The sequence below is a fragment of the Curtobacterium sp. VKM Ac-2884 genome (assembly GCF_015350945.1).
In the GTDB taxonomy this organism is placed as follows: Bacteria; Actinomycetota; Actinomycetes; order Actinomycetales; family Microbacteriaceae; genus Curtobacterium.
Map to the genome: position 1 here is coordinate 310,951 of NZ_JADKSA010000005.1, position 55,619 is coordinate 366,569.

General features: G+C 72.0%; 56 protein-coding genes, 1 tRNA gene and 1 pseudogene (1 of these 58 running past the window's edge). 31 read left to right on the forward strand and 27 right to left on the reverse strand.

The genetic code is table 11. The features are described 5' to 3' along the window. The coding region (locus ITJ60_RS15295; RefSeq protein ID WP_194648544.1) for a DEAD/DEAH box helicase at window positions 1–1,713 on the forward strand (1,713 nt) is incomplete at its 5' end. A gap of 158 nt (window positions 1,714–1,871) precedes the next feature. Here ITJ60_RS15295 and ITJ60_RS15300 read toward each other — a convergent pair. Both ITJ60_RS15300 and ITJ60_RS15305 read right to left on the reverse strand, forming a co-directional pair. Beyond that, on the reverse strand, window positions 1,872–2,381 hold the full coding sequence (locus ITJ60_RS15300; RefSeq protein ID WP_123293670.1) for a mycothiol transferase: 510 nt from the start codon (window positions 2,379–2,381) through the stop codon (window positions 1,872–1,874). 60 nt (window positions 2,382–2,441) lie between these two features. Beyond that, the gene (locus tag ITJ60_RS15305) at window positions 2,442–2,984 is read right to left on the reverse strand and encodes a MarR family winged helix-turn-helix transcriptional regulator (RefSeq protein ID WP_194648545.1); all 543 of its coding nucleotides are present in this window, start codon (window positions 2,982–2,984) and stop codon (window positions 2,442–2,444) included. A gap of 204 nt (window positions 2,985–3,188) precedes the next feature. Here ITJ60_RS15305 and ITJ60_RS15310 point away from each other — a divergent pair, with 204 nt between their 5' ends. From ITJ60_RS15310 to ITJ60_RS15325, 4 genes are all read left to right on the forward strand, one after another. Next, window positions 3,189–3,788 (forward strand): hypothetical protein, encoded by a 600-nt coding sequence (locus tag ITJ60_RS15310; protein WP_111085548.1) that lies wholly within the window; start codon window positions 3,189–3,191, stop codon window positions 3,786–3,788. A gap of 91 nt (window positions 3,789–3,879) precedes the next feature. Continuing rightward, window positions 3,880–5,064, forward strand: coding sequence for a S24/S26 family peptidase (locus ITJ60_RS15315; protein WP_194648546.1), 1,185 nt, complete (start codon window positions 3,880–3,882; stop codon window positions 5,062–5,064). Between the two features lie 61 nt (window positions 5,065–5,125). Beyond that, complete coding sequence (locus tag ITJ60_RS15320; protein ID WP_194648547.1) at window positions 5,126–6,289, forward strand: exonuclease SbcCD subunit D; 1,164 nt, start codon at window positions 5,126–5,128, stop codon at window positions 6,287–6,289. Beyond that, window positions 6,289–9,264 carry an AAA family ATPase gene (locus ITJ60_RS15325; RefSeq protein ID WP_194648548.1) on the forward strand — a complete coding sequence of 992 codons (2,976 nt, stop codon included), beginning with the start codon at window positions 6,289–6,291 and terminating at the stop codon, window positions 9,262–9,264. The genes ITJ60_RS15320 and ITJ60_RS15325 overlap by 1 nt, the downstream gene beginning before the upstream one ends. Window positions 9,265–9,305: 41 nt before the next feature. Here ITJ60_RS15325 and ITJ60_RS15330 read toward each other — a convergent pair whose 3' ends face one another. Further along, on the reverse strand, window positions 9,306–9,482 hold the full coding sequence (locus ITJ60_RS15330; RefSeq protein WP_159573240.1) for a hypothetical protein: 177 nt from the start codon (window positions 9,480–9,482) through the stop codon (window positions 9,306–9,308). Beyond that, complete coding sequence (locus ITJ60_RS15335; protein ID WP_323749191.1) at window positions 9,479–10,291, reverse strand: class E sortase; 813 nt, start codon at window positions 10,289–10,291, stop codon at window positions 9,479–9,481. Before ITJ60_RS15335 ends, ITJ60_RS15330 begins: the two co-directional genes overlap by 4 nt. A gap of 92 nt (window positions 10,292–10,383) precedes the next feature. Here ITJ60_RS15335 and ITJ60_RS15340 point away from each other — a divergent pair, with 92 nt between their 5' ends. Continuing rightward, window positions 10,384–10,812 carry a GNAT family acetyltransferase gene (locus ITJ60_RS15340; protein WP_131921244.1) on the forward strand — a complete coding sequence of 143 codons (429 nt, stop codon included), beginning with the start codon at window positions 10,384–10,386 and terminating at the stop codon, window positions 10,810–10,812. Window positions 10,813–10,821: 9 nt separating this feature from the next. Here the strand turns inward: ITJ60_RS15340 and ITJ60_RS15345 are convergent, their stop codons facing one another. Continuing rightward, complete coding sequence (locus ITJ60_RS15345; protein WP_194648549.1) at window positions 10,822–11,751, reverse strand: EamA family transporter; 930 nt, start codon at window positions 11,749–11,751, stop codon at window positions 10,822–10,824. 36 nt (window positions 11,752–11,787) lie between these two features. On the opposite strand from ITJ60_RS15345, the gene ITJ60_RS19385 reads away from it, so the two are divergent. The 6 genes from ITJ60_RS19385 to ITJ60_RS15375 all read left to right on the forward strand — a co-directional run bounded on the left by ITJ60_RS19385 (window position 11,788) and on the right by ITJ60_RS15375 (window position 17,884). Further along, on the forward strand, window positions 11,788–12,921 hold the full coding sequence (locus ITJ60_RS19385) for a CPBP family intramembrane glutamic endopeptidase (RefSeq protein ID WP_194648550.1): 1,134 nt from the start codon (window positions 11,788–11,790) through the stop codon (window positions 12,919–12,921). Window positions 12,922–12,930: 9 nt separating this feature from the next. Further along, window positions 12,931–14,784 carry a DNA helicase RecQ gene (gene recQ / locus ITJ60_RS15355; protein WP_194648551.1) on the forward strand — a complete coding sequence of 618 codons (1,854 nt, stop codon included), beginning with the start codon at window positions 12,931–12,933 and terminating at the stop codon, window positions 14,782–14,784. Between the two features lie 91 nt (window positions 14,785–14,875). Further along, the gene (locus ITJ60_RS15360; RefSeq protein WP_123340164.1) at window positions 14,876–15,622 is read left to right on the forward strand and encodes a lysophospholipid acyltransferase family protein; all 747 of its coding nucleotides are present in this window, start codon (window positions 14,876–14,878) and stop codon (window positions 15,620–15,622) included. 133 nt (window positions 15,623–15,755) lie between these two features. Continuing rightward, entirely contained in the window at window positions 15,756–16,109 is a 354-nt protein-coding gene (locus ITJ60_RS15365) for a hypothetical protein (RefSeq protein ID WP_194648552.1), read from the forward strand. A gap of 19 nt (window positions 16,110–16,128) precedes the next feature. After that, a complete protein-coding gene (locus tag ITJ60_RS15370; protein ID WP_194648553.1) occupies window positions 16,129–16,965 on the forward strand; it encodes a M23 family metallopeptidase in 837 nt (278 codons plus the stop codon). Between the two features lie 82 nt (window positions 16,966–17,047). Then, window positions 17,048–17,884: an NAD(P)-dependent oxidoreductase gene (locus ITJ60_RS15375; protein WP_323749199.1), complete on the forward strand. Its 837-nt coding sequence runs from the start codon at window positions 17,048–17,050 to the stop codon at window positions 17,882–17,884. 33 nt (window positions 17,885–17,917) lie between these two features. Here the strand turns inward: ITJ60_RS15375 and ITJ60_RS15380 are convergent, their stop codons facing one another. Next, a complete protein-coding gene (locus ITJ60_RS15380) occupies window positions 17,918–18,121 on the reverse strand; it encodes a hypothetical protein (RefSeq protein ID WP_111085536.1) in 204 nt (67 codons plus the stop codon). A 10-nt stretch (window positions 18,122–18,131) separates the two neighbouring features. After that, on the reverse strand, window positions 18,132–18,650 hold the full coding sequence (locus tag ITJ60_RS15385) for a MarR family winged helix-turn-helix transcriptional regulator (protein ID WP_194648554.1): 519 nt from the start codon (window positions 18,648–18,650) through the stop codon (window positions 18,132–18,134). Window positions 18,651–18,813: 163 nt separating this feature from the next. Between ITJ60_RS15385 and ITJ60_RS15390 the strand changes: the two genes are divergently transcribed. Next, window positions 18,814–19,707 (forward strand): alpha-E domain-containing protein, encoded by an 894-nt coding sequence (locus ITJ60_RS15390; RefSeq protein WP_194648555.1) that lies wholly within the window; start codon window positions 18,814–18,816, stop codon window positions 19,705–19,707. A gap of 177 nt (window positions 19,708–19,884) precedes the next feature. Here ITJ60_RS15390 and ITJ60_RS15395 read toward each other — a convergent pair whose 3' ends face one another. Together ITJ60_RS15395 and ITJ60_RS15400 are read right to left on the reverse strand one after the other, a co-directional pair. Further along, window positions 19,885–21,231 carry an MFS transporter gene (locus ITJ60_RS15395; protein ID WP_323749192.1) on the reverse strand — a complete coding sequence of 449 codons (1,347 nt, stop codon included), beginning with the start codon at window positions 21,229–21,231 and terminating at the stop codon, window positions 19,885–19,887. Further along, entirely contained in the window at window positions 21,228–21,638 is a 411-nt protein-coding gene (locus ITJ60_RS15400) for a MarR family winged helix-turn-helix transcriptional regulator (protein ID WP_111085532.1), read from the reverse strand. Before ITJ60_RS15400 ends, ITJ60_RS15395 begins: the two co-directional genes overlap by 4 nt. 94 nt (window positions 21,639–21,732) lie before the next feature. On the opposite strand from ITJ60_RS15400, the gene ITJ60_RS15405 reads away from it, so the two are divergent. Next, complete coding sequence (locus ITJ60_RS15405; RefSeq protein WP_194648556.1) at window positions 21,733–22,485, forward strand: SDR family NAD(P)-dependent oxidoreductase; 753 nt, start codon at window positions 21,733–21,735, stop codon at window positions 22,483–22,485. Between the two features lie 102 nt (window positions 22,486–22,587). Here ITJ60_RS15405 and ITJ60_RS15410 read toward each other — a convergent pair whose 3' ends face one another. Continuing rightward, window positions 22,588–22,857 (reverse strand): hypothetical protein, encoded by a 270-nt coding sequence (locus ITJ60_RS15410; protein WP_123293687.1) that lies wholly within the window; start codon window positions 22,855–22,857, stop codon window positions 22,588–22,590. An 11-nt stretch (window positions 22,858–22,868) separates the two neighbouring features. Beyond that, window positions 22,869–24,029 carry an inorganic phosphate transporter gene (locus ITJ60_RS15415; protein ID WP_123937556.1) on the reverse strand — a complete coding sequence of 387 codons (1,161 nt, stop codon included), beginning with the start codon at window positions 24,027–24,029 and terminating at the stop codon, window positions 22,869–22,871. A gap of 87 nt (window positions 24,030–24,116) precedes the next feature. Here ITJ60_RS15415 and ITJ60_RS15420 point away from each other — a divergent pair, with 87 nt between their 5' ends. The 3 genes from ITJ60_RS15420 to ITJ60_RS15430 all read left to right on the forward strand — a co-directional run bounded on the left by ITJ60_RS15420 (window position 24,117) and on the right by ITJ60_RS15430 (window position 26,613). Then, complete coding sequence (locus ITJ60_RS15420; RefSeq protein WP_131846961.1) at window positions 24,117–24,995, forward strand: alpha/beta hydrolase; 879 nt, start codon at window positions 24,117–24,119, stop codon at window positions 24,993–24,995. 85 nt (window positions 24,996–25,080) lie between these two features. Then, a complete protein-coding gene (locus ITJ60_RS15425) occupies window positions 25,081–26,130 on the forward strand; it encodes a lipoate--protein ligase family protein (RefSeq protein WP_194648557.1) in 1,050 nt (349 codons plus the stop codon). Window positions 26,131–26,283: 153 nt separating this feature from the next. Further along, window positions 26,284–26,613, forward strand: coding sequence for a hypothetical protein (locus ITJ60_RS15430; RefSeq protein WP_194648558.1), 330 nt, complete (start codon window positions 26,284–26,286; stop codon window positions 26,611–26,613). 65 nt (window positions 26,614–26,678) lie between these two features. Here the strand turns inward: ITJ60_RS15430 and ITJ60_RS15435 are convergent, their stop codons facing one another. Beyond that, a complete protein-coding gene (locus ITJ60_RS15435) occupies window positions 26,679–26,963 on the reverse strand; it encodes a GNAT family N-acetyltransferase (RefSeq protein WP_123293692.1) in 285 nt (94 codons plus the stop codon). Between the two features lie 120 nt (window positions 26,964–27,083). On the opposite strand from ITJ60_RS15435, the gene ITJ60_RS15440 reads away from it, so the two are divergent. Continuing rightward, window positions 27,084–27,986: a DNA-methyltransferase gene (locus tag ITJ60_RS15440; protein WP_323749193.1), complete on the forward strand. Its 903-nt coding sequence runs from the start codon at window positions 27,084–27,086 to the stop codon at window positions 27,984–27,986. Window positions 27,987–28,348: 362 nt separating this feature from the next. Here ITJ60_RS15440 and ITJ60_RS15445 read toward each other — a convergent pair whose 3' ends face one another. The 3 genes from ITJ60_RS15445 to ITJ60_RS15455 form a co-directional block, all read right to left on the reverse strand. After that, entirely contained in the window at window positions 28,349–30,811 is a 2,463-nt protein-coding gene (locus ITJ60_RS15445) for a DHA2 family efflux MFS transporter permease subunit (RefSeq protein WP_194648559.1), read from the reverse strand. Window positions 30,812–30,996: 185 nt separating this feature from the next. Then, a complete protein-coding gene (locus ITJ60_RS15450) occupies window positions 30,997–32,241 on the reverse strand; it encodes a glycoside hydrolase 5 family protein (protein WP_194648560.1) in 1,245 nt (414 codons plus the stop codon). Between the two features lie 13 nt (window positions 32,242–32,254). Next, complete coding sequence (locus ITJ60_RS15455) at window positions 32,255–33,301, reverse strand: LacI family DNA-binding transcriptional regulator (RefSeq protein WP_194648561.1); 1,047 nt, start codon at window positions 33,299–33,301, stop codon at window positions 32,255–32,257. A 121-nt stretch (window positions 33,302–33,422) separates the two neighbouring features. Here ITJ60_RS15455 and ITJ60_RS15460 point away from each other — a divergent pair, with 121 nt between their 5' ends. The 5 genes from ITJ60_RS15460 (at window position 33,423) to ITJ60_RS15480 (ending at window position 40,228) form a co-directional block, all read left to right on the forward strand. Continuing rightward, on the forward strand, window positions 33,423–34,712 hold the full coding sequence (locus ITJ60_RS15460) for an ABC transporter substrate-binding protein (RefSeq protein WP_194648562.1): 1,290 nt from the start codon (window positions 33,423–33,425) through the stop codon (window positions 34,710–34,712). A gap of 30 nt (window positions 34,713–34,742) precedes the next feature. Further along, window positions 34,743–35,681 carry a carbohydrate ABC transporter permease gene (locus ITJ60_RS15465; protein ID WP_194648563.1) on the forward strand — a complete coding sequence of 313 codons (939 nt, stop codon included), beginning with the start codon at window positions 34,743–34,745 and terminating at the stop codon, window positions 35,679–35,681. A 67-nt stretch (window positions 35,682–35,748) separates the two neighbouring features. Further along, on the forward strand, window positions 35,749–36,603 hold the full coding sequence (locus ITJ60_RS15470) for a carbohydrate ABC transporter permease (RefSeq protein ID WP_123293697.1): 855 nt from the start codon (window positions 35,749–35,751) through the stop codon (window positions 36,601–36,603). Next, window positions 36,600–38,957 carry a beta-glucosidase gene (locus ITJ60_RS15475; protein WP_194648564.1) on the forward strand — a complete coding sequence of 786 codons (2,358 nt, stop codon included), beginning with the start codon at window positions 36,600–36,602 and terminating at the stop codon, window positions 38,955–38,957. Before ITJ60_RS15470 ends, ITJ60_RS15475 begins: the two co-directional genes overlap by 4 nt. Beyond that, window positions 38,954–40,228: a glycoside hydrolase family 125 protein gene (locus tag ITJ60_RS15480; protein ID WP_323749194.1), complete on the forward strand. Its 1,275-nt coding sequence runs from the start codon at window positions 38,954–38,956 to the stop codon at window positions 40,226–40,228. The genes ITJ60_RS15475 and ITJ60_RS15480 overlap by 4 nt, the downstream gene beginning before the upstream one ends. A gap of 39 nt (window positions 40,229–40,267) precedes the next feature. Here ITJ60_RS15480 and pgm read toward each other — a convergent pair whose 3' ends face one another. From pgm to ITJ60_RS15515, 7 genes are all read right to left on the reverse strand, one after another. Continuing rightward, the gene (gene pgm, locus ITJ60_RS15485; protein ID WP_194648566.1) at window positions 40,268–41,887 is read right to left on the reverse strand and encodes a phosphoglucomutase (alpha-D-glucose-1,6-bisphosphate-dependent); all 1,620 of its coding nucleotides are present in this window, start codon (window positions 41,885–41,887) and stop codon (window positions 40,268–40,270) included. Between the two features lie 104 nt (window positions 41,888–41,991). Continuing rightward, window positions 41,992–42,237, reverse strand: a complete 246-nt coding sequence (locus ITJ60_RS15490; RefSeq protein WP_194648567.1) for a hypothetical protein — start codon at window positions 42,235–42,237, stop codon at window positions 41,992–41,994. A 59-nt stretch (window positions 42,238–42,296) separates the two neighbouring features. Beyond that, a complete protein-coding gene (locus ITJ60_RS15495; protein ID WP_123293702.1) occupies window positions 42,297–42,959 on the reverse strand; it encodes a class I SAM-dependent DNA methyltransferase in 663 nt (220 codons plus the stop codon). Then, window positions 42,956–43,588, reverse strand: coding sequence for a TIGR04282 family arsenosugar biosynthesis glycosyltransferase (locus ITJ60_RS15500; protein ID WP_194648568.1), 633 nt, complete (start codon window positions 43,586–43,588; stop codon window positions 42,956–42,958). The genes ITJ60_RS15495 and ITJ60_RS15500 overlap by 4 nt, the downstream gene beginning before the upstream one ends. After that, window positions 43,585–44,370 (reverse strand): glycosyltransferase family 2 protein, encoded by a 786-nt coding sequence (locus ITJ60_RS15505; RefSeq protein WP_323749195.1) that lies wholly within the window; start codon window positions 44,368–44,370, stop codon window positions 43,585–43,587. The genes ITJ60_RS15500 and ITJ60_RS15505 overlap by 4 nt, the downstream gene beginning before the upstream one ends. 391 nt (window positions 44,371–44,761) lie before the next feature. Next, complete coding sequence (locus tag ITJ60_RS15510; protein ID WP_194648569.1) at window positions 44,762–45,832, reverse strand: NAD-dependent epimerase/dehydratase family protein; 1,071 nt, start codon at window positions 45,830–45,832, stop codon at window positions 44,762–44,764. After that, on the reverse strand, window positions 45,829–46,764 hold the full coding sequence (locus ITJ60_RS15515; RefSeq protein WP_194648570.1) for an MTAP family purine nucleoside phosphorylase: 936 nt from the start codon (window positions 46,762–46,764) through the stop codon (window positions 45,829–45,831). The genes ITJ60_RS15510 and ITJ60_RS15515 overlap by 4 nt, the downstream gene beginning before the upstream one ends. A gap of 105 nt (window positions 46,765–46,869) precedes the next feature. Between ITJ60_RS15515 and glp the strand changes: the two genes are divergently transcribed. From glp to ITJ60_RS15540, 7 genes and pseudogenes are all read left to right on the forward strand, one after another. After that, a complete protein-coding gene (glp, locus tag ITJ60_RS15520) occupies window positions 46,870–48,096 on the forward strand; it encodes a gephyrin-like molybdotransferase Glp (protein ID WP_194648571.1) in 1,227 nt (408 codons plus the stop codon). 119 nt (window positions 48,097–48,215) lie between these two features. Next, window positions 48,216–48,644, forward strand: coding sequence for a cyclic pyranopterin monophosphate synthase MoaC (moaC, locus tag ITJ60_RS15525; protein ID WP_267238221.1), 429 nt, complete (start codon window positions 48,216–48,218; stop codon window positions 48,642–48,644). Continuing rightward, window positions 48,641–49,153, forward strand: coding sequence for a molybdopterin-binding protein (locus ITJ60_RS18990; RefSeq protein WP_228510429.1), 513 nt, complete (start codon window positions 48,641–48,643; stop codon window positions 49,151–49,153). The genes moaC and ITJ60_RS18990 overlap by 4 nt, the downstream gene beginning before the upstream one ends. Beyond that, on the forward strand, window positions 49,150–49,599 hold the full coding sequence (locus ITJ60_RS18995) for a molybdenum cofactor biosynthesis protein MoaE (RefSeq protein ID WP_228510432.1): 450 nt from the start codon (window positions 49,150–49,152) through the stop codon (window positions 49,597–49,599). The genes ITJ60_RS18990 and ITJ60_RS18995 overlap by 4 nt, the downstream gene beginning before the upstream one ends. Before the next feature lie 83 nt (window positions 49,600–49,682). Further along, window positions 49,683–50,081, forward strand: coding sequence for a PLDc N-terminal domain-containing protein (locus tag ITJ60_RS15535; protein ID WP_131846979.1), 399 nt, complete (start codon window positions 49,683–49,685; stop codon window positions 50,079–50,081). A gap of 539 nt (window positions 50,082–50,620) precedes the next feature. After that, a pseudogene (locus tag ITJ60_RS19450) lies at window positions 50,621–50,987 on the forward strand (ATP-binding cassette domain-containing protein); the annotation flags it as partial. A 56-nt stretch (window positions 50,988–51,043) separates the two neighbouring features. Further along, a complete protein-coding gene (locus tag ITJ60_RS15540; protein ID WP_416371916.1) occupies window positions 51,044–52,390 on the forward strand; it encodes an ABC-F family ATP-binding cassette domain-containing protein in 1,347 nt (448 codons plus the stop codon). A gap of 6 nt (window positions 52,391–52,396) precedes the next feature. On the opposite strand, the gene ITJ60_RS15545 is transcribed toward ITJ60_RS15540, so the two are convergent. Then, the gene (locus ITJ60_RS15545; protein WP_123293714.1) at window positions 52,397–52,837 is read right to left on the reverse strand and encodes a VOC family protein; all 441 of its coding nucleotides are present in this window, start codon (window positions 52,835–52,837) and stop codon (window positions 52,397–52,399) included. A gap of 10 nt (window positions 52,838–52,847) precedes the next feature. Next, window positions 52,848–53,342, reverse strand: a complete 495-nt coding sequence (locus tag ITJ60_RS15550) for a MarR family winged helix-turn-helix transcriptional regulator (protein ID WP_194648573.1) — start codon at window positions 53,340–53,342, stop codon at window positions 52,848–52,850. 79 nt (window positions 53,343–53,421) lie between these two features. On the opposite strand from ITJ60_RS15550, the gene ITJ60_RS15555 reads away from it, so the two are divergent. Next, window positions 53,422–53,493, forward strand: a tRNA-Gln gene (locus ITJ60_RS15555). Window positions 53,494–53,563: 70 nt separating this feature from the next. Here ITJ60_RS15555 and ITJ60_RS15560 read toward each other — a convergent pair. The 3 genes in view from ITJ60_RS15560 to ITJ60_RS15570 are tightly spaced (at most 2 nt apart) and all read right to left on the reverse strand, a layout consistent with a single transcriptional unit that may run on beyond the window. Then, the gene (locus ITJ60_RS15560) at window positions 53,564–54,502 is read right to left on the reverse strand and encodes an ABC transporter substrate-binding protein (RefSeq protein WP_194648574.1); all 939 of its coding nucleotides are present in this window, start codon (window positions 54,500–54,502) and stop codon (window positions 53,564–53,566) included. After that, entirely contained in the window at window positions 54,502–55,281 is a 780-nt protein-coding gene (locus tag ITJ60_RS15565) for an ABC transporter permease (protein WP_123310133.1), read from the reverse strand. Before ITJ60_RS15565 ends, ITJ60_RS15560 begins: the two co-directional genes overlap by 1 nt. A 2-nt stretch (window positions 55,282–55,283) precedes the next feature. Then, window positions 55,284–55,619 carry the 3' portion of an ABC transporter permease gene (locus ITJ60_RS15570; protein WP_307860918.1) on the reverse strand. The gene runs 291 nt beyond the window's last position, so only the last 336 of its 627 coding nucleotides appear in the window; its start codon lies off the right edge, out of view — the gene reads right to left on this strand; its stop codon occupies window positions 55,284–55,286.

Here is a 55,619-nt window from a genome sequence, read left to right on the forward strand (position 1 = left end):
GACAACGACGACCGCCCGCGTCGCAGCTTCGACCGCGATGACCGCGCCCCGCGCAGCTTCAACCGCGACGACCGTGCGCCCCGTCGTGACAACGACGACCGCCCGCGTCGCAGCTTCGACCGCGATGACCGCGCCCCGCGCAGCTTCAACCGCGACGACCGTGCTCCGCGTCGAGACAACGACGACCGCCCGCGTCGTAGCTTCGACCGCGATGACCGTGCGCCCCGTCGTGACAACGACGACCGCCCGCGTCGTTCGTTCGACCGCGATGACCGCGCTCCGCGCAGCTTCAACCGCGACGACCGTGCTCCGCGTCGTGACAACGACGACCGCCCGCGTCGCAGCTTCGACCGCGATGACCGTGCCCCCCGTCGTGACAATGACGACCGTCCCCGTCGCAGCTTCGACCGCGACGACCGCAGCGCTCCCCGCCGCTCCTTCGACGAGCCCGAGCGCGGCAAGTTCGTCCCCGCCGACGACGTCAAGCTCGCGAAGCTCCAGGCCGAGTCCACCGTGGCGTCCGACGTCGAGGGCGTGACCTTCGGCGACCTCGGCATCGGCGGCAACATCTCCCGCGCCCTGCAGGAGCTCGGCGCGAGCAGCCCGTTCCCGATCCAGGCCGCGACGATCCCCGACGTGATCGCCGGCAAGGACGTCCTCGGCCGTGGCCGCACGGGCTCCGGCAAGACCATCGCGTTCGGCGCCCCGCTCGTCGAGAAGCTGATGGAGCACGGCGGCGGCACGAAGCGCAAGATGGGCCGCGCCCCGCGTGCACTCATCCTCGCGCCGACCCGCGAGCTGGCCCTGCAGATCGACCGCACGGTGCAGCCGATCGCCCGCTCGGTGGGCCTCTTCACGACGCAGATCTACGGCGGCGTGCCGTACGGCCGTCAGGAGGGCGCGCTCGAGCGCGGCGTCGACATCATCGTCGGCACCCCCGGTCGTGTGCAGGACCTCATGAACAAGGGGAAGCTCGACCTCAGCGAGGTCGTCATCTCCGTGCTCGACGAGGCCGACCACATGTGCGACCTCGGGTTCCTCGAGCCGGTGCAGGAGATCCTCTCCGCCACCGCCGAGGTCACCCCGCAGGGCAACCGTGCACAGAAGCTGCTGTTCAGCGCGACGCTCGACACCCAGGTCGCGGCGCTCGTCGAGCAGTTCCTGCACGAGCCGAGCGTGCACGAGGTCGCGGGTGAGGACCAGGCGTCCTCGACCATCGACCACCGTGTCCTCGTGGTCGAGCAGCGCGAGAAGGACCGTGTCCTCGAGGAGCTCGTCGCCGGCGACGGCAAGACGATCGTCTTCGCCCGGACCCGTGCCTACGCCGAGCGCCTCGCCGACCAGTTCGAGGACGCCGGCATCCGTGCCACGTCGCTCCACGGCGACCTGAACCAGTCGCGCCGGACCCGGAACCTGCAGCTCCTGACGAGCGGCCGGGTGAACGTGCTCGTCGCCACCGACGTCGCCGCCCGCGGCATCCACGTCGACGACGTGTCGCTCGTCGTGCAGGCGGATGCCCCGGACGACTACAAGGCGTACATGCACCGCTCGGGCCGCACGGGCCGTGCCGGCAAGGAGGGCACCGTCGTGACCCTCGTCCCGCGTGGTCGCATCCGCAAGATCGAGGGCATTCTCGAGCGCGCCGAGATCGCGGCGGACCTCGTGCAGGCCGCCCCCGGTGACGGCATCGTGTCGGAGCTCGCCGCGCGGTAGTCGCGACCCCGTGACGGACGGGAGGCCCGTGGCGAGCTCGCCACGGGCCTCCCGTCCGTCACATGGTGAGCAGCAATGGTCGGGTCCCGAAGTCGGACCCGACCATTTCTGCTCACGAAGCGCCCGCGACCGCGCCCCCGCGCGCTCGCGCGCCCGCGTCAGCGGTTGAAGAACAGCAGCCCGCGCACGAAGCCGGCCTGGCCGGCGTGCTGCGTGCAGTCGTCGAGGATGCTCACGAGCCGGGCGCCGGCGGTGACGGGCGGGTCCCACGCGTCGTCGACCACGGGGTCGAGGTCGTCCGGGCCGAGCGTGCCGAGGTACGCGACGGTGCGGTCGTGGACGGCACGCAGGTACCCGGTGAGCAACTCGGCCGACGCCCGCACCCGACCGACGTCGTCGCGGGACATGCCGTAGCCGAGGGCCTCGGCCGGGAACGGCAGGCCGAACCGCTCGTACCAGCCGTCGGCGGTCCACACCTGCGCGGTGCCGGCGAGGTCGGCGATCTGGACGTCCTGCCCACGGGCGGTGTGCCACGCGAGCCACGCCAGGGTGTTCGCACCGGCGGCCGGACGCGCTGCGAGTTGGTCCTCGGACAGGCCGTCGACGGCACGTTCGACGGTCTCGGGGACGCGGGAGAACGCTTCGATCAGGACTTCGGACGGTGTCATGCGCACCACGCTACGCGCGCGCCCCGACACGCGAGGTCACGCAGATCGTCGCGCCGACCGTCACGCTGTGCGGGCTGCGGTCTCCGCGCGCGAGTGGCGGTCGAGGGCGTCGCCGAGCCCGGCGAACGCGGCCGCGAGCCGGACCCGGTCGGTGGGGGCGACGACCTCGCGGAAGGCATCCGAGTAGACGGCGCCGATCTGCCGAGCCACCTCGGCCCCCGAGGCGGTGAGGTGCAGCAGGACACTGCGACGGTCCTGCGGGTTCGGGCGGCGCTCGAGGTGTCCGCGCTGCTCGAGCCGGTCGACGAGCGAGGTCATGGCGCCGGTGGTGAGCTCGAGGTACTCGCCGGCCTGCTTCGGCGTGATCCCTTCGCCGTCGGCCGCGGCCAGGAAGAACACGAAGCGGGTGTCGGTGGCGTTCAGTCCACGCACGACGCTCTCGTGGTGCAGGACGCGGGCGTGCTGCGTCTGGAGCAGGCGGAAGGCGGTGAGGAGCTTCGCGAGGTCGGTGTCCGAGTCCACGTGCTCCGGTACGGAGACGGTCGGCGACACGGGCGCGGGCGGCAGGGTGTCGGGCAGGACGGGCTGGGTGGTGTCCGTCATCGGCAGCTCTTCTCGGCAGGGGGTGGGAAGACTCAGTCAACAAGTATCTCACTCGTCAAGACACCCCCAGCACGGGGGTGGTTCCTTCTCTTGTGAGTTGCTCGGCGGAAAAGTAACTTGATCGTCGTAGCAAACACCACCGGCACCGACGCGACCAACCACCGCGACCACGGCGCCACCGTTTCCGGATCAGGAGCTCTCGCAATGTCTCGTGTCACCCCTCGCGCCGCCCGTCTCGCGGCCTGGATCGCCATCCCCGCCGCCCTCGTCGCCTCGGGTGTCGTCGTCTCGACCGCGTCCTACTCGGCGTTCTCGGCCACGACCGTCAACCCGACCAGCAACTGGACCGCCGGCAGCGTCGCCCTCACCGACGACGACAACAACACCGCGCTCTTCACCGCGACGGGCCTCAAGCCCGGCTCGACCGGCGCCAACTGCATCACGGTCACGTCGACCGGCTCGCTGGCCTCGACCGTGAAGCTGTACGGCACGAACCCGGCCACCACGAACAACCTGTCGGGCAACATCAACCTGCAGGTCGAGCAGGGCACCGGCGGTGGCTTCGGCTCCTGCACCGGCTTCACCCCGGCCGCGACCAGCGGAACGCTCTACAACGGCACCCTCGCCGCCTTCGGCACCGGCTCGACGAACTTCGCCACCGGACTCGGCACCTGGGCCCCGACCGGCTCTGCGTCCGAGTCGCGCGTCTACCGCTTCACCTACACGGTCTCGAGCACCGCGCCGAACACGGTGCAGGGCGGCACCGCGTCCCTCGGCCTCACCTGGGAGGCCCAGAACAGCTGAGCCGGGAGCCCTCCCCACCCGGTGACCGGGGCTGAGCCCGAGCCCGCCCCGGTCACCACCCCCGAGAACGCGCCCCCGGTCGAAGGCAGTCATGAGCAGCATCGCAGTGCACGGTGGTCCCACACCGCACGCCGTGCTCCGTGACGTCGTCGACTGGGGGCGCGTCGTCGTCGGCACCGTCGCACGCGGTGTGGTCGCGACCCTCCTCGGCCTCGCGCTGTGGGCGGCCGCCCCTGCGCTGATCGGCTGGCAACCCACCACGGTGATGACCGGGTCGATGGAGCCGCGGCTCACGCCGGGCGACGTCGTCGTCTCGCGCCCGGTCGCGTCCGGCGAGGTCCGGACGGGCAAGATCCTGCTCGCCGACGACCCGGACCAGCCCGGTCACCTCCGCATGCACCGGTACGTCGAGGACGGCCCCGGCGGCACCCTGGTCACCAAGGGCGACGCGAACCCGCAGCAGGACTCCACGCCGCTCGAACGCTCGGCGGTGCACGGGGTCGCCTTCCTGCGCATCCCGTTCGTCGGGGCGCCGGTCCTGTGGCTCCGGCAGGGGGAGTGGGTCAAGGTCGTCGTGCTCGCACTCGGCCTGACGGCGCTGCTCGCGCTCTGCACGGTCGACGGGTCGCTCCGCCGCCTCACGGCGCTCGACGACGACGCCGACGGCTCGGACGGGGGCGACACCGCCCACGGGTCGGGTGGCGGGCCGTCGGACGGTGCCGACACCGGCCGGGAGGCGCGGGACGACGCCGCCACGCGCCTCCCGTCCGCCACGTCGACCGTCGTCACCCGTCGCTCGCTCCGGGTGCACGAGCGTCGCGTGCAGCGGCTGCGCCGCTTCGGCGGCGCGGCGGCGGTCCTCGTCATCGCGGGGAGCGTCGGGGTGTTCGTGCCGGCGCAGGCGGTGGCCGTGCCGTGGTCGCGGACGACCGTGAACCCGGTGTCGAACTTCACGGCGGGCACGGCCACCGGTGTCCCCACGCTGACCTGCACGGCCGCGTCGTCGAGCACCGTGACGATCGCCTGGACCTACACGGACCCGACCGTGCCGAGCTCGTTCGACCTGATGAACGGGACGACCCAGCTCGCGACCGCCACGACGGCCGGACAGCGTTCGCTCGTCTACGGCGGGGCGGGCCTCCTCGACCTCGGGACGACCTACACGCTGAACCTCCGCACGAACCTCGGCAACAACTGGACCGCGACGAGCACGCCGACCGTGAAGGTGCGGGTCGTCTCGGTCCTCGGCCTGGCGTCGGCGAGCTGCGTGCCCTGAGTTCTCCACAGGCGGCGCGCGGCCGTCCGGCGATGTCCCCGGCCGGCGTTACCGTGTCCGCATGCGCATCCTGCACACCGGCGACTGGCACCTCGGCCGCACGCTGCTCGGTGCCGACCTCCTCGAGCACCAGGCGGCGTTCACCGACTGGCTCGTCGACCTCGTGCGGGACCGCTCCGTCGACCTCGTCGTGATCGCCGGTGACGTGTACGACCGGGCGATCCCGCCGATCGACGCGGTCCGCATGCTGTCCCGGGTGCTCGAACGCCTGGCCGACACGGCGACCGTGGTGCTCACGCCCGGCAACCACGACTCCGCCGCACGCCTGGGCTTCGGTGCCGGCGTGATGGACCACCGCGTGCGCATCCTCGCCGAACCCGCGCGGATCGCCGACCCGGTGCTCGTCGACGACGCCGACGGGCCGGTGGCGGTGTACGGCATCCCGTACCTGCACCCCGACCTCACCCGCTACGCACTGGCCGACGTGCCGGACGAGCCCCTCGCACGGTCGCACCACGCCGTCGTGCACGCCGCCACCGAGCGGATCCGGGCCGACCTCGCGCTGCGCGGCGGTACCCGCAGCGTCGTCGTCGCGCACGCCTTCGTCGGCGGCGCGGACCCGAGCGACAGCGAGCAGGACATCCGTGTCGGCGGTGTCGACCGGGTGGCCGAATCGGTCTTCGACGGCTTCGACTACGTCGCCCTCGGGCACCTGCACGGCCCGCAGCGGGTCGGTGACGGCGGACGGATCCGGTACGCCGGCTCACCGCTGGCGTTCTCGTTCGGCGAGCGGCACCAGCAGAAGTCGGTGACCCTGGTCGAACTCGACGCGGCCGGTGCCGTCACGGTCGAACTCGTGCCCGCTCCCGTACCGCGCCGCCTGGTCGACGTCCGCGGGAGCATCGACGACATCGAGTCCGGTGCCTTCCGGGCCGACGCCGACGCGTGGGTGCGGGTGGCCGTGACCGACACGGTGCACCCCGAGCGCATGTACGCCCGGGTGAAGGACCACTTCCCGCACGCCCTGGCGATCACACACGAACCCGCCCACCGCGGCTCGGCCTCGGTGGCCCGTGCGGTCACGGCGACGTCCGACCCGGTCGAGGTCGCCGCCGACTTCGTGGCCTTCGCCACCGGTGCCGCCCCCGACGACGACGAACACGCCGTCCTGACCGAGGCGTACGAGGCCGCGGTGCTGGCGCTGCAGCGCGAGGGGGACCGCTGATGTACCTGCACCGACTCGAGCTGCGCGCCATCGGGCCCTACCCCGACCTGGTGTCCATCGACTTCGCAGCGCTCGCGGCCTCCGGGGTGTTCCTGCTCGAGGGGCCGACGGGCTCCGGCAAGTCGACCATCATCGACGCCGTCGTGTTCGCCCTGTACGGCGGGCTCGCGGGGTCCGAGGCCAGCTCCGACCGCCTGCACAGCCAGCACGCCGACCCCGCGGTGGAGCCGTTCGTCGAACTCGTCTTCGAGACCGGCGCAGGGACCTACCGGGTCCGCCGCACCCCGCAGTACGACCGCCCCAAGCAGCGGGGGACCGGCACCGTCCGGCAGCAGGCGTCCGTGCAGCTGTTCCGTCTGGCGAACCCGTCCGACGTCGCCGGTGAACCGATGTCGTCGCGCATCCCCGAGGTCGGCGTCGAGATCGGCCGCATCGTCGGGCTCGACCGCGCGCAGTTCCTGCAGACCGTCGTGCTGCCGCAGGGCGAGTTCGCACGGTTCCTGCGGTCCCCGGGCGAAGAGCGCCGCAAGCTCCTGCAGTCCCTGTTCGGCACGCAGGTCTACGACCGCACGGCCGACGAACTCGCCGCGCGGCGCCGTGCCGTGCAGGCCGAGGTCGACGGCGCCGACGACCGCGTGCGCGACGCCCTGAACCGCTTCGCCCAGGCCGCCGGTCTCGACGACGCCGACGAGACCGCCGTGCCGTCGACGGTGGCGTCGGTCCGTGCTGCCGCCGATGCCGCTGCCGCCGTCCGTGCTGCGGCAGCCGCGGCGGCGACGACCGCTGCCGAGCACGAGCAGGCGGTCACGGCGCGTGCGACCGCCCTCGATCGACGCGCGGGGCTGCTCGTGCGACGGGCCACGCTCGACGACGACGCCCCCGCCGTCAACGCCGCCCGGTCGGCCCTCGCCCTCGGCGAACGCGCTGCCCGGGTCGCTGCCGTGGCCGACGGACTCGACGCCGCGGTCCTGCGCGCCGACGAGTGCACCGCGGCCGCCCGGTCGCTGCGTGACCGCCACGGGGTCACCGCCGACGCCGACGCCGTCGTGCTGCGACGCGACGCCCTGGCCGACGACCTGTCGGCCGTCCGGCACCTCGTCGCGGTCGAGGACGGCGCCGCTGCCCGTCGGTCCGCCATCGCCGGGGCCACCGCCGACGCCGAGCAGATCGCCGAGCAGCTGCTCGAACGCGACGCCGCACTCGACGCCCGTCCCACCGAACGGGCCCGCATCGTCGAGGCCGCACGCACCGCGGCCCGCACGGCAGCCGACTCGGACGCCGCCGCGCACGAGGTCACCCGGATCCGGTCCCTCCGAGCCGACCTCGTGGCGCGCGACCACGCGGCGCAGCGGGTCGCCACGGCCGAGCAGTCCGTCGCTGCCGCGCGCCGGTCGGCGACCGACGCCCTCACGGCCGAGCGGGCACTCCGTGAACGCCGGATCGCCGGTCTCGCCGGAGAACTCGGGGCGGCGCTCACGGCCGGCGACCCGTGCCCGGTCTGCGGGTCGACGGCGCACCCGTCGGTGGCGACGCCGCAGGACGACCACCCCACGACCGCGGCTGTCGACGCCGCCAGCGACGCCACCCGTCGCGCGGACCAGCACCTCGCCGACGCCGCGTCGGACCTGGCGGTCGAACGTGCCGAACACCAGCGGCTCGTCGACGTCGTCGGCACGGTCGACGCGCCCACGCTCGACGCCCTGACCGCGGCCGCCGACGAACGGGTCCGGGCTGCGCACGACGCTGCCGCGCTCGTCCTGCAGCACGAGCGGCAGCGGGCGGAGCACGACACGACGACCGGTCGGCTCCAGCGCGAGCGGAACGACCTCGACGCACGGCGGACCGTCCTGACCTCGACCGCGCTGGCCGACGCCGAGCGGCTCGACACCGACCTCGGCACCGTGGCCGCGGCGCTCGAGCGGCTCGGAGCGCTCCTCGACGAGCGTCCCGCGACGCTCCGGACGGCCGTCGAGCTCCTCGACGAGCGACTCGAGGCGTACCGCGCGGTCGTGCAGGCCGACGAACGGGTGGCCGCCGCGACCCGTGCCCGCGACGACCGCCGTGCCGAGGTCGACCGGGTCCTCGACGACCAGGACTTCGCCGACGTCGCCGCAGCGCGGGCCGGACGGCTCGACCCCGACAGCACCGACCGGCTGCGGGTGCTGATCAGCGCGGCCGAGGCCGAGCGGGCCGTCGTCACGGCCGGCCTGGCCGAGCCCGCCGTGGTCGCCGCGGCGGACGACTCCGCGGAACGCCTCGACCTCGACGGTGCCCGTGCCGGACGCCAGCGCGCTGCCGCCGCACTCGACGAGGCCGTCGCGGTCGCCGTCTCCGCGGCCGACCGTGCCGACGCGGTCGACCGGTGCGCGACCGAGGTCACCCGGGCGACCCGAGCCCGTGACGAGACGTCGGCACGCAGCCGCGCCGTGGTCCGGCTCGCCGACATCGCGAACGGGGTCACCGCGGCCAACCCGACCGGGATCACCCTGGGCACCTACGTGCTCATGCGCCGGTTCGAGGACGTCGTCGCCGCGGCCAACGACCGACTCCGGGGGATGCTCGCGGGGCGGTTCACGCTCGAGACCTCGGACGAGCGCGAGTCGGGGTCACGGGCACGCCGGACCGGCCTGGCACTCGCCGTGCACGACCACACCACCGACACCGTGCGGGATCCCCGCAGCCTGTCCGGCGGCGAGACGTTCACGGTGTCGCTGTGCCTGGCGCTCGGGCTGGCCGACGTCGTGCAGGCCGAGGCCGGTGGCGTCTCGCTCGGCACGCTCTTCGTCGACGAGGGGTTCGGCACGCTCGACCCGGAGACCCTCGACGACGTCATCGGGCAGCTGTCGCGACTGACCGCCGGTGGGCGGCAGGTCGGCATCGTCAGCCACGTCGAGGAACTCAAGCAGCGGATCCCGGAGCGGATCGCCGTGCGCCGGACGGCGGCCGGCGGCTCGCACGTCACGACGACCGTCTGACGCCGTCGGTCGCCGTCGGCCGTCACCGCCGTGGCCGACCGCTACGGGGTCGGCGTGGACTCCACGGTGCCGTCCGGCGGCGGCAGGATGTCCGCCGCGATCCACGGGAACACCCACTGGAACAGCACGAACACGATCGCGGCGAGCAGCACGAGCAGCTCGAGCACCTTCAGGAACGTGGGGCCGGGCAGCAGCCGCCAGACCAGGGGGAAGATCACTTGGCCGTCTCCGAGAGTTCCTTCGGGGTGCCCTCGGACGCGGGCATCCAGTAGTCGAGCTTCGCGTGCGAGACGAACCGTTCCGCCGCCGACCACATCGGATGGCACGCGGTCAGGGTCAGCCACCGGTCCGACGCCGAGGGGTCGACACCCGGCTTGTTCGGCACCGGCGCGATCGTCTCGATGTGGTCCGGCGTCACGATCTGGCTGTCGGTGACCTTGTAGACGTACCAGACGTCGAACTTCGTCTTCGCGTCGGTGACCCGCACGACGACCGAGTCGCCCGTCTTGAGCTCCGCGATCTGGTTGAGCGGCTTGCCGTAGGTCACGCGGTGTCCGGCGACGGCGAAGTTGCCGGGAGCCCCGGGCATCGCGGTGTCCTGGTAGTGCCCGAGCCCGATGGTGTTGAGCACCTTCTCACGGTCCGTGCCCTCGCCGATCGGCCGGTTGTAGTCCTTGCCGAAGCGCGGGATCTGCATCGTGCCGAACACGTCGGTGACGTCCGGCGGCTCGGCGAGCACGGGTGCGGTGCCGCGGTGCTCGGTGCCGGCCCCGTCCGGGGTCTTCAACTGGTCGAGCCCCTCGACGAGCTTCGACTGCTCGTTGACCGCCACGACGTCCGTCCACCACGCGGTCCACACCACGTACAGCCCGGTGCCGGCACCCGCGATGATGAGCAGTTCGGCGATGAGCGAGACGATCGCGCCACCGACCGTCTGCCGTCGCCGGGGGGAGCGGCGCCCGGACCGTCTGCCGCCGTCGTCGTCCCGCGCGCTGCGGCGCGACGGGATGGTGTCGTGTGCGGTCACGGGGCTCCTGATCGAGTGGTCGGTCGGACAGGTCTATCAGATCACGACGACGGCCCGGTGACGACGTTCTCCACACCCCGTAACGTGGGGGGATGGAGTACCGGATCCGCCCGTTCCGCGCCGACGACACCGACGCGGTCGTCGCCCTCTGGGAATCGTGCGGTCTCGTCCGCCCGTGGAACGACCCCCGCCGCGACATCGCGCGCAAGGCCACGGTCCAGCCCGAGCTCTTCCTGGTGGCGGAGTCGGAGGCCGGCGGGGTCGTCGCCGCGGGGATGGCCGGTTTCGACGGGCACCGCGGCTGGGTGAACTACCTCGCCGTGCAGCCGGACCTGCAGGGCTCCGGTCTCGGCCGGACGCTGATGGCCGAGTTCGAGCGGCTGCTCACCGACCTCGGCTGCCCGAAGGTGAACCTGCAGATCCGTGCCGGCAACGAGCGGGTGCTCGGCTTCTACGAGTCCCTCGGGTACTCCGACGACCGCACCGTGTCACTCGGCAAGCGACTCATCCCCGACGTCTGAGTCGTCCGGTCACGCCAGGGCCAGGCCCACCGACGCGACGACCGCCAGCCCGATGCCGACCCACTGCGGCGCGGTCAACCGCTCCCGCAGCACCACCCCGGCCAGCACGACCGTGCCGATGGGGTAGAGCGCGTTGAGCACGCTCACGACGGGCAGGGTGCCCGGGTCGTCGCTCGCGTGCAGCGCGGCCTGGATGCACACGTTCGCCAGGGCGTCGAGGACACCGCACGCCGCGACCGTCAGCAGCAGACGCGGCGGCCACCAGCGCCCTGGAGGCACGGCAGACCCCGCGACGCCGACCGACGCTGCGGGGTCTGCCGCGCCTCCAGACCGCGCCCCGCGCCCGGCACGCACCGTCACCACGAGCGCCGCCGCACCCAGCAGTACCGTCTGCAGCACCCGCGCGACCACGAGCGGGTGGACGCCGGCGCCGGGCGGTGTCATGTCGTAGGCGAGCACGATCCCGCCGAACCCGCACCCGGCGACCGCGGCCGCGACGACCCCACGCACGGTGAGGCGTGCACCCGAGGTGTCCCGCACCGCCGCCACCAGCACCACCGCGACGACGGCCACGACCAGCGCGGCGACGGCCAGCGGTGACAGGACGGTCCCGCGGGCCACGGCCACCAGGACCGGGACGACGGCGGCGAACACGGCGGTGAGGGGTGACAGGACGCTCATCGGGCCGATCGCCAACGCGGCGTAGAGCAGCAGGACCCCGACCGCGCCGGACAGTCCGGCGACGGCGCCCCAGAGGGTGCCCGTCCACGAGGCGGAGCCGCCGAGCACGGCCAGGCCGAGCAGGAGCGGTGCGATCCCGATCGCCGCGGCGACGGCGGTGACCGTCACCGGGCGGACGCGCCGCGACGCCAGGCCGCCGAGGAAGTCGGCGAAGCCGTAGACGACGGCTCCGGACAGGCCGAACAGTACGGTGAGCACGGGTCCCATCCTGCCCGGCCCGGTAGCCTGCGTGGCGTGAGCGTTCCCTACCACCGCCTGCCCCGTGTCGACGCACGATGGAGGTGGTGGCGCCCGCTGGTCGCCCTCGCGTTCCTGGCTGGCTGGTACCTCGCCTCGCAGGTGCTCATCACCGTCGCGTACTTCGTCCCGGTCGCGGCGGTCGGGGGCGAGTCCGGCCTGTACGACCTGCTCGACGACCTGCAGCGCGGAGCCCTGGACCCGACCGATCCGCTGATCCTGTCGCTGACCCTGGTGTCGCTCGTCATCCTGCTGCCCGGCATCCTGCTGGCGGTCAAGGTCGCACGCCTCGGCCCGGGCGCGATCCTGACGTCGACGCGCTTCCGGGTGCGGTGGGCGTGGACGGCGTGGTGCGTGCTGCCGACGCTGGTCATCGCGGCGATCATGTTCGTGGTGCAGACCGGTCTCTTCTGGGACGGCGGCATGATCACGACCGACGGCGGCTTCGCGTGGAACCACGCCGCGATCGGCCAGTCCACGGTGTCGCTCGGCACCCTCACGCTGACGATCGTCCTCGTCGTCCTGCTCGTGCCGTTCCAGGGCGCAGCCGAGGAGTTCATCTTCCGTGGCTTCCTCATGCAGACGATCGCCTCGTGGATCCCGCGACGCACCGGCACGATCATCGCCGTGGCGGTGTCGACCGTCGTCTTCGCGGTGCTGCACATCCCGAACGGTTACAACGTCTGGGGCATCCTCGACGTCGGTTCGTTCGGGCTGATCGCGGCGATCATCGTGCTCCGCACCGGTGGTCTCGAGGCCACCGTGCTGCAGCACGCCTTCAACAACATCATGATCTTCGTGCTGCAGGCGCCGGGCTGGTCGGGGATCGACCTGGCCTCCTCGGACGCCAACGGCACGCTCGGCGGCTGGCTCGTCACCCTCGGCACGTCGCTGCTGTTCTGGGGCATGGTCGAGCTCCTGGCATGGTGGCGGAAGCTCGACCGGACGTTCGCCGGACACCAGGCGCCGCGGTTCCGCGGGACGCCGCCGGTCTGGGCGGGGGGCAAGCGCTGGCTCGGCCCGGCGGGCACGGGCTGGGCCGCCGCGCCGGCTCGTGCCGACGATGTCGACGCAGCCGCTGTGGACCGTGCCGATGTGGACAGTGCCGTGGGTGTCGCCGGTCGCCCGTAGGCTCGTGGCATGAGCACCACGCCCGCGCCCGCCGCCGTGTCTGCTTCGCGAGCCGCAGCGCTCGACGTCCTGCACCGCGTGTGGGGCTACGACGACTTCCGTGGCGAGCAGGCGGCCATCATCGACCAGGTGGTCGCCGGCGGTGACGCCCTGGTGCTCATGCCCACCGGCGGTGGCAAGTCCCTCTGCTACCAGGTGCCCGCGCTCGTGCGCGACGGCGTCGGGGTCGTGGTGTCGCCGCTCATCGCGCTGATGCAGGACCAGGTCGACGCCCTCGCAGCGAACGGGGTCCGTGCCGCCTTCCTCAACTCGACGCAGGGGCCCGACGAGCGTGCCCGGGTCGAGCGCGCGGTCGTCCAGGGCGAGGTCGACATGCTCTACCTCGCGCCCGAGCGGCTCCGGCTCGAGTCCACGCGCGCGCTCCTCGACCGGGCGCGCGTGTCGCTGTTCGCCATCGACGAAGCGCACTGCGTCGCCCAGTGGGGCCACGACTTCCGGCCGGACTACCTCGAGCTGAGCATCCTGCACGAGCGCTGGCCGACCGTGCCCCGGATCGCCCTCACCGCCACGGCGACCCCGCAGACCCACAAGGAGATCTCGGCGCGGCTCGGGCTCGACGACGCCGCACACTTCGTCGCCGACTTCGACCGCCCGAACATCCAGTACCGCATCGAACCGAAGACCGGCGCGCTGCAGCAGCTCCTCACCTTCATCCGCACCGAGCACAGCGGCGACTCGGGCATCGTCTACTGCCTGTCGCGCAAGTCGGTCGAGCGGACCGCGACGGCACTGGCCGAACAGGGCATCCAGGCGCTGCCGTACCACGCAGGGCTCGACGCCCGGGTGCGTGCGCGCAACCAGTCGACCTTCCTGCGCGAGGACGGAATCGTCATGGTCGCGACGATCGCCTTCGGCATGGGCATCGACAAGCCCGACGTCCGGTTCGTGGCACACCTCGACCTGCCGAAGTCGGTCGAGGGGTACTACCAGGAGACCGGTCGTGCCGGGCGCGACGGACTGCCCTCGACCGCGTGGCTGGCGTACGGCCTGAACGACGTCGTGCAGCAGCGACGGATGATCGACCAGTCCGAGGGCGACGCCGCACACCGTCGGCAGCTCAGCGCCCACCTCGACGCCATGCTGAGCCTGTGCGAGACGATCGAGTGCCGGCGGGTGCGGCTCCTGGCGTACTTCGGGCAGCCGTCCACGGCCTGCGGCAACTGCGACACGTGCATCGCCCCGCCCGAGTCGTGGGACGGCACCGTGCCCGCGCAGAAGCTGCTGTCCACGGTCGTCCGGCTCGAGCGTGAGCGCGGCCAGCGGTACGGCGTCGCCCACCTCGTCGACATCCTGGTCGGCAAGCAGTCCCCGCGGGTGCAGGAGCTGCAGCACGAGTCCCTGGCGACCTTCGGCATCGGCTCCGACCTGTCCGACGGGGAGTGGCGCGCGGTGGCCAGGCAGTTGCTCGCGCAGGGCTACGCCGCGGTCTCGGGCGACGGGTTCGGCACGGTCGTCCTCAGTCCGACGAGCGCCGAGGTCCTGACCGGCAAGGTCCAGGTGCGGATGCGTCGCGACCCGGTGAAGGCGCCGCGGGCGAGCCGGTCGTCCCGCCGGACCGTGGTCACCGACATGCCCCAGCAGGCGGTCGGCCTGTTCGAAGCGCTCCGGGTCTGGCGTGCTGCGCAGGCGCGCGAGCAGGGTGTGCCGGCGTACGTGGTGTTCAACGACGCGACGCTCCGCGGTATCGCAGCGGTGCGTCCGGCCGACGTCGACCAGCTCGCCGAGATCTCCGGGGTCGGTGCCGCGAAGCTCGAACGGTACGGCCGCGCGGTGCTCGACGTCGTCGCGTCCGAGGCCGACTGACTCCAGCTCCGGACGTGCATGCCGCCGTGGGCATGTACTGCTCGCAGGCGTGATTACACTCGGGAGTTCGCCGTCACGACGAGGAGGCCCGGTGTCCGGTTCGACCAAGTTCGCCACCGTGCTGAGCCGCGCCGTGGTGACACCGCTCGCGCGGATGCTCTGGCGACCGAAGATCATCGGACGCCGCAACGTGCCCAAGCGCGGACCGGTGATCCTCGCGAGCAACCACCGCTCCTTCATCGACTCCCCGGCGATCACGTTGATGGCACCGCGGAAGGTCGCCTTCCTGGCGAAGCAGGAGTACTTCACCGGCACCGGGTTCCGCGGCGCGGTGTCGCGGGCGTTCTTCGGCGGCATCGGCGCGATCGGCGTCGAGCGTGGTGCGGGGGCCGCGGCACAGCAGGCGCTCGACCTGGGGCTCGCGCGGCTGAACGAGGGCGAGGCCTTCGCGATCTACCCGGAGGGCACCCGCTCCCTGGACGGCCGGATCTACAAGGGCCGCACGGGTGTGGCCTGGCTGGCCCTGACGAGCGGAGCGCCCGTGGTGCCCGTGGCGCTGACGGGCACGCAGGACGTGCAGCCCGTCGGCTCGAAGCTGCCGAAGCTCGCGAAGGTGACGATCGAGTTCGGGAAGCCGATCGACCTGTCCGCGTTCGGCGAGGCCTCGTCCGGACGTGCACGCCGGCACGCGACCGATGCGGTGATGGCGGCGATCCAGGAGCTCAGCGGGCAGGAGCCGGCGAACACCTACAACAACCCGCCGGCGACGATCGTCGAACGGGTCAAGCGGGCGCTGCAGCCCGATGACCCGACCGCGGCTGCCGTCGATCCCGACTGAGCAGGATCCGTCGGGCACTATTGCACATCTGAAATATCGATGGTTGAATGAGGGACGTGCCGCACGGCACGCATCCCCGACGGGTCGCCCGACAACGGCCCGCAACCACGACTCAGATCGGACGGTCAGCAGCATGTCCTCCACCCCGCTCTTCGACTCCATCGCCCAGCGACGTGACCAGCCCGAGGCCCACGTCGCCCCGGCACCGGTTCCGACCCCGGCTCGCGCGGCTGCAGCGCCCGCACCGACCTCGCCGATGACCGCCCCTGTCCGCGCTGGCGACTCGACCCTCGTGCCAGCGGCCCTCGTCGCCGCGATCGACGACATCACGGTCCGCGTCACCCCGTCGATGGTCACCGAGCTCCGTGTGCAGCCCGAGCAGCTCGTCCTGGTCGAGACGGTCGCCGACGCCATCACCCGTGCAGTCGTCGACGCCGTCGCGACCGAACTCGACCGGATCGCCCGCGACGGCGTCGTCCGCGTCTGAGTCCGGCGGTCCCCGAGCGATGACGACGCCCACCGACGGCCTCCCGCTGCGCCCGCGCGGTGCCGAACGGCGGGCCGCGAACCGCTCCACGACCCGCCGGCCCGAAGCGTCCGTGCGGCGCCGTGCCGGGCACGGCATGCGCCCGGACGGCCCCAGAGCCGCCGGGGTGACGGTGTCCCCTCCCGTCACCCCGGCTTCCACTTCCTTCTTCCGCAGTTCCGTCCGGCGTGCCCTGCCCGCGACGGCGACCGCCGCGGTGACCTGTCTCTTCGTCGCCGTCGGCTCTCCGCAGACCGCGATGGCATCGACCCCGTCGCCGAGCGGTCCCGTGCTCGGCGTGCAGCAGTTCGTCGCCGACGGTTCCGCCCGGCTCTCCGTCGACCGTGACGGCTTCTCGATCGGCCGGGCCGCCGCCGCCCAGGCCCGTGCGACGGTCGTGGGCTCGTCGGGTGCCTCGGCTCGCCCCACCGAGGGGAGTACGCCGGCCGCCGGCGGGTTCGGCTCGCGCTGGGTGACCGGGTGCTCCGCCTGCTCGACGAACCACCAGGGCATCGACTTCGCGGCTCCGATCGGCACCGCCGTCGTGGCCGCGATGCCCGGCAGTGTCGTCTCCGCCGGGGCTCTGGGCGGGTACGGCAACCAGGTCCTGCTCCAGCACGCCGACGGCACCCAGACCCGGTACGGCCACCTGTCGGCGATCGGGGTCCGACCGGGTCAGGTCCTGTCGGCCGGCCAACGCCTCGGCGCCGTCGGCAACACCGGCGTCTCCACCGGGGCACACCTGCACTTCGAGGTCATCGTCGACGGCGTCCCGGTCGACCCGGCCACCTGGCTGCAGGCCCGCGGACTCCTCTGACAGCGACGACGGACGAGCGCGTACCGTCGGGAACGCCGGGGCACCGCGCCGCGGCAGGACGGAGACGCACGTGCGAGTGACGGTGTTGGGGACCGGGGCGATGGGTGCCGGCGTGGCGGGATCACTGCTGCGCGAGGGGCACCAGGTCACGGTCTGGAACCGGAGCGCCGACAAGGCCGCACCGCTCGGTGAGCACGGTGCGACGGTCGCCGCGGACCCGGGTGCCGCCGTCGAGCACGCCGAGGTCGTCCTCCTGACCCTCTTCGACACCGACGCCGTGATCGACGTGCTCGAACAGGCCGCCGGGGACGCGCCGACCGACGCCGTGTGGGTGCAGGCGTCCACGATCGGCGTCGACGGCACCGAGACCGTCGTGCAGCTCGCCGCGAAGTACGGCATCACCCTGGTCGAGGCGATGATGCTCGGCACGAAGGCCCCGGCGGAGCAGGGGAAGCTCACCATGCTCGCGGCCGGCCCCGCCGACCAGGTCGACCGCGTCGTCCCGGTGCTCGACGCGATCGGCGCGAAGACCGTCCGCGCCGGCGAGCGGGTCGGCGACGGGACCGCGCTCAAGCTCGCGGCCAACGCCTGGATCGCCTCGATCACCGCGGCCACGGGGCAGTCGCTCGCCCTCGCCGCGGCGCTCGGGCTCGACCCGCAGTTGTTCCTCGACGCGATCGACGGCAGCGCGAGCGACTCGGCCTACGCGCACACCAAGGGCGCGGCGATCATCGCGGGCGAGTTCCCGGCGCAGTTCGCGCTCGACGGGCTGCGGAAGGACATCGGCCTGATCGCCGAGGCCGCGCGGGCGAACGACGTGTCCACCACGCTCCTCGATGCCCTGGGTCGCGTCTACGCCGACGCGAGTGCGGCCGGGCACGGCGGCGACGACATCGCGGCGGTGGGCACCGCCTTCTGAGTCGACGCGCGAGTCGACGCGCGAATCGACGCGTCAGTCGCGGCGGAGGAACCGTCGCAGCCGTGCCGTGAGCCGCCCCACGGCCTCGTCGTTCATGGTGTTCGCCAGGTCGAAGGCCTCGCGCGTCGGATCGGCCCCGCCCTGGATCCGACGGAGTGCGGCGTCGGCTCGGGCCCGGGAGTCGAGTTCGGCGAACGGCATGTCGTCCTCGGGGTCGTGCGTGCCGCGAGGGTCCATGGAGAGCAGGTTACGCGCGGCGGACGGCGCGGGCGCCGGCGTCGACGTCGTCGACCACGCGGACCATCTCGTCGAGGAAGTCCACGACGACGGCCATCTCGTCGGTCGGCAGGTGCTCGGTGACCTCGAGGGCGCGAGCGTCGAGTTCCTCGATCACGTGCAGGGCGTGGCGCATGGACGTCCCCGTCGCGGTGAGGACCACGCCGCGTCGGTCGATCGGGTCCTGGTGCCGCTCGACGTGGCCGCTGCGGACGAGTCGGTCCACGAGCGCCGAGGTCGACGCCGCCGTGATCTCGAGGCGTTCGGCCAGGTCCTTGGCGTTGACGGTCCGGCCGTCCTGCTCGGCGTCGATGAGGACCCGCAGCGCGAGCAGTGCGTTCTCGCCGATGCCCAGGGCTTCACGGGCCCGACGCTGCGCGGCGCTCTCGGCGGTGCGGTACCGGCGCAGGGCGTTCAGGACGTCGACGGCGGTGACCGGGGAGTCCTCGTACCAGAACCCCGCGGTGCTGGTCAGGACCTCGGACGTCATCCTGCAATGCTAGACGCTCTAGTTAGATTGTCTAGCGAGGGGTCGCGATCGCGGCGCAGACCCAGGTGTGTGCGCGGACATCGGACACTGCAACACCCGTGACGCGGCTCCGAAACACTCCCGCAACGCCCACTGGTTAGGTTCTGGGGATGCAGGAGCAGCCGTGCTGAGCCGACTCGCGGGGAACGTCTTCCACGTGGGGAGCGCGGTCGAGCGCACCGACGTGGTCGCACGCCTGCTCGACGTCTACGTCGCCCGGCGCGAAACCGGCACGGTCGAGGACGACCGGGCGGTGGCAGCCGAGCTCCGTTCGGTGGTGGGGACCGCAGGACCGGCGAACGACGCCGACCGGTCCGCGACGATCGACGCTCTGGCACTGGACCGGCACGAGCCGGCGTCCATCGCCGCGGCGGTCGCCGTCGCGCGGGACCACGCCCGTCGAGCCCGCGAGGTCGTCTCGAGCGAACTCTGGGACTGCCTCGACGTCACCCGTTCACGCATGCCGCGCAAGATAGCTCCGGGCCGCGCACACGAGTTCCTCGGCTGGGCGCGGGAGCGCAGCGCCCTCGCGATCGGCGTGGTCGAAGGAGACGCCAGTCGCGACGAGGTCTGGGAGTTCTTCACCCTCGGCCGCTCCCTGACCCGGGTCGCCTCGACCGCCCGGTTGCTGGCCTCGGGCTTGCTCGAACCGGACTCGGTCACCTCGTGGACGGCGGCGCTCCGGGCCTGCGGCGCGGGCGAGGCGTTCCTGCGAGGCCGGGACCACCATCCGGTGCCGGACGACGCCGCGGCGTTCCTGCTCCTGGACGAGCACAGTCCGCGGTCGCTGCGCTTCACCGTCCGACGGGCCGCCGAGTGCCTGGCCGACGTGGCGCCGTCCTGCGTCGCAGAGGAGGTCGCCGCGTTCTCCGCCGCCCGCGACCGGCTCGAGGCCGTCCCGGCGGACGCGGCCCTCGGCGTCGTCGGCGACGCCGGCGATCGGCTCGCGGCCGCTGCGGACCGCGTCGCGGCGGCGCTCGACGAGCGCGTCTTCGCGGTGACCGAACCCGCGCACTGATCGCGGCCCTGGACCGGACCGGCGACGGCCGGGAGGCCCGTGGCGGGCGCGACCCGTGCCTCCCGTCCGCCACGCGAAAGCGTCAGAGACCCGCCAACGGTTCGCGGAGATCTGTCGATTTCGTGAGACGGACGCTGCCGCGTCGCGGAGATCTGTCGCGTTCGCGGAGTGGACGCGTCAGACGGCGCTGGAGCGGTCGGCGACGGCCTCTTCGCGCTCGAGCTCCTGGCGGAGCGCCGCACGCGAGGCGCGAGTGCCGACCACCGGCATCGCGTGCGTGACCGCGAGGTGCAGGCGGGTGTCCGCGTCGTACCGGAGCCGGAGGCGCTGGAAGCGGACGAGCCAGACGATGGCGATGGCGAGCGCGACGAAGCCCGACGCTGCTCCGACCGCGATGGCCCAGCGGGGACCCCACGCGTCTGCGATGGCACCGACGATCGGGGCGCCGATGGGGGTGCCGCCGGCGAAGATCGCCATGTAGAGCGCCATCACGCGGCCGCGCATTGCGGGCTTCGTCGTGGTCTGGACCAGGGCGTTCGCGGTGGTCATGAAGGTCAGCGCCGCGAGTCCGACGAACACCAGGACGAACGCGAACGTCCAGTACGTGGGTGCGAGGGCGGCAGCCGTGCACGCCAGGCCGAAGCCTCCGGCCGCGAGCACCAGCGTGCGCATCCGCGGCTTGTCCCGGCGGGCGGACATCAGCGCGCCGAACACCGATCCGATCGCCATCACCGAGTTGAGCAGGCCGAACTCGCCGGCGCCCTGGTGGAACTCGACGCGCGCCATCGTCGAGGTGAAGATCGGGAAGTTCACGCCGAACGTGCCGACGACGAAGATCATGCAGAGCACGACGATGATGTCCGGCCGGGTCCGCACGTACCGGAAGCCGGCGACGATCTGCCCCTTGCCGCGGCCGGCGTGCACCCGCTCGGCGAGCTGTGCGGGGTCGACGAAGCGCAGCGCGATGAGGACCGCCAGGAACGAGCCGGCGTTGATGACGAACACCCAGCCGGAGCCGATCGCAGCGATGAGCACGCCGGCGACCGCGGGACCGATCAGGCGGGCGGCGTTGAACGAGGCGGAGTTCAGCGCGACGGCGTTCGCGACGTTCTCGCCCTGCACGACGTCGGAGACGAACGCCTGGCGGATCGGGGTGTCGAACGCGGCGACGATGCCGAGCGCGAGGGCGAAGCCGTACAGCGCGAGCAGCGTCGCGGTGTGCGTGAGGACCATGACACCGAGGCCCAGCCCGAGCAGGCCCATCAGCGCCTGGGTGAGCATGAGCATCTTGCGACGGTCGAAGCGGTCGGCGGCGAGCCCGGTCAGGGGGAGGAGCAGCAGCTGCGGGCCGAACTGCAGCGCCATCGTGATCCCCACCGCGACGGCGTCGTTGTCGGAGAGCTGGGTCAGGACGATCCAGTCCTGGGCGGTGCGCTGCATCCAGGTACCGACGTTCGACACCAGGGCACCGGCGAACCAGATGCGGTAGTTGCGTCCGGCGAGGGAGCGGAACATGGCGGTCACTGCTGGGCCAGCCTCCTCATGATCTCGGTGGCGTCGGCGAGGGTGGCGCGCTCGACGGGGGTGAGTGCGGCGAGCCGCGGGGTGAGCCAGCCGTCACGGCGGCGCCGGGTCTCCTCGACGAACGCGGCTCCGGCGGGGGTGGCGCAGAGGACGACCTTGCGGCGGTCGTCGTCGTGGCCGCCCTTCGACACCAGGCCACGCTCGACCAGCACCGCGATGGTCTTCGTCATCGAGGGCGGGGTGACGCCGTCCTGGCGGCTCAGGTCGGCGAGGGTCATCGCGCCGTCGCGGTGGAGCCGGGCGAGCGCCGCGAACTGGGCGTCGGTGACGGTCGTGTCGGCCTTCTGCGCGCGGAGCGTCCGGGACAGCCGGTTCACGGCGATGCGGAGGTCGGTGGCGTCGGTCACAGGTCGTTAGCCTAGCTCATTAGTTCAGTGAACGAACTGGTTTTCGGGTGTACCGTGCTTGTGGACAACAGGTGTTGTTCAGAGAGAAGGAATCATGTCCGAGTTCGAGGGCAAGGTCGCCATCGTCACCGGTGGTGGCAGCGGCATCGGCGAGTCCGTCGCGAAGGAGCTCGCGGCAGCGGGTGCCACGGTCGTCGTCACCGACATCAACCTCGACGCTGCCCAGCGGGTCGCGTCCGAGATCACGGCGGCCGGCGGCACCGCCAGCGCGTTCGAGGCCAACTCCGCCGACGCCGCCGACAACGAGCGCATGGTCCAGTACGCCGTCGACACCCACGGCGCGCTGCACCTCGCCGTGAACAACGCCGGCATCGGCGCCGCCCCGCAGAAGATCGGCGAGTACGACATCGCCGCCTGGGACCGCGTCCGTGCGGTCGACCTCGACGGCGTCTTCTACGGGCTCCGCTACGAGCTGCCCGCGATGGTCGCCGCCGGTGGTGGCTCGATCGTGAACATGGCGTCGGTGCTCGGCACGGTCGGCATCGCGCAGAACGCCGCGTACGTCGCGTCGAAGCACGCCCTGGCCGGCCTGACCAAGGTCGCCGCGCTCGAGTACTCGGCGCAGGGTGTCCGCACCAACGCCGTGGGCCCGGGCTTCATCGACACCCCGCTGCTCCGCAACGCCATGACGCCCGAGGCCATCTCGGCGCTGGAAGAGGAGCACGCCACGAAGCGTCTCGGCACCGACAAGGAGGTCGCCGCGCTCGTGCTGTTCCTGCTGAGCGACAAGGCCTCGTTCATCACGGGCAGCTACCACCTGGTCGACGGCGGCTACAGCGCCCACTGAGGTCGGTCGCGTACCTGGTCGAAACGGGCGTATCTGGTCGGAAGTTTCGACCAGGTACGCCCGTTTCCGCTTCCCAGCGCGGGGGCGATGGGAAGGAACGTCCTAGTGGAACTGGGGGATCGTGAGCCAGATGCCCGCGAGCACGGCCGCCGCACAGACCGCGAAGCACAGGACAGCACCCGCCAGTGCTGCCGGCGGCGTGTGCCCGGACCGCGGAGTCTCCTCGGAGTACTGGGTACGCTCGCCGCCGGTGTCGAGCGGCTGCCCGGTGCCGAGCAGCCGCAGGCCGAGCGTGTAGACGAGCACGATGCCCACCGCGGCCACGAAGCCGACGCCCGCGACCAGGCCGATGCTCGTGAAGTCGATCTCCATCGTCGTTCCCCTCAGTTCTGCGCGCCGGCCGGTTGCGGCTCGGCCTGGTCGGTGGGTTCGGTCGATCCGGCGGCGACGTCGTCGTGCGAGATCGGCTTGCGCTTGGCGAGGACGTAGAACGTGAGCCCGCCGGCCAGGGCGAGCACCGCCACCAGCACGAGGCCGACCGCCGAGGTCGAGGCGAGCCAGGTCGCCAACCCGCCGACCACCGCGGCCGCCGGCAACGTGATCACCCACGCGACGACGATGCGGCCGACGACCGACCAGTGCACGTCGGCGAGCTTCTTGCCGAGCCCGGACCCGATCACCGAACCGCTGGTGACGTGCGTCGTCGACAGGGCGAAGCCGAGGTGCGACGAGATGAGGATCGTCGCTGCGGAACTCGTCTCGGCCGCGAAGCCCTGCGGCGACTGCACGTCGGAGATCTTCTTGCCGACCGTCTGCATGATCCGCCAGCCACCGGTGTAGGTACCGAGGCCGATCGCGAGTCCGCAGGCCAGGATCACCCAGAGTGCCGGGCCGGTCCCGCTGTCCTGGTAGTTCGCGGCGATGAGCGTCAGGGTGATGACACCCATCGTCTTCTGCGCGTCGTTCGTGCCGTGCGCGAGCGACACCAGCGACGCCGAGACGGTCTGACCGTGCCGGAAGCCCGTCGCCGCACCGTGCGTCGTGGCGTTCTTCGTGAGCACGTACGCCAGGTAGGTCGCCACCAGGGCGATGACCCCGGCGATGACCGGGGAGAGCAGCGCCGGCAGCACGACCTTCGACACCACCGTCGCCCAGTCGACCGAGTTCAGCCCGGCGCCGATGATCGAGGCGCCGATCAGCCCACCGAACAGCGCGTGCGTCGACGACGAGGGCAGCCCGAGGTACCACGTGGCGAGGTTCCAGAGGACGGCGCCCACCAGCCCGGCGAAGATCATCGTGGGGGAGATGTGGACGCCGTCCTGGCCCTCGCGGATGATGCCCTGCGAGACGGTCTTGGCGACCTCGGTGGAGAGGAACGCGCCGACCACGTTGAGGACGGCGGAGATGAGCACGGCGGTCCGGGGCTTGAGCGCCCCGGTGGCGACCGACGTGGCCATGGCGTTGGCGGTGTCGTGGAACCCGTTCGTGAAGTCGAACACGAGGGCCACCACGATCACGAGCACGACGATGACGAGGACGTCCATGCCGGGGACGGTAGGCCCGCCCCGAAGCCCCTGCGTGAACGCCGGATGAACAGGTCCGTGGGGGTGCCTGTCTGCGAGGATGCTCACGTGCCCACCTTCTCCGCAGCGCGAGGCGACGCCTCGTTCACCGACGCCCACGGCGTCGAGATCGTCTACTCGACCTGGCGAGCGGCGCGCCCCAAGGGCATCGTGCAGATCGCGCACGGCGTCGGCGAGCACGGGCTGCGGTACGAGCCCCTGGCGCAGGACCTCGTCCGCGCCGGGTACACCGTGCACGCGAACGACCACCGCGGGCACGGGCGCACCGGCCTCGGCCAGTGGGACGGCGACCACGCCAAGCTCGGACGGCTCGGCCCCGGCGGACTGCGCGCCGCGATCGCCGCAGTCGAGCAGATGGGGGAGGTCGCCCGCGCGGACACCCCCGGCGTGCCCCTGGTCCTGCTCGGGCACTCGTGGGGCTCGCTCATGGCGCAGCGGATCGTGAACAGCTCCTCGGAGTCGTGGGACGGGGTCGTGCTCTCCGCCACCGCCTACCGGCTGCCCGGCTGGATGAACAGCGGCGACCTCAACGCGCGGCACGCGGGCTCCGGTCCGACCAAGTTCGAATGGCTCACCCGCGACCGGAAGATCATCGACGCGATGTCCGTCGACCCGCTCGCCGTCGAGGCCGACGTCATCGGCCTGTTCGGCCTGCCCGACACGCTCCGGCTGCTCGGGGTCCCGCGGCGAGGGATCCCGCACGACCTGCCCATGCTGCTGCAGGTCGGGTCCGACGACGCCCTCGGTGGGCCGCGGTCGGTCGAGCGGCTGGCACAGGCCTACCGGCGGCGCGGACGACTGTCCGACGTCACGGTGCAGGTCTACGAGGGGGCGCGGCACGAGGTCTACAACGAGACGAACCGCGACGAGGTCGTGGCCGACCTGGTCGCGTGGCTGGACCGGGTGACGGCGCGCGCCGCGTCCTGAGACGGTACCGGCTGGCGGACGGGAGGCCCGTGGCGGCGCCGACCCGCGCCTCCAGTCCGACAGGTGGCGGGCGTAGGCTCGACGCGTGCACGGTGAGTACAAGGTCCCAGGTGGAAAACTGGTCGTCGTCGACCTCGACGTGGTGGACGGGGACATCGAGGAGTTCCGGCTCGCCGGCGACTTCTTCCTCGAACCCGACGACGCGCTGCCGCTCATCGACGCGGCCGTCAACGGATTGCCGTCGACGACCGACGCCGCCGGCATCGCCGCGGCCGTCCGTGCGGCGCTCCCGGCCGACGCCGTGCTGCTCGGCTTCACACCAGAGTCCGTCGGGGTCGCCGTCCGCCGCGCGTTGTCCCGTGCGTCGTCGTGGCGGGACTACGACTGGCAGATCATCCACGAGGGTCCGATCAGCCCGAACGAGCACCTCGCGCTCGACCAGGTGCTGACCGAGGAAGTCGGCGCCGGTCGCCGCGGTCCGACCCTGCGCATCTGGGAGTGGGACCAGCCCGCCGTCGTCATCGGGTCGTTCCAATCGCTGAAGAACGAGGTCGACCCGGCCGGCGCCGAGAAGTTCGGTGTGCAGGTGGTGCGGCGGATCTCCGGCGGCGGCGCGATGTTCATGGACGCCGGCGCGATCATCTCGTACTCGCTCTACGTCCCCGCGGACCTGGTGCAGGGAATGACGTTCGCCGACTCCTACGCCTACCTGGACGAGTGGGTGATCGAGGCGCTGAAGTCCCTCGGCATCGACGCGTACTACCAGCCGCTCAACGACATCACCTCGGCCAAGGGCAAGATCGGCGGCGCTGCGCAGAAGCGCCTCGGCACCGGATCACTGCTCCACCACGCCACCATGAGCTACGACATGGACGGCGAGAAGATGGTCCAGGTGCTGCGGATCGGGCGCGAGAAGATGAGCGACAAGGGGACGACGTCGGCCGCGAAGCGCGTGGACCCGCTGCGCTCGCAGACCGGGCTGTCCCGCGCCGAGATCATCGACCGGCTGATCGGCACGTTCACGAAGCTGTACGGGGCGACTCCCGGCGCGGTGACCGATGCCGAGCGCGAGAAGGCGCAGGAGCTCGTGCGCACGAAGTTCGCGACGAAGGAGTGGCTCGAGCGGGTGCCCTGAGCGAGCTCGTGGTGGGCGGCCGGAGCAGAGGGGGGACGCTCCGGCCGCCGCTCGACCAGTGTGACGACCGAGTCCATGAACCACACGTGCGGATCATGAGAATCCCCCGCGCGGCTGATGTCGTGGCCGGATCGTCCACGTAGCGTCGCTCGCGTGAGCTGGTTGATCTTCCTGGGGGCGGTGGCCGCCGTGGCCGTCGTGGTGTGGATCGCCGATCGCGTGGGGTGGATCGACCTGTCGAACAAGTCCACGCGCAGCGGCGGATCCGGAGGCATCGGCGGGATGCTGGACGAGGTGTTCGCGCCGACCCGCCACGAGACGGGGGCCGAGTACGAACGGCAGTCGCGCCTCCCGAAGGAGGCACCGTCACCGGCGGACGACGACCACGACCTGCTCAGCGGCAGCGTGCTCATCAAGGTGCCGGCGGTGCGGAGCGCCGGTCGGCACGAAGCGCGCGTCGAGACGCACGACCGGTCCTACTGACCGGACGGCAGTTCAACGGCGCGCGGGGCGCGGCGCGCAGTGCGCAGTGCGCGATGTGCCGCGCGTCAGCGCGTCGTGAGTTCCTGGTAGTCCGGGTGCCGTTCGATCCACGCGCGGACGTAGCTGCACTGCGGCACGACCCGGAGGCTGCCGTCGCGCACGTCGTCGAGCGCGTGCTGCACGAGGATCGACGCGTGCCCGCCACCGCGGTGCGACGGGTCGACCTCGGTGTGGACGAAGCGGATCTCGTCGCCGTCGACCTCGTACGCCGCGAAGCCGATGACCTCGCCGTCCTCGACCAGGGAGTACTGCTGCTTGTCGGTGTCGTTGCGGACCTCGGGTGCTGCCATGCGCCGAGGCTACGCCGCGAGGCCGAGTCGCCGCTGGCTGCGCTGGCTGCGCTGGCTGCGCTGGCTGCGCTTTCTGCGCGGGGACCGGTGCGTCGCCGCTGGCTGCGCCACAATGGTCCCGTGCACACGGGAGACGACCGAGGCCCGGACCGAGTCGTCCTCGGCGACGCCCTCGACGTGACCCCGGCGCTCGCCGACGAGACGTTCACCATCGTGTACCTCGACCCGCCGTTCAACACGGGGCGGTACCAGCGGCGGCATGCTTCGTCCGCAGTACCGAGCGCCGACGGGCCGGTGATGGGGTTCCACGGACGGACCTACGAGCGGGTCCGCGGTGACCTGATGCGGTTCGACGACCGGTTCGAGGACTACTGGACGTTCCTCGAGCCCCGGCTGATCGAGGCCTGGCGACTCCTCACCACCGACGGCACCCTGTACCTGCACCTCGACTACCGCGAGTCGCACTACGCGAAGGTCCTGCTCGACGCGCTGTTCGGCCGCGAGTCGTTCCTGAACGAGATCGTCTGGGCCTACGACTACGGCGCCAAGTCCAAGTCGCGGTGGCCGACCAAGCACGACACGATCCTGGTCTACGTGAAGGACCCGTCGCAGTACTGGTTCGACTCGTCGGCGGTCGACCGCGAGCCGTACATGGCGCCGGGGCTCGTCACTGCGGAGAAGCGCGAGCGCGGCAAGCTCCCCACCGACGTCTGGTGGCACACGATCGTGTCGCCGACCGGCAAGGAGAAGACCGGCTACCCGACGCAGAAGCCCGAGGGGGTGTTGCGGCGCATCGTGCAGGCGTCCTCACGCGAGGGGGACTGGGTGCTCGACTTCTTCGCCGGCAGCGGGACGACCGGCGCGGTGGCGTCGGCGCTCGGACGGCGGTACGTGCTCGTCGACGACAACCCGGCCGCGGTCGAGGTCATGCGGAAGCGGTTGCCGGCGGCCTCGTTCGAGGTGGCGGGTGCGGGTGCGGGTGCGGGGCAGGGTGGTCGCGCGGGCGAGGTGCCGGCGGGCTGACGGGCGCTGCGGGCTGACGGGCGCGGCGGCGGCCGCGCGTGGGTGGTGGCGGCCGCGTCGGCGCATGCGGGTGCATCGTGCGACGTTCCACGAGGTGATCGACGCGTGTCCTGTCGGAACATGCACGCGCACACGATACGGGTGCATGCTGCGACGTTCCACGAGGTGATCGACGCGTGTCCTGTCGGAACATGCACACGCACTGAGGGCGCGCGCAGTGCGACATCCTCGACGTCGTACGACATCGAGGACGACGCAACCGCGCGCCCGCAACGGTTGCACGCGCGCAGAGACGACAAGGTCGACGTCGTGCGACGTCGACCTTGTCGTTCCGAGTCGGCAGGGCAGGCCTGCGCCCGCGCCTACTCGGCCGAGTGCCGCCCGTGCGGGTGCGCCTCGTCCGCGTCGTCCAGCCGGGAGGCCCGGCTCGCCTCCGCAGCGTCGGCCCCGGTCGCAGGGGCGCCGGCGTCCACCACCGGGGCAGCGTGGGCAGCCCGGGTCCGGATCGCACCGGTCGTCGTCGGGGGTTCGTCCACGGGCGCAGCCGCCGAGTGGGCGCCGTGCGTCGTGGCGTCGGGCAGCGGCGCGCGAGTGCCGTCCGTGGCGACGTCGTTCGGCGGCACGTCGTTCGGCAGCACCGACACGTCTGACGATCCGGCCGCGCGTGCTGACCGGGGCTGGGCGGGCACGTCGGGCGAGGTCGGCACCGAGTCCGACGACGCGATCGCAGCCGAACCCGATCCGGCGCCGGCAGCACCCGCGCCCGCACCGGCAGCCGCAGCGTCGGCGTCAGCGGTCCGTGCGGCGTCCGCCTGCTCCTGCAGCGCCGAGGTCTTGCGCAGCGGCGGCACCCGGAAGAACCAGGTCAGCACGAACGCGAGCAGGATCACCGCGAGGCCGACGTAGTACACGCGCACGGCCGAGTCGCTGAAACCGACCAGGAACGGACGGGTGAGTCGCTTGTCCGCGCCGTTCAGGAACGAGGTGTCGCTCGTCGCCGCGGAACCGGACGAGCTCGCACTCGAGTCGCCGCTCTTCAGCTGCTTGATGAGCGTCGGGGCGACCTCGTCGACGACGTTCTCGCGTTGTGCCTTGTCCGAGTAGTCGACCTGCAGCGTGCCGTCGACGACGGTCGCGTTCGCCTTGGCCGCAGCTGTCTCGAGGGCCTGCTGTTCCGCGGCCGGCTTGGCGTCGTCGACCTGCTGGGCGATGACGGTGTCGGCTGCGGCGGCGGGGAGCTTGCCGGCCGCGACCTGCTGCTGCACGGCGGCCGTGACCTGCTTCGTGACGGCAGCGTCGGCGGCTTCCTTCGCCTGCACGGCGCCGTCGTTCAGGCCGTCCTGCACGTTCTTCTGCACGGGATCGACGATCTTCGTCCAGATCTGGTCCATCACGCCCTTGTTCTCGGACGCGTTCGCGACCGAGGGGGTGAGCGCGGCGTTGAGGGCGCTCTTCAGGTCGGTCTCGTTCTGCATCGCCGCGGTGATGTTCGTCGGCATCAGGGTGAACAGGACGGACAGCAGCACGGCGGTGCCCATGGTGCCGCCGATCTGCCGGAAGAACGTCGCGGCGCTGGTGGCGACACCGATGTCCCGCGGGGACACCGAGTTCTGCGCCGCGAGGGTCAGCGTCTGCATGAGCTGCCCGAGCCCGAGGCCGATGCCGAACATGCCGAGCATCAGGAACCAGAGGGGGCGGTCGGCCGTCAGGAAGGTCAGGACCGTGAAGCCGATGGCCGTGAACGCCGTGCCCGTGATCGGGAAGACCTGGTAGTTGCCGGTCCGCGAGATGATCTGGCCCGAGGCGATCGACGAGATCATCAGACCGAGCACCATCGGGAGCATCGCGAACCCGGACTCGGTCGGGGTGACGCCCTTCACGATCTGCAGGTACAGCGGGATGGTCAGCATCGCGCCGAACATGCCGAAGCCGACGAGCACCGACAAGATCGCGGACATCGAGAACACCCGCGAGCCGAACAGCTTCATCGGCAGGATCGCGTCGCTGCCCATCGCCCGTTCGACGATGATGAACGCGATCAGACCGGCCGCACCGATGCCGTAGCAAGCGAAGGCGCCGGGGGAGCTCCAGCCCCACTCGCGGCCCTGCTCGGCGATGAGCAGCAACGGCACGAGCGTGACGATGACGAGCGTCGCACCCCACCAGTCGATCCGGGGCTTGCCGCGGTCGCCGAACTTCGGCAGGTGCAGGAACGTCAGCACCATGAACAGCGCGATGACGCCGATCGGCACGTTGATCAGGAACACCCAGCGCCAGCCGGAGATGAACAGCAGCTCGCTCGCGCCGGCGAAGACGCCACCGACGAGCGGTCCGATCACGGACGAGATGCCGAAGACGGCCAGGAAGTAGCCCTGGTACTTCGCCCGCTCGCGGGGGGCGAGCATGTCGCCCATGATCGCCAGCGGCAGGGACATCAGGCCACCGGCACCGAGACCCTGCAGCGCACGGAACCCGGCGAGCATGAGCATCGAGGTCGAGAACGACGCCGCGAACGAGCCGACGATGAAGATGCCGATCGCCGTGATGAACAGCGGCCGCCGACCGAAGATGTCGGAGAGCTTGCCGTAGATCGGCGTCGTCACGGTCGAGGCGATCAGGTACCCGGTGGTGACCCAGGCCTGCTGGTCGAGGCCGTGCAGGTCGTCACCGATGGTGCGGATCGCGGTGCCGACGATCGTCTGGTCGAGGGCTCCGAGGAACATCCCGGCCATCAGGCCGTAGATCACCAACAGGATCTGTCGGTGGTTCATCACGACGTTGGACGCCGTGGTGGGGGCCGCGGGTGCGGTCGCCGTCTGGGTCATGAGCAGGGTCTCCCGGTACCGATGCGCTGGCGAAACGATTTTTGCGCTGCCTGCAAAGTTACATCTGCCGCAAGTGCTCGGTTGCTCAGGAGCGGCTTCCTGTGTGGATCGGCAGTCACGGTACGCCCGGATCGCGGGCTCGGTGACGATCCCGGTCCACGGCCAGGAGGCCCGGCTCGGCCCCGTCAGACCGCCGCGGTCTCCACGACCCGGGCCACACCCCGTGCCGCCAGCGCCGCGGGGTCGGCTGCGGTCCGGCTCGTCACGACGGTCACGGCCTCGCCGGCGGCGCGCAGGCGGTGCCAGCGCTCGAAGACGGGGCCGCCCGGTGCCAGGTCCGCCCGACGGATCGGCAGGTCGGCGTCGTCGACGTCGACCACCACGGCACTCGTCCGCGGGGTCGGGATCGGGGACGAGCGACGTGCGTCGGCGACGACCTCGGCGTAGCGCCGGCCGAGCGGCTTCACGCGGTTGTCGACGTCGAGCAGACCGAGCGAGTACTCCAGGTCCTTGAAGTCGCCCAGGTCGCGGGAGACGTCGTGGGAGCACCACCACGTGACCGCGTGCAGGCGTTCGGTCGTGAGGGCCGCGGCGACCGTGCGCTCGAGGAACTCGGGCATCTCGGACTCGGCGAGGTGCCGGTCGGGCGCTCCGACCTCCTGCAGCCAGACGGGTCGCTCGAGGTCGGTGGCGAAGGCGCGGGCGAGCTCGATCATCCACTCGGCGTGCCGGACGGACTCGTCGGAGAGTGCGCCGTACCGACCGGCCACCCCGTTGAAGATCCAGGAGTGCACGGTCGTGACGTCTCCGAGCCGGCTGGCGTGCGCCGGCACGAACGGGTGGCCGTCGCGGTACCAGAGGTGGTCGTTCTCGGAGTGCGTGACGACGTGCCGCGGGTCCTTGTCGTGTGGTGCGCCGAGCAGGGACTCGAGCCAGTGCGTCACCTGCGCGGTGTCGGCGGGCATCGCGGCGGGGTTCGGCGGCTGGAACTGGTTGAGCTCGTTGCCCAGGGTCAGCCCGGTGAAGTTCGGGCGGTCGCGCACCGCGTCGTACACGGCGGCGACCAGGGCGGCCTGCGCGTCGATCGCCGGCTGGTCGGTGAACATGTTGCCGTCGTGCCAGTTCACGAGCCACGCGGGGACGAAGTCGAAGCCGGACATGTGCCCCTGGACGACGTCGACGCTGGCGTCCAGCCCGAACTCGGCGGCGATGTCGACCACCAGGGCCACGTCGTCGAGGGCCCGTCGGCGGATGAGCGTGCGGTTCGGCTGCAGGGTCGGCCACAGCGGGAACAGCCGGACGTGGTCGAGGCCGAGGGCGGCGATCGCCTCGAGGTCGCGGCGGATCGCTGATGCCTCCACCGACTGCCACTGGAACATCCAGTCGGTCGAGGGCACGTAGTTCACGCCGAAGCGCGTGGCGGTGGTCATCGGTCTCCTTCGATCAGGGAACGGTGGCGGCGGCTGGGGCGGGGCCGGTCGAGCCGCGGACGTGCAGGGCGCGCCCGCCGACCTCGGCATCGGTGACCTCGTCGCCGCGGACGAGTCGTTCGACCAGGGCGACAGCGGTGCGGGCGGACTCCTCGACGGGGGCGTCCAGGGCGGTCAGGGACGGACGCACGATCGACGAGACCCACGAGTCCTCCCACGCGACGACGGACAGGTCCTCGGGCACGCGGACACCGAGCTCGGGGGCGTGCGCGATCACCTCGGCCGCGATCGCCTCGCCGTCCAGGACGATCGCCGTGGCGCGGTCCAGTCGGGCGAGCAGGTCGGCCACCGGGTCCTCGGCGTCGGCTCGCCACCCGAGCACGAGCGCGTCCACGCCCCGGCGCGCGGCTGCGGCGGTGAAGCGGGCGTCGCGGGCGCCGGTGTGCGCGAGCGCCGGGCCGTCCCCGACGCGGGCGATCCGGCGGTGCCCGAGCGAACCGAGGTGGTCGAGCAGGGACTCGGTCGCATCGGCGTCACCCACCGTGACCGCCGGGACGGTGCTGCCGGGGATCGGTGCGCCGAGCATGACAGCCGGGGCCGCCAGGTGCTGGAGCAACGGGATGCGGGGATCGTCGGTCCGGACGTCGACGAGCAGGAAGCCGTCGACCCGCTGCTCGGTCCACCACTGCCGGTAGACGGCGGCTTCGTCGTCGGCCTGCACGAGGGTCACGGACAGCGACCAGCCGATCGCGGCGAGGGGTTCGGTCAGCCCGGCGATCAGCCGCATCGTGAACGGGTCGCGCTGGAAGGTGTCGCGTGAGCGGGCGAGGACCAGTCCCAGGCTGCGACCCGCGTTGCCGGAGAGCTTGCGGCTCGCCAGGTTCGGCCGCCAGTTCAGGTCGTCGGCGGCCTTGCGGATGCGGGCTGCGGTGGCGGCGGACACGTTCGGCCGCCCGTTGAACACGTGCGAGACGGCCGAGGTCGAGACGCCGGCGCGCTTGGCGACCTGCGCGATGGTCACACGGCGTCGGTCGACGGCTCCGGCAGTGGTGTCGCTCATGCCGTCGAGCGTAGAGGCTTGACCCCGTCGTGTAAAGCGGTATACGTTGCTCGTCACCTGAAGTACACCGCTGTACCAAATGCATCGCGATCGCTCCACCATCCACTGCCAGGGAGGCACCGTGACGGACGGCATCAGTAGGCGCACCCTCATCGGGGCCGGGCTCGGCGCCGGCATCCTCGCGCCGATCCTGGCCGGGTGCAGCGCCCTCACCCCGGCCTCCAGCGGCCCCGGCACGCTGAGCGTGCACACCCAGCTCAGCGGCGCGGTCGCGGGTGCGCAGACGTTCACGGACGTCGTCGCCGACTACCGCCGCCGCACGGACCGCAAGGTCGCCCTGCTGTCGAACGGGTCCGACCTGCCGATCGTCTTCGAGACGAGTTCCCTCGCCGGCAAGGAAGCCGACGTCGCGATCGTGAACATGGTCGGGCGGACGTTGTCCTGGACGGGTGAGGACGCCACGATCGACGTCTCCCGGTACCTCGACGAGTGGGACCTGCGCGACAAGATCATCCCCGAGGCACTCGAGGAGTGGACCGACGACCAGGGCCGGCTCCGGGCGTTCCCGTTCACCCGGACGAACTGGCCGGTGTCGTTCAACACGGCGCTGCTCGAACAGGCCGGAGTCAGCGAGATCCCGACGACCTCGGACGCGCTCATCGCCGCAGCCGACCGCCTGCGCTCCGCCGGCATCGGGCCGGTCACCGTCGGCGGGTCGGACTGGAGCGGGCAGAAGCTCCTCATGCAGGTGATCCAGGGGTTCGTGTCCCAGGACGAAGCGGCGAAGGTCTTCTCCACGGGCAGGATCTCGGAGAGCGCCGGTGCGGTCCGCGGCGTCGAGCACTTCGTCGAGCTCCGCGACGCCGGGGTCTTCGTGGACTCGGTGCAGGGGTTCACCTCGGACTCCGAACTGACGCAGTTCACCACGCGCAAGGCCGCGATCGTCCCCGCGATGTCCTCCGCCCTGGCGCTGGTGTCGAAGGAACGCGCGAAGGAGGTCACCGTGGGCGGCTGGCCGGTCCCCTCACAGCACGCGGCCATCGCGCACCCGAGCGTCATCAAGAGCTACAACGGGCACGGCATCTGGATCAGCGAGAACGGCCGGGCGAAGCTCGACCTCATCAAGCCCTTCGTGCAGTACCTGTACTCGTCGGCGGTGACGACCGAGTTCGTCCTCGACTCCGGCCGCGACATGAGCCGGATCACCGACACGGTCAGCCGCGACTTCCCGCTCGTCGCCCAGGCGTCGAAGCTCACCGACGACCAGGTCACCCCGGTGATGCTGCCCGACCTGCTCGTGCCCGACTCGGCGTACGAGCCGATGATCCGCGCGACCAGCCTGGCGTACGGATCGGGAACCTCGGCCGACCGCATCATCGACCTCTTCGAGCGCGCCTACACGGCCGCCTGACCCACCCGACCCTGCGAGAAGGAGCTCCCCATGGCAGTGCTCGTCGAGGAACCACCCGTCCGGTCCGCATCGACCCCGTCCGGGCCCGCCCGCCGTGGATCCCGCGCCGTCGGCAGCAGCCGCGGCAGCTTCCCGACCTTCGCGATCCCGGCGCTCGTCTGGTACGGCCTGTTCATGATCGGGCCGGTCGTCGCGATGATCGTGATCGCCTTCCTGAGCTGGCCCGGCATGCTCGTCTCGCCGACGTTCGCGGGGCTCGACAACTTCCGGGTGCTGTTCTCCGACGAGACGTTCTGGGCCGCGGTCCGGAACAGCACGGTGCAGATCGTGGTGGGGCTGCCGATCATGATCGTGCTGGCGTTCCTGCTCGCCTTCCACGTCGTGCAGAAGCCGCGCGGGCACAAGGTGCTCCGCTACCTGCTCTTCATCCCGGCGCTCATCTCGGCACCGGCCACGGCGATGATGTTCTACGCGATGCTCAACCCCGACGGCCTGGTCAACGGGGTGCTCGCGACGCTCGGCATCGGCGGCAAGGCCTGGCTGGCCGACCCCGCGACCGCCCTCGGTGCGCTCATCGTCGTCGACCTGTGGGCCGGCATCGGGTACTCGGCGGTGCTCATCGCGAGCCGGCTCGACGGCGTCGACACCGAGATCGTGCAGGCCGCCCGCATGGACGGCGCCGGGTCGTGGCGCCTGGCGTGGGGTGTGTACTGGCCGATCGCCCGCGACTTCATCGGGGTGGTGGCGATGCTGCAGTTCCTCTCGATGCTCTTCAGCTCGGCGCAGAACGTGCTCCTGCTGACCCAGGGCGGCCCGGGCACCGCGACCACGACGCTGTCGTACCTCGTGTACCAGAAGGCGTTCGTCGACACCGACCTCGGCTACAGCCAGGCCGTCGGCGTCGTCCTGTTCGTGCTCGGACTCGCCGGGATGTTCGTCATCCGCCGTGTCCTGCGCAAGACCCACTGACCGTGACGCCACTGACCTTGGCGCCCCTGACCGACCGCCCCTGACCGACAGACCCCGGGAGACCACCTTGGCGAAGCCCACCGCCGGCATCCGGCTGCGTGACCGGATCGGCTCCATCACGAGCGGCACCGTGGCGTGGATCTACGCTGCTCTGCTGATCCTGCCCTTCTACTACTTCGTGGTGTCGTCGTTCAAGGACAACGACGGCATCTTCGAGTCCCCGTTGGCGCTGCCCGCGTCGTGGGACTTGTCGAACTTCACCGAGGCGATCCGCCAGGCCTCGCTCGGACCGGCCATCGCGAACTCGGCGATCACGACGGTGGCGGCCCTCGTGCTGACCCTCGTCCTCGCGCTGCCGGCGTCGTTCGCCCTCGCCCGGGCCACCGGCCGCGCCGGACGGATCGTCGAGGGACTGTTCTCGCTCGGGTTCCTCATCCCGTCGTTCGCGGCGCTGTTCCCGACGTTCCTGCTCGCCGCCGGGATGGGGCTGTTCCACACCCGGACGTTCCTCGTGCTCCTGCTGCCGGCGACCGCGATGCCCCTGGCCGTCGTGATCCTGACGCAGTTCATGCGGACGATCCCGCGCGAGCTGGAGGAGGCTGCATCGATGGACGGCGCCTCGGCGTGGCAGGTGATGCGCCAGGTGTACCTGCCGATCTGCATCCCGGGCATCGCCACGGTGCTGCTGCTGAACTTCCTGTCGTTCTGGAACGAGTACCTGTACGCGCTGGTGCTCATCGGGCCGGACACCGCGCAGCGGACGATCCAGGTGGCGCTCCCGACGCTGAAGGTCGACGCCGGCACCGACTACGGGATGCTCATGGCCGGCACGCTGTTCACGCTGCTGCCGGTGTACCTCGTGTACTCGATCCTGCAGCGCCAGATGCAGCGCGCCCTGGTCTCCGGAGCGATCAAGGGATGACCGGCCACCCGACCGAGCACCCGACCGAGCACCCGGCCGAGCACCCGACCGCGACCAGCCTCGACGTCCGCGCCCGCATCGGCCAGCTCAACCAGCGTCTGAAGGGCTGGGAGGCCGTCCGCTGGGTCGACGGCCGCCCGCGGATCACCGACGTCCTGCGCGCCGAGGTCGACCGGTGGGGCGGGATCGGCGCGGTCTACGGTGTGCTCCGCGCCGATCCCTGGTCCGGCGTGCACTGGGGCAACGGCATCCCGCCCGAACGCTCCGCCGAGGCCTACGCCGCCGTGCAGGACCACGTCGTCGCCCACAGCGACGGCGGCGTCCCCACGCTCTTCGTGGAAGAGGTCCCGCACGGGCTGCAGGCCCTCGGCGGCACGACGGTGCCCGTGAACCTCGCGCTCGGGGCCGCGATGGACGAGCAGCTCGTCGAGGACCTCGCGGCCGCGATCGCCGCCGAGGTCCGCGCCCGCGGTACCCACGTCGCCCTCGTCTCCGGGCTCGACGTCCTGCGCGACCCCCGGTGGGGTCGGAGCGAGGAGTGCTGGTCGGAGGACGCCGCGCTCACCGCGATCATGGTCGCCGCCACCGTCCGGGGGATGCAGGGCGGCGGCCCGGGCCCGATCGACGACCGACACGTCGCGGTCGTCGCGAAGCACCTGGCCGGACAGGGCGCCGGCATCGGCGGCCGGAACGGCTCCGGTGCCCCGATCGGCCGCCGCGAGCTCGCCGAGGTGCACCTGCCGCCGGCGCTCGCCGCGGCACGCGAACACGTCGCGGGGTTCATGGCGGCGTACAACGACGTCGACGGGGTGCCGTGCTGCGGCAACCGCGACCTGCTCACCACCACGATCCGCGACACCTGGGGCTGGGACGGGCTCGTGATGGCCGACGGCACCGCCATCGACCGGCTGCGCGACGTCACCCCCGACCCGGCCTCGGCGGCGGCGCTCGCACTCCGTGCCGGGGTCGACCTGAGCCTGTGGGACGAGGCGTACACGCACCTCGACGAGGCACTGGACCGGGGTCTGGTCAGCACCGACGACCTGGACCGCGCGGTGGACCGGGTGCTCGCCCTCAAGCGCCGCGTCGGCCTGCTCGCGACACCCACAGCACCACCAGCGACACCCGCACCTGCACCTGCACCTGCACCCGCACCAGGCCCGGTCGAGAACGCCGCGCCACCGGAGCGCGCGACCGTCGCGCTCGCCGAGCGTGCCGCCCGCCGCGCCGTGGTCGCCCTGGGCGGAGCGCTGCCCGCGATCGCACCCGACGCCGTCGTCGCCGTGGTCGGCCCGAACGCCGACGACGTCGACGCCCTGCTCGGCGACTACTCACCTCCGCGGCCGCCCGACGACCCCGGTGCGTCCACCGTCCGCTCCGCCCTGGAGGACCGGCTCGGCCCCGCCCGGATCCGCACCGCCCGGGGCAGCGGGCTCCGACAGCCCCTGCCGGGCCCCGACGGGCTCCTCGCAGTCCGCACGGCACTCCTCGGCGCCGACGTGGCCGTGGTGGTGCTCGGTGGCTCGAGCCGCCGCGCGTACGACGACGGCTTCGAGGACAACGGCGCCGTCAGCGGTCCGGCACCGGACACCACGAACGGCGAGGGGGTCGACCTGGCCTCGATCGCCGTGCCCGAGGCGCAGCTCGACGTGCTCCGCGCCGCCCGCGAGAGCGGTCTGCCGGTCGTCGCGGTCGTCGTCGACGGTCGACCGCGGGTCCTGACCGAGGTGCTCGCCCTGGCGGACAGCGTGCTGGTCGTGCCGTTCCCGGGGCCCTCCGGTGGTCGAGCCGTCGCGGACGTGCTGTTCGGTGCCCCGGCCGAGGGGCGACTCCCCGCGACGTGGCCCGGCGCCGACGGTGTCCTGCCCGTGGCGCACGACGAGCGCCTCGAGACGGCACGCGGCTACGTCGACGTGGCCAGCCGCTCGACCGTGACCGGTGCACCCGGGCCGGGTGGCGGGGTGGACGTCCGTCTGGCGGAGGGGAGCGACGCGGTGACTGTTGTGCGCCTCCTGGCCGGGGGGACGGTGACCGTCCCGGTGACGTTGCGCAACACGTCGGACGCGCACCGTCGGGTCTCGGCGCCCCTGTGGGGGCGGCGGCGTGAACCCGGTGTCCGTCCGCGGCGACGGCGACTGCTCGCCCTGGTGACGGTCGACGTGCCCGCCGGCGGGACCGTCGACACCGCGTACGCGCTCGGACTCGATGCGCTCGGCACGTGGGACGCTGGTCTCCGGCTCGGTGCACGGCCGCTCGAACTCGACTGCTGGACGGACGACGTGCTCGATCCACCCGGGTCGACGCGGACCGTCCGCGTCACCGACGGACAGGAGTCAGTGCGATGGGTGTCGTGACGCAGACGCAGCTCGAGGAGATCACGCCGACGCTGGTGGCTGCCGCCGACCGGGTCCGGGCCGCGGTCGGCACCGAGGTCGGCGACCGCGTGGAGCGCGCGCTGGTCCGCACGCTGCGGGACACGATCTCGCTCGACGACGACGGCGCCTTCGTGATCACGGGGGACATCCCGGCGATGTGGCTCCGCGACTCGACGACGCAGATGACCCCGTACCTGCGGTTCGTGGCGGAGGACCCGGCGCTCGCGGAGCTGCTCTGGGCGGTCGTGCGGCGGCAGTTCCGGCTGATCGAGCACGACCCGTACGCCAACTCGTTCAACCGCGAACCGAACGGCGCGCACTACGACGCCGACGACCGCAACGCCGACCCGCTGGTGTGGGAGCAGAAGTACGAGGTCGACAGCCTGGCCTACCCGGTGACCTTCGCGCACGCGCTGTGGCGGACGACTGGGTCGACCGCGGTGCTCGACGAGCGGGCCCATCGGGTGTTCCGCACGATCGTGGCGCAGTGGCGGGCCGAACAGGACCACGACGCCTCGGCCTACCGGTTCGTGCGCGATGGGGCCATCCCGACCGAGACCCTCGAGCGCGACGGCCGCGGCACCCCGGTCGCGGTGACGGGCATGACGTGGTGCGGGTTCCGCCCGTCGGACGACGCCTGCACGTACGGCTACAACGTGCCCGCGAACCTGTTCGCCGCCGAGGCGCTGCTCGCCGTCGCCGCGATCGCGCGGGACGTCTGGTCCGACACCGGTCTGGCGGACGACGCCGACGTGCTGCGCGCGAGCATCCAGGACGGTGTCCGGCAGCACGGCGTCGTGCCCGGGCCGGCGGGCGAGGACGTCTACGCCTACGAGGTCGACGGGCTGGGCGGCGTGCTGTGCATGGACGACGCGAACACCCCGTCGCTGCTGTCCCTGCCGTTGTCCGCGCCGTCGGTGCTCGACCACTCGGTGTGGGCGGCGACGCGGGACTTCGTGCTGTCACCGGCGAACCCGTACTGGTTCAGCGGCACCGCGGCGGCCGGCGTCGGCAGCCCGCACACGTTGCCGCAGCGGGTGTGGCCGATCGCCCTGGCGGTCGAGGGGCTCGTGTCCGGGTCGCCGGCGCGTCGCCGGGAGCTGCTCGACGTGCTCGTGGCGACCGACGGCGGGACCGGCGACATGCACGAGTCGTTCGACGTCGAGGACCCGGCGCAGTTCTCGCGCCCGTGGTTCTCGTGGGCCGACGCGATGTTCTGCGAACTGGCACTGGCGGCGGCCGAGGACTGATCCTCGACCGCCGCCAGTGCGGGTCCTGCGGGTGGTCGACTAGGCGCCGAGTGCGGCGTCCACGATCTCCTTGGCCTCGCGCTGCACCTGCTCCAGGTGCTCCTGTCCGACGAAGCTCTCGGCGTAGATCTTGTAGACGTCCTCGGTGCCGGACGGTCGTGCGGCGAACCAGGCGTTGTCGGTGACGACCTTGACGCCGCCGACGGCCGCGTCGTTGCCCGGCGCCTTCGACAGCTTCGCGGTGATCGGGTCGCCCGCCAGGGTCTCGGCGGTGATGGCGTCGCCGTCGAGCTTCGACAGGCGTGCCTTCTGCTCCTTCGAGGCCGCGGCGTCGACGCGCTGGTAGACCGGGTCGCCGAAGCGCTCGGTCAGCTCGACGTACAGCTGCGAGGGGGTCTTGCCAGTGACGGCGACGATCTCGGACGCCAGGAGCGCCAGGATGATGCCGTCCTTGTCGGTCGTCCACGCGGTGCCGTCGGTGCGCAGGAACGACGCACCCGCCGACTCCTCGCCACCGAACGCGACGGACCCGTCGATCAGGCCGGGCACGAACCACTTGAAGCCGACCGGGACCCCCCAGAGGCGACGCCCGAGCGACTCTGCGACGCGGTCGATGATGCTCGACGACACCAGGGTCTTGCCGATGGCCGCGTCGTCGCGCCAGGCCGGACGGTGTGCGTAGAGGTACTCGATCGCGACGGCGAGGTAGTGGTTCGGGTTCATCAGGCCGCCGTCGGGCGTGACGATGCCGTGCCGGTCGGAGTCGGCGTCGTTGCCCGTCAGGACGTCGAACTCGTCCTTGTGCGCCAGGACCGATGCCATGGCCGAGGGGCTCGACGGGTCCATCCGGATCTTGCCGTCCCAGTCGAGCGTCATGAACGACCAGGTCGGGTCGACGTCCGGGTTCACGACGGTCAGGTCGAGCCCGTAGTGGTCGCGGATGAGGTTCCAGTACGGCAGCGATGCGCCACCGAGCGGGTCGGCGCCGATCTTCACCCCGGCACGCTTGATCGCGGCGATGTCGATGATGTTCTCGAGGTCGGCGACGTAGGTGTGCAGGAAGTCGTAGCGGTCGGGGGTGGCGTGCTCGGTGCGCTGCACATCGGCGTTACCGCCCTCGATGATCGCGTTCGCTCGGTTGGCGATCCAGCTCGTGGCGTCGCTGTCGGCGGGGCCGCCGTGCGGCGGGTTGTACTTGAAGCCGCCGTCGCGGGGCGGGTTGTGGCTCGGCGTGATGACGATGCCGTCCGCCGTGTCGGGGTTGCCGGCACGGTTGTAGCGGATGATCGCGTGGCTCAAGGCCGGGGTCGGCACGTAGCCGTTGTCGCTGTCGGCCAGGACGTGCACGCCGTTGGCGGCGAGAACCTCGAGCGCGGTGCGCTCGGCGGGGCCGGACAGGGCGTGGGTGTCGCGTCCGATGAAGAGCGGGCCGTCGGTGCCCTGCGACTGCCGGTACTCGACGATCGCCTGCGTGATCGCGGCGATGTGGGTGTCGTTGAAGGCGGAGTCGAGCGAGGAGCCACGGTGCCCGGACGTGCCGAACACGACCTGCTGCTCGGCGACGGAGACATCGGGCACACGGTCGTAGTAGGCGGCGACGAGTGCGTCGATGTCGACGAGGTCGTCTGCGGTCGCGGGGGTGCCGGCGCGGTCGTTCATGCGTCCATCCTGGCATCGCGCACCCGGACGCGTCCGGCCGGCGCACAGCCCGGGCCGCAGAGCGCGGCCGGAGCCGTGTCCGCCGACCGGGGCGACGGCACGGCTCAGGCGGTGCGGAAGGAGCCGGTCGCCGTGCGGAACGAGCCGGTGGCCGTGCGGGTGGAGGCGGTCCAGGTGCCGGGACGCGAACGCTGCACGTCGGTGAAGCGCCCGAGGCGCCCGGTGATCGGTGCGCCCGTGTACGTGCCGACCGAGTCGGTGGTGCGGGTGCCGGTGAAGGACCCGCGCTCGTCACGGCTGCGGAGTCCGGACACGAAGGTGCCGCCGAGCGGGAAGGTGCTGTTCGTCATGCGCTCGACCGTACGTGACTGTCTTGCATGATGCAAAACAAGTGCACGAACGTGCGTGATCAGGCCATCAGCTCGCAGAAGCTCCGGCCCGCGACCGTCCAGCTCTGCCGCGCCACGAGCCCGGCGTCCGCCGCGTGCCGGTGCAGCGCGTCGAGTCCGACCTCGGCCCAGGGGAACCCGGCGCTCTCGTGGCCGTCGGCGTCCACCACGCGGGCGGTGTAGACGCGATCGGCGAGGGGGTCCGGGTTCGTCTCGACGATGACCCGGCCACCGGCGCGGACGATCTCGCCGCAGCGCTCGAGCAGCGCAGCGGGGTCGCCGCCGATGCCGATGTTGCCGTCGATGACCAGGGCGGTGTCCCAGTGCCCCTCGTCGGGGACCGCGTCGAACACTGATCCCTGGATCGCTGTGCCACCGGACCGCTGCGCGATCGCCACGGCCTCGGCGGAGACGTCCACGCCGAGTGCGGGGATGCCGCGGTTGCGGGCGGCGACGAGCATCCGCCCGGGGCCGCACCCGATGTCGATCACGGGGCCGTCGGCGTCGTCGAGCAGCGAGCGGTCGACCCGGTCGGCCGCGGCGCTCCACCGGCCGACGTCCATCGTCGTGACGACGTCGGGGCGGTCCGGGTCGGTCAGCCGGAGCCGTCCGTCCGAGCGCAGGGCCCGGGCGTACGGCTCGCCGCCGCCGGCGCCGAAGGAGACGGGTGCGTGCATGGTCATCGGAGACTCCCCGCGGTCTCGGCACGGAGTGCCTGGGTGAAGCCGGAGTCCGGCGCGAGTTCGGCAACGCGTTCGGCGTCGGGCATCGTGTCGACGTCGAGCAGTTCGCCGAGCAGCCCGACGTCGAGGCCGGCGTCGGTCAAGCGGGCGAGCTGGACGGCGCCGGTGTCGTCCTGCGACATCGGGACGCCGCGCAGCAGGTCACCGGTCGGGGCCTGCAGGTACAGCGACCAGAAGCCGCCGTCCTCTGCGGGACCGAACCACGCGCCGCGCTCGGGTTGGTCGAACACCGGGGCGAGCGCGTCGGCGGACACCTGCGGGGTGTCCATCCCGACGAGCAGCAACGGGCCGTCGATCGCGTCGAACAGGAACCCGAGGCGCTCGTCGAGCCCGCCGCCCGGCTGGTGGAGGACGTCGAAGCCCTCGGCCGACTCCGGGACGACGTCGCCGTCGAAGAACAGCACGCGGCGCTCGGCGGGCAGGGCACGGACGGTCGACAGGGTGTCGGCGAGGCTCGCGGACGCCACGCGGGCGGCACCCTCGGGGGAGAGCGCCGGGGTCAGCCGGGTCTTCACCTTGCCGGGCAGGCACTCCTTCGCGACCACGGCCACGGTGATGCCGGCGGTCATGCGCGCGTCCCCTCGACCGAGGCGGGGACGGGTGCGGAGTCGGGCCGTGCCGCCGAACCGGTCGCGGCGGTGGAGCCGGCCACGTGGCGGACGGACGCCGGTGCGACGACCCGGACACGGGCCTCCCGGCGGTACGCGCGCAGCAGGCGGGTCATGTCGCGGACCGCGTTGACCGTGCCGCGGAGCGTCCCGGTCACCTTGCTGTCGCCGATGCGCTGCGCGTAGCCGATGTCGGACTCGTCGACGCGCCAGCCGGCCGCGTGCGCGGCCAGGACCATCTCGAGCGGGTACCCGCTGCGGCGGTCCTGCAGGTCCAGGGCGACGAGGTCCTCGCGGCGCATGACGCGCATCGGGCCGAGGTCGCGCAGGCGGTAGCCGGTCGCACGGTGCATGAGGACGGCGAGCACGCGGTTCGCGAACCGGGCGTGCGGCGCCCACGCGCCCTTGCTCGTCGGGACACGTCGTCCGAGCGCCAGGTCGACGCGGCCGCTCGCGACCCGGTCGACGAGCGGCGGCAGTTCGGCGGGGTCCATCGAGGCGTCCGCGTCGCAGAAGGCGACGAAGTCGGCGGTGGCGGCCGCGACGCCCGCGGCGCAGGCGGAGCCGAAGCCCTTCACCGGTTCCGTGACGACGAGGGCGCCGTGGGCGCGGGCGACGTCGGCGGAACCGTCGGTCGAGCCGTTGTCCACCACGATCGCGCGGTAGCCCTCCGGGAGGCGAGCGATCACCTTCGGCAGGGCATCGGCCTCGTCGAGGCACGGGAGGATGACGTCGACACTCATGTCCGTCATTCGGTGCCGGTCGTCAGATCGACGGGTCTGTCCTGTCATGCACTCGACGTAACACGACGACGCACGTCGGGGTACAGGAAACTGCCGGGTCCTGGTCGTTTCGCGTGCTCGGCGCACGCCTGGTCCCCAGAACGGGGGACAGGATGCGCGCGTGTCGCGCGTCGGGGTGTCGCAGGACGCCGTCGTGTCGTCGAGACGCCGCCGGATCCGGCGGCGTCTCGCGCACCAGGGGGCGTGCTGCAGCGACGACGGCGTCCAGCGCGGCCGTGGGGCGGGGACTGCGGACGGGAGGCGCGGGCGCGGCCGCCACGGGCCTCCCGTCCGGTGGCTGGTCGCGTTCTCAGGCGTCGCTCGCGGCGAGCGACCCGCTCACGCGTTCCGGCTAGCGGACGGCGCTGCGCAGGGGAGCGGTCGCGAAGTCGCGCATGCCTGCCACGAAGTCGACCTCGGCGCGCCAGCCGAGCTCGTCGGCGATGCGATCAGAACTCGCCGTGACGTGCCGGACGTCGCCCAGGCGGTACTCGCCCGTGACGACCGGCTGCGGACCGTCAGGGCCTGCGATCGCCGCGGCCATGTCGCCGATCGTGTGCACGACGCCGGAGCCGACGTTGTACGCGCGGAACGAGTCGGCGGGCAGGTCGGCGGTCGCGGCGATCGAGGCGGCGTTCGCTCCGGCGACGTCGTCGACGTGCACGAAGTCGCGGCGCTGGGCGCCGTCCTCGAAGACGCGCGGGGCCTCGCCGCGGGCCAGCGCCGAGCGGAACAGTGACGCGACACCGGCGTAGGGGGTGTTCGCGGGCATGCCGGGTCCGTAGACGTTGTGGTAGCGGAGCGCGATCGCCCGGCCGCCCGTCGCGCGCGCCCAGCTCGAGGCCAGGTGCTCCTGCGCGACCTTCGTCTGCGCGTACACGTTCCGGGGGTCGAGCGCGGCGGACTCGTCGATCAGACCGGGCAGCAGGGGGTGGCCGGCCGCGCCGATCGGGTCGAAGCGACCGGCGTCGAGGTCTTCGCGGCGGCGGGCCGGCGGCCGGACGGGCTCGCCGTCGGACGTCGTGTACGCGCCCTCGCCGTAGACGACCATCGAGCTCGCGACGACGAGTCGGCCGATCTCGTGCCGGTCCATGCCGGCGAGGACGTACGCGGTGCCGGCGTCGTTCGACGAGACGTAGTCAGGGGCGTCCTGGAAGTCGACGCCCAGGCCGACCTTGGCGGCCTGGTGGCAGACGACGTCGACCCCGTCGAGCGCGGCGTCGAGCGAGACCCGGTCACGGACGTCGCCGTGCACGAACTCGATGCCCTGCTGCTGGTGGGCGCGCACGACCTCGCCGGGATCGCCGTGGACGTCGTCGCGCAGGGAGTCGAGGACGCGGACCTCGTGGCCGTCGGCCAGCGCGCGGCGGACGATCGCGGAGCCGATGAAGCCGGCGCCGCCGGTGACGAGCAGGCGGGTCATGCGGTGGTGCCCGCGGTGGTGGTGGGACCCGTGCTGGCGGCGGTGGGCTGGGTCTGCACGATGCTGGCGCTGGCGCTCGCCGGGACGAGTTCGCGCGGCGTGAAGTCGGCGGGGATCGCGCCGACGATCCCGCCGATGGCGCGGACGATCACCTCGTTGGCGCGGGCGAGACGCTCCATCACGAGGGCGTGGGTGACGGGTGCGCCGGCGTCGTCGGCTGTGTCGGCCGCGTCCGCCGTGGCCGCGTCGGCGGCCGCTGCGGCGGCTTCGTCCTCGGTCGGGGCCAGGCCGGCGTCGGCGTCCGTGACGAACGACAGGTTGACCGTCGCGATGCCGAGCTCGGCGGCGAGCGGGACCTCGGGGGTCATCGTCATGTTGATGGTGTGGCCGCCGGCCTCGCGCAGCCAGACGGACTCGGCGCGCGTCGAGAACCGGGGGCCCTGGATGACGACGCACGTGCCGGTCGGACGGAACGGCACGTCGAGTGCGGCGATCGCGTCGACGGCCGCGCGCCGCAGCGTCGGGTCGAACGGGTCGGCGAACGACAGGTGCTGGACGTCGTCCTCGAAGAACGTGTCCGCGCGGCCGAAGGTGCGGTCGATGAGCTGGTCGGTCACGACGAAGGTGCCCGGGGCGTAGTCGGGGTGCAGACCACCGACGGCGCTCGAGGACACGATCGCGCGGACGCCCAGGGAGCGGAGCGCCCACAGGTTCGCGCGGTGGTTGATGCGGTGCGGGGCGACGGAGTGCTCACGACCGTGCCGGGTGAGGAAGGCGACCCGACGTCCGGACATCGTGCCGATGCTGATCGGGCTCGACGTCGGACCGAACGGCGTCGGCACGTCCAGCTCCTCGGCGGTCCCCTCCTCGAACAGCTGGTAGAGGCCGGAGCCCCCGATGACACCGATCGTCACGGCTTCGTCGTTCTCCACAGGTCCTCCGAAAGGTCGTCGGCGCGGTCTGCGCGCTGGATACGCTACTGACGCCGGCCCCGGACGAACCGGGAGCGGCGACACCATCCCTGTTCGGAGGCACCTGTGCGAACGATCGGTCAGCACCGCGACGACCTGGCGGCGCTGCTCGCGCCGGTCCTGGCGGGCCTCGGCGCCGCGTCGTGGCGGGTCGACGACCTGGCCGGCGACGGCCGTGCCGGTCACGGGCACCGCGTGCTCGCTGCACCCGTTGCCGCACCGGTCCCGTTGCCGCCCTTCGACAACAGCCAGATGGACGGCTTCGCGGTCCGGGTGGCCGATGCCGGGCAGGACGTCCGGGTCGTCGCGCCCATCCCCGCCGGGGTCGTCCCCGCACCGCTCTCTGCCGGCACAGCGGCACCGATCATGACCGGCGCGCGGATCCCTGACGGCGCCGATGCCGTCTTCCCGGTGGAGGCCACGTCGCCGGGGTCCTTCCCCGCTGCGCTCGACCTGGGGCACGTCACGGTGCCCGCTGACCTCGTGCCGGGCACCTTCGTGCGGGCGACCGGCAGCGACCTGGCCCTCGGCGCGTCCATCGCTCCGACCGGTGCGCCGATCACCCCAGCCCTGCTCGGCGCGCTCGCGTCCGCCGGAGTGGCCACCGTGCAGGTCCGTCGACCCCTGCGGGTGCTCGTGGTCTCGACCGGGTCCGAACTGCAGGGCGCCGACACCGACGCGGCGACGATCGGCGACGCGAACGGCATCGCGCTGCAGGCGGCGCTCGCCGAGGTCGGTGCTTCGTCCCGCGCGGTCCGGGTCCCCGACGACGTCGACGCGTTCGTCACCGCGCTCGACGACGCCGTGGGGGAGTGGGCCGACCTCGTGCTCACCACCGGGGGGATCAGTGCGGGCGCGTACGAGGTCGTGCGGCAGGCACTCGAACCCCGCGGGCTCGCCGTCACCCCGGTCGCGATGCAGCCCGGCGGGCCGCAGGCGTTCGGCAGCGTGGAGCTCGCCGGTCGACCGGTGCCGGTGGTGTCGTTCCCCGGCAACCCGGTGTCGGCGCTCGTCTCGTTCGAGGTCTTCCTCCGTCCGCTGCTCGCACCCCTCGTCGGGCTGCCGGCCGACCGCCCCGAGCTGCACCTGCCCGCTGCTTCGGCTGCGCAGTCACCGGGAGGCAAGCACCAGGTGCGGCGTGGCCGGGTGGCCGACGGGGTCGTCCACTTCGTGGGTGGACCGAGTTCCCACCTGCTCGCGCACTACGCCGCCGCCACACACCTCGTCCACGTCCCGGTGGGGGTCGACGCCGTCGAACCCGGTGACGTCCTGACCGTCTGGAGCCTCCGATGACCGAACCCGTCGCCACGTCCGATCAGTCGGGTCCGTCCGATCAGTCGAGACCGTCCGAGCAGGCCGATCCGTCCGACGCGGCCGAGCTGTCGCACGTGCGTGCCGACGGGTCCGCGCACATGGTCGACGTGTCCGCGAAGGACGTCACCGACCGCTCGGCGACCGCCACCGCCACGCTCGTCACCCGCCCCGACGTCGTCGCCCGCATCCTCGACGGCTCCCTGCCGAAGGGCGAGGTCATCGGCACCGCCCGCATCGCCGCGATCATGGCCGTGAAGAAGACCTCCGACCTCATCCCGCTCTGCCACCCGCTCCCCATCGCCGGGGTGCAGGTCGACATCACCGGTGACGACGACCGCGTGGTGATCGAGGTCTCGGTCCGCACGACCTCGCGCACCGGCGTCGAGATGGAAGCGCTGACCGGCGCGAGCGTCGCCGCGCTGACCGTGTACGACATGGTGAAGGCCGTCGACCGGGCGGCCTCGATCACGGACGTCCGAGTGCTCGAGAAGCACGGTGGTCGGTCCGGGGACTGGAGCAACCGATGACCTCGCAGCCGACCAGGGGCCGTGCCGCCGTCGTGGTGGTGTCCACGCAGGCCGCCGTCGATCCGGCACTCGACCGCACCGGGCCCGTCATCGCGGGGTGGCTGCGCGAGCGGGACTGCACCGTCGCCGAGCCCGTGATCGTCCCCGACGGCGGGGCGATCACCGAGACCGTGACCGCCGAACTGCTGGCCGGGGCCCGGATCGTCATCACGACCGGGGGCACCGGCGTCACCCCGACCGACCGGACACCCGAGGCCGTCGCACCCCTCATCGACCTGGAGCTGCCGGGTGTCCTCGAAGAGGTCCGTCGTCGCGGGCTCGCGGGGGCAGGTCCGACCGCACTGCTGAGCCGCGGCATCGCCGGCATCAGCACCGGCGGATCCCTGATCGTCACGCTGCCCGGGTCGCGCGGCGGGGTGGCGGACGGACTGGCCGTGCTCGACGGATTGCTCGAGCACGTGCTCGCGCAGGTGCACGGCGAGGGCCACGCGCCCCGGAGCGCGTCATGACCGCGGTGTCGGCGCCGGCCCCGGGTGCGCGCGTCGTCCTCGCTGACGTCGTCGACCGGGGGATCACCGTCGACGAGGTCTCCGCCGTCGTCGCCACCGACCAGGACGGCGCCGTCGTCACCTTCGCCGGCGTCGTCCGCGACCATGACGGCGGCAAGGGCGTCACCGCGCTCGACTACGAGCGGCACCCCAGCGCCGGCGACGTCATCGCCGAGGTCGCCCGCACCGTCGCCGACGCCCACCCCGATGTCCGGATCGCCGTGCTGCACCGCGTCGGGTCGCTCGGCATCGGGGACGTCGCGCTCGCCGCGGCGGTGGCGTCGTCGCACCGCGCGCAGGCGTTCGCAGCGTGCGGGGAGCTGGTCGACCTGGTGAAGGAGCGGGTGCCGATCTGGAAGCACCAGCGGTTCACCGACGGCACGGACGAGTGGGTCGCGGCGTTGTAGGACGCCGACCCTGTGCGACTTCGCAACTGCGACGCTCGTTCGGGGCATGGTGAGACTCCAAGCGGATCCATAGAATCGCGAACATGAGCGTCTTGCTGCCCGGGATCACCGTCATCCTGCTGGTCTTCGCCCTGATCGACATCCTGACCAAGAACGACGACCAGATCCGCGGACTCCCGAAGATCGCGTGGGTGATCCTCGTGATCCTGGTCCCCGTCGTCGGCAGCATCGTGTGGTTCGCCATCGGCCACGACTGGGCCCCGGGCGAGCGGAACCACGGCCGCTACATCGAACCCGCCCGTCACGAGGACCGGTACGCCACCCTCGGCGATGCCCGGAACGCCCACGGCGCCAAGCGCATCAGCGGCACGGAGCAGGAGCTCGCCGAACTCGAGCGCGAGATCGAGTACTGGGAGGCGCAGGCTCGCCTGAAGCGCGCGAAGGAAGCCGCCGGCGAGGGCGACGCCGCTCCCGCGAGCTGACGTGCCCGACTGCCGGAGCCGAACCGGCCCCGGTGAGCTGACCCGCGCCTCCAGGCCGATGCGCCGACGCGCCGTCGCACCGACGCGCCGTCGCACCGTGCGCGGTCGGTCGGCTGGTGCGAGGTTGTGCGCTCCGTGCGCCGCTACAACCTCGCACCGAGCGGTCAACCTCGCACCACTTGAAGAAGCCCGCACCGTGCGACCGAGCTGACCCGCGCCTCCAGGCCGACGCGCCGACGCACCGTGCGCGGTCTGTCGGCTGGTGCGAGGTTGCCCACTCCGTGCGCCGCTACAACCTCGCACCGAGCGGTCAACCTCGCACCACCTGCCGAAGCCCGCACCGTGCGACCGACCCCGCCCCGGCCCCACGACCCGAATCACCGCCCCGCACCGGCCGCCCGCACCGACCACCCCGCCACGCCGCCTACCCTTGACGCGTGGCTCATCTCCTCGGCGCCGAGAACCTGCATCTCGAGTTCCCCACCAAGGTCGTCTTCGACAACGTCACCCTCGGCATCGACGAGGGGGACCGGATCGGCGTGGTCGGACGCAACGGCGACGGCAAGTCGACCCTCCTCGCGCTGCTGTCCCAGCGCCTCGAACCCGACGACGGCCGTGTCACGCACCGCCGCGGGCTGACCGTCGGCTACCTGGACCAGCGCGACATCCTGCCCCAGGGCGCGACCGTCGGCAGCACCGTCGTCGGCGACCTCGAAGAGCACGAGTGGGCTGGTGACCCGAAGATCCGCGACGTCATCGGCGGCCTCGTGTCGGACATCCCGTGGGACGTCAGCGTCGACGAACTGTCCGGTGGCCAGCGCCGCCGCGTGGCACTCGCGCGGCTGCTCGTCGGTGACTGGGACGTCCTGTTCCTCGACGAGCCCACGAACCACCTCGACGTCGAGGGCATCCAGTGGCTCGCCGAGCACATCAACCGTCGCTGGTCGTCGAACCAGGGCGGGATGGTGGTCGTGACGCACGACCGGTGGTTCCTCGACGCGGTGTCGACCGACACGTGGGAGGTGCACGACGGCGTCGTCGACCCGTTCGAGGGCGGCTACGCGGCGTACATCCTGCAGCGCGTCGAGCGCGACCGGCAGGCAGCCGCCAGCGAGCAGCGCCGCCAGAACCTGGCCCGCAAGGAGCTCGCGTGGCTGCGCCGCGGCGCACCGGCCCGGACGAGCAAGCCGAAGTTCCGCATCGACGCCGCGAACGCCCTGATCGACGACGTCCCGCCGATCCGCGACACGGTCGCGCTGGCGAAGACGGCGACCGCCCGCCTCGGCAAGGACGTCGTCGACCTGCTCGACGTCAGCGTCTCGTTCGACGGCACCCAGATCCTCGACCGCATCGAGTGGCGCATCGCACCGGGGGAGCGGACCGGCATCCTCGGCCCGAACGGCGCCGGCAAGTCGACGCTGCTCAACCTCGTCTCCGGCACGCTCGCGCCCACGAGCGGCCGGGTGAAGACCGGCAAGACCGTGCAGGTCGCGATCCTCGACCAGCAGCTCGCCGATCTGGCGCAGTTCGCGGACGACCGCGTGCGCGAGGTCGTCGCCCGCAAGAAGACGAGCTACGTCGCCGACGGCAAGGAGATGACGCCGGCGCAGCTGCTCGAGCGTCTCGGCTTCACGGCGGAGCAGCTCTCCACGCCGGTCAAGGACCTGTCCGGTGGCCAGAAGCGCCGCCTGCAGCTCATGCTCATCCTGCTCGACGAGCCGAACGTGCTGATCCTCGACGAGCCCACGAACGACCTCGACACGGACATGCTCGCGGCCATGGAGGACCTGCTCGACACCTGGCCGGGCACCCTGCTGGTCGTCTCCCACGACCGGTACCTGCTCGAGCGCGTCACCGACCAGCAGTACGCCGTGCTCGGCGGGCACCTGCGGCACCTGCCCGGCGGCGTCGACGAGTACATGCGGCTGCGTGCGGCCGGCACCGGTGGCGGGACCGCTTCTGCGGCTGCCGCCGCGTCTGCCGGGAGGCCCGACACCGCTGGCGGGACCGGCTCGGCCGGTGCCGTGGCCGGGTCCAGTGCACCGGCCGGTCCCGGCGCGTCGGCTGCGGCCGCCTCGGGGCTGTCGGGCGCGGAGCGTCGGACGGCCGAGAAGGAGATGTCGGCGCTGGACCGCAAGATCGCGAAGGTCGGAGCGGACCGGAAGAAGCTGCTCGACGACTTCGCCACCCACGACCAGTCCGACTACGCCGGGCTCGGCGAGCTGCAGGCGAAGCTCGCGGCGCACGAGGCCGAGATCGAGCAGCTCGAGGAGCGCTGGCTCGAGGTCGCGGAGCTGCTCGGGGTCTGAGCGGGTCTACTCGGCTGGCTTCGCGTCCTCGGGGGCCCCGCCGCCGGGGTTCGCGACGACCTCCCACAGGTGGCCGTCCGGGTCCTGGAAGAAACCGGACCACATGCCCCACGGCCGCGTGTACGGCGCCGCGAGCATCGTCGCGCCGGCGATCCGGGCCCGGTCGAGGAACGCTTCGGCGTCGGCCTGACTGTCGACGAAGTGCCCGATCGTCGCCGCGGGGCCGTCGGCGAGGGCAACACCAGAGTCCTTCGCCATGTCGTCCCGCCCGTAGACGCTGACGATCAGACCGTCGTCCAGGGTGAACATCGCCGTGGTGCCGCCCGCTTCGGTCTCGGTCGGCGGGTACTCGGTGCCGATGACGCCGCTGCCCTCGATCCCGAGCAGGGCGCGGTAGAAGTCCGCCGATCGTGCGACGTCGGCGACGGCCAGGGTGATCGCGTGCATGGGCCGGAGACTAGTCCCCGAGGCCCAGGATGAGCCGCCGGAGCAGCCCGGCCAGCTGGTCCTGCTCGGCGTCGGACACCCCGGACAGGATGTCCCGCTCGGCCGTCAACAGGTCCGCGATGGCGGCGTCGACCGCGACCCGGCCCTTCGTCGTCAGGGACACGAGGATGCCGCGGCCGTCCTTCGGGTCCGTCCGACGCCCCACGAGCCCACGCGCCGTCAGACGGTCGACCCGGTTCGTCATCGTGCCGCTCGACACCAGGGTCTGCTGCAGCAAGGTCTTCGGACTCAGCTCGTACGGCTCACCCGCCCGTCGCAGGGCCGACAGCACGTCGAACTCCCACGGCTCCATGTCACCCGCGTCGAACGCCGCTCGCCGCGCGCGGTCCAGGTGCCGCGCGAGCCGGTCGACGCGGGACAGGACCTCGAGCGGGCCGAAGTCGAGGTCGGCACGTTCACGCCCCCACGCCGCGACGATCCGGTCGACCTCGTCCTGGTGCGGCATCCCTCCATCTTGGCCGAACCCGGGGCGGACGGCCAGCCTCGTCGGTCATGGGAGGATGGACGAGCACCCACGGGTGCGTTCCGCCTTGGTGTAATGGCAGCACGACGGCCTTTGGTGCCGTTAGGTCCGGGTTCGAATCCTGGAGGCGGAGCCGACGGCCGTGGCGGGCGGGGTGCTCCTGCGCGCAGCCCCGCCTCGCCGCACCCGGCGTCGTTCCCGGGCTACTTGAGCAGCCCCTCCTTGGTCAGCCAGTCCTTCGCGGCGGTCGCGGCCTGCGCCTTCTCGCTGCCCTCGACACGGTTGCGCAGCTCGATGAGGTCATCGGTCGTCAGCTTCTCGGACAGCTTGTTCAACGTCGACGCGAGCTTCGCGCTGTAGATGTCCTTGTTCAGGAACGGCAGGATGTTCTGCGACGCGATCAGGTTCTCGGGGTCCTTCAGCACGAGCAGCTTCTTCGTCACGAGGTCGGGTGACGTCGTGTAGATGTCGGCCACCTGCACGGTGTCGTCGACGAGTGCCTTGACCGTGTCGGGCCCGCCGTAGTCCTCGATCGACTTGAACGTGACCTTGTCCACGCCGTACGTGGACTTGAGCCCGGGGATGCCGTACGGAAGGGTGCCGAACTGCGGGTTGGCACCGAGCGAGAACGGCTCGATCTTGGAGAGGTCACCGATCGACGTGAGGCCGTTCTCCTCGGCCTCGGCCTGGGTCACGACGTAGGCGTCCTTGTCCTCGGCCGGAGACGGCTCGAGCACCTGGAAGTCCTTCGGGATCTCGGTCTTCAGCGCGGCGTCGACCTCCGCTGTCGTCTTCGCGGTGGCCTTGGTGTCGTAGAAGAACAGCAGGTTGCCGTTGTACTCCGGCATGAGGTTGATCGAACCGTCCTTGAGCGCGGGGATCGTGGTCTGCCGCGGGCCGAGGTTGAACTTGGTCGTCACGTCGAACCCGGCGTCCTTCAGGACGAGCGCGTACATGTTGCCCAGGATCTCGCTCTCCGGGAAGTTGAACGAACCGACCACGATCGGCGTGCTGCCCGATCCGTCGCCCCCGCCCGACGCCGGCTTCGTGGGGTCTGAGGTGGAACAACCGGAGAGTGCCACGATCGCCCCGACCGCGATCACACCCGCGAGGATGCGTGTCCTGGTGCCTGCTGTGAACATCAGTGGTCCCTTTCGTCGACGGAGAGTGCCGTCACCGCGCGGCGCCGGAGTGGCAGCGCGCGGACGTGTGTGCGGCGCCGGCGGGTCTGCCCCTCGGGGCCGCGGCGGGTGAGGTGTTGGGCGAGGGCGAACAAGCCGTCGATCACGAGGGCGAGGACCGTCACGAGCAACGCACCACCGAGGATGAGGTCGTTGTCGTTCAGGCTGATGCCCGTCGAGATGATCGCGCCGAGGCCGCCCAGCGAGATGTACGACGCGATCACGACGGTCGCGATGACCTGGAGGACCGAGGCACGGATCCCGCCGATGATCAGCGGCAGTGACAGCGGCACCTCGACCTTGAGCAGGATCTGCAACTCGGTCATCCCCACCGAGCGCGCGGCGTCCACCGTCTGCGGATCCACGGACTCCACACCGGAGTACGCCCCGGCGAGGATCGAGGGGATCGCCAGGACGACGAACGCGATGATGGACGCGATGAAGGCGGTCTGCGTGAACGGCACGGTCATCCCGATGATGACGAAGAGGGTGCCGAGCAGGCCCAGCGTCGGCAGCGCGCGCATGGAGCCACTGAAGGCGATGACGAAGCTGCGCCCGCGCCCGGTGTGACCGATGTACAGGCCCAGTGGCAGCGCGATCAGGGCGGCGATGGCGACCGAGATGAACGTGTACAGCAGGTGTTCGCCGATCCGGTCCTGGATCGGGAGCGGGGTCTGCAGGCCAGGGCGGTAGTTCGCCGGGTCGAGGAGCCAGGCGACGGCATGGAGGAAGAACTGCACGGTCAGGCCCCCCGTTCGATCGTCGCCAGCGCGGCCCGACGGCGCGACCGACGCGACCGCACCTGGATCCGTCGCGACCACGGCATCAGGACGCGCCCGAGCGCCACCAGGACGGTGTCGAAGACCAGTGCGACGAAGAGACTCGCTGCCACGCCGACCAGGATCTCCTCGAGGAACTGACGCTGTCGCCCGTCCGTGAACAGGAACCCGATGTTCGCGGAACCGACCAGGGCGCCGACCGAGACCAGGGCGACGGTGCTCGCCGAGACCACCCGCATCCCCGCGAGGAGGACGGGACCCGCCAACGGGAGCTCGACCGTCCAGAAACGTCCCCAGGC

Excerpts from the sequence above, each read along its gene's own strand:
- ITJ60_RS15510 (WP_194648569.1), bottom strand. The coding sequence starts at position 45,832 with ATGACCCGCCTGCTCGTCACCGGCGGCGCCGGCTTCATCGGCTCCGCG.
- ITJ60_RS15550 (WP_194648573.1), bottom strand. The coding sequence starts at position 53,342 with ATGCCGCACCAGGACGAGGTCGACCGGATCGTCGCGGCGTGGGGGCGT.
- ITJ60_RS15410 (WP_123293687.1), bottom strand. The coding sequence starts at position 22,857 with ATGGAGATCGACTTCACGAGCATCGGCCTGGTCGCGGGCGTCGGCTTC.
- ITJ60_RS15500 (WP_194648568.1), bottom strand. The coding sequence starts at position 43,588 with ATGACCGCCGGCATCACCGTGGCCGTGGTCGCGAAGGAGTGCCTGCCC.
- ITJ60_RS15310 (WP_111085548.1), top strand. The coding sequence starts at position 3,189 with ATGTCTCGTGTCACCCCTCGCGCCGCCCGTCTCGCGGCCTGGATCGCC.
- ITJ60_RS15405 (WP_194648556.1), top strand. The coding sequence starts at position 21,733 with ATGTCCGAGTTCGAGGGCAAGGTCGCCATCGTCACCGGTGGTGGCAGC.
- moaC (WP_267238221.1), top strand. The coding sequence starts at position 48,216 with ATGGTCGACGTGTCCGCGAAGGACGTCACCGACCGCTCGGCGACCGCC.
- ITJ60_RS15495 (WP_123293702.1), bottom strand. The coding sequence starts at position 42,959 with ATGACCATGCACGCACCCGTCTCCTTCGGCGCCGGCGGCGGCGAGCCG.
- ITJ60_RS15475 (WP_194648564.1), top strand. The coding sequence starts at position 36,600 with ATGACCGGCCACCCGACCGAGCACCCGACCGAGCACCCGGCCGAGCAC.
- ITJ60_RS15445 (WP_194648559.1), bottom strand. The coding sequence starts at position 30,811 with ATGACCCAGACGGCGACCGCACCCGCGGCCCCCACCACGGCGTCCAAC.
- ITJ60_RS15370 (WP_194648553.1), top strand. The coding sequence starts at position 16,129 with ATGACGACGCCCACCGACGGCCTCCCGCTGCGCCCGCGCGGTGCCGAA.
- ITJ60_RS15415 (WP_123937556.1), bottom strand. The coding sequence starts at position 24,029 with ATGGACGTCCTCGTCATCGTCGTGCTCGTGATCGTGGTGGCCCTCGTG.
- ITJ60_RS15305 (WP_194648545.1), bottom strand. The coding sequence starts at position 2,984 with ATGACGGACACCACCCAGCCCGTCCTGCCCGACACCCTGCCGCCCGCG.
- ITJ60_RS15535 (WP_131846979.1), top strand. The coding sequence starts at position 49,683 with ATGAGCGTCTTGCTGCCCGGGATCACCGTCATCCTGCTGGTCTTCGCC.
- ITJ60_RS15325 (WP_194648548.1), top strand. The coding sequence starts at position 6,289 with ATGTACCTGCACCGACTCGAGCTGCGCGCCATCGGGCCCTACCCCGAC.
- ITJ60_RS15365 (WP_194648552.1), top strand. The coding sequence starts at position 15,756 with ATGTCCTCCACCCCGCTCTTCGACTCCATCGCCCAGCGACGTGACCAG.
- ITJ60_RS15380 (WP_111085536.1), bottom strand. The coding sequence starts at position 18,121 with ATGGACCCTCGCGGCACGCACGACCCCGAGGACGACATGCCGTTCGCC.
- ITJ60_RS15455 (WP_194648561.1), bottom strand. The coding sequence starts at position 33,301 with ATGAGCGACACCACTGCCGGAGCCGTCGACCGACGCCGTGTGACCATC.
- ITJ60_RS15490 (WP_194648567.1), bottom strand. The coding sequence starts at position 42,237 with ATGACGAACAGCACCTTCCCGCTCGGCGGCACCTTCGTGTCCGGACTC.
- ITJ60_RS15545 (WP_123293714.1), bottom strand. The coding sequence starts at position 52,837 with ATGCACGCGATCACCCTGGCCGTCGCCGACGTCGCACGATCGGCGGAC.
- ITJ60_RS15435 (WP_123293692.1), bottom strand. The coding sequence starts at position 26,963 with ATGGCAGCACCCGAGGTCCGCAACGACACCGACAAGCAGCAGTACTCC.
- ITJ60_RS15540 (WP_416371916.1), top strand. The coding sequence starts at position 51,044 with ATGGTGGTCGTGACGCACGACCGGTGGTTCCTCGACGCGGTGTCGACC.
- ITJ60_RS15465 (WP_194648563.1), top strand. The coding sequence starts at position 34,743 with ATGGCAGTGCTCGTCGAGGAACCACCCGTCCGGTCCGCATCGACCCCG.
- ITJ60_RS15315 (WP_194648546.1), top strand. The coding sequence starts at position 3,880 with ATGAGCAGCATCGCAGTGCACGGTGGTCCCACACCGCACGCCGTGCTC.
- ITJ60_RS15300 (WP_123293670.1), bottom strand. The coding sequence starts at position 2,381 with ATGACACCGTCCGAAGTCCTGATCGAAGCGTTCTCCCGCGTCCCCGAG.
- ITJ60_RS15560 (WP_194648574.1), bottom strand. The coding sequence starts at position 54,502 with ATGTTCACAGCAGGCACCAGGACACGCATCCTCGCGGGTGTGATCGCG.
- ITJ60_RS15340 (WP_131921244.1), top strand. The coding sequence starts at position 10,384 with ATGGAGTACCGGATCCGCCCGTTCCGCGCCGACGACACCGACGCGGTC.
- ITJ60_RS15505 (WP_323749195.1), bottom strand. The coding sequence starts at position 44,370 with ATGAGTGTCGACGTCATCCTCCCGTGCCTCGACGAGGCCGATGCCCTG.
- ITJ60_RS15450 (WP_194648560.1), bottom strand. The coding sequence starts at position 32,241 with ATGACCACCGCCACGCGCTTCGGCGTGAACTACGTGCCCTCGACCGAC.
- recQ (WP_194648551.1), top strand. The coding sequence starts at position 12,931 with ATGAGCACCACGCCCGCGCCCGCCGCCGTGTCTGCTTCGCGAGCCGCA.
- ITJ60_RS15385 (WP_194648554.1), bottom strand. The coding sequence starts at position 18,650 with ATGACGTCCGAGGTCCTGACCAGCACCGCGGGGTTCTGGTACGAGGAC.
- ITJ60_RS18990 (WP_228510429.1), top strand. The coding sequence starts at position 48,641 with ATGACCTCGCAGCCGACCAGGGGCCGTGCCGCCGTCGTGGTGGTGTCC.
- ITJ60_RS18995 (WP_228510432.1), top strand. The coding sequence starts at position 49,150 with ATGACCGCGGTGTCGGCGCCGGCCCCGGGTGCGCGCGTCGTCCTCGCT.
- ITJ60_RS15320 (WP_194648547.1), top strand. The coding sequence starts at position 5,126 with ATGCGCATCCTGCACACCGGCGACTGGCACCTCGGCCGCACGCTGCTC.
- pgm (WP_194648566.1), bottom strand. The coding sequence starts at position 41,887 with ATGAACGACCGCGCCGGCACCCCCGCGACCGCAGACGACCTCGTCGAC.